The sequence below is a fragment of the Pseudocitrobacter vendiensis genome (genome assembly GCF_943590815.1).
GTDB classification, from domain to species: Bacteria; Pseudomonadota; Gammaproteobacteria; order Enterobacterales; family Enterobacteriaceae; genus Pseudocitrobacter; species Pseudocitrobacter vendiensis.
The window spans coordinates 1-57671 of the sequence record NZ_CALSBS010000016.1; the positions used below are offsets into that span (position 1 = coordinate 1).

The window sequence follows — 57671 nt, forward strand, 5'->3', positions numbered from 1 at the left end:
CAAAACCGGCTCGGTCGGTCCCCTCACCCTAAGAGAGAGGGAGAAAACCAGCGCAGATCTGCAAAATCGGTTCGGTTGGTCCCCTCATCCTAAGAGAGAGGGAGAAAACCAGCGCAGATCTGCAAAACCGGCTAGGTCGGTCCCCTCTCCCTGAGGGAGAGGGTTAGGGTGAGGGGGAAAAACCCCACCATCAAAACGTATAACTCGCCCCCACCTGCACCGTGCGGTCGCGGCCAATCCAGCAGTTGGTGCTGTCGTAGCAACTGAAGGTTTCTTTGTTGGTCAGGTTTTGTGCGCTGGCTTTCAGCATCAGCCCGTTCAGGCTGCTGTCGATAGCCGACATATCGTACGATACCGCCATATCATACTGCGTCGTACCGCCCAGCTTACCTTCGTTATTAGCCGGAGAGATCTCCATCGGCCCGGTGTAGCGTACCCCCGCGCCCACGGTTAATCCGCTGAATAGGCTGCTGTCAAAGGTGTAATCCCCCCACAGATTAAACGCGTTTTCCGGCACCTGTGTCGGGCGCTTACCTTCGTAAGTTTCATCCTCGGTATTGATAGCGTGCGTATAGGCGTAGTTGGCAATCAGATTGATATTGTCCGTCGGGCGGCTAACGACGGAAAGCTCCGCGCCTTTCGATTCAATCTCCCCCGTCTGGCGGTAGTTCCAGCTTGGGTCCGCGCTCACCACGTTTTTCTGGCGAATATTAAACACCGATGCGGTAAAGGTCGTCGCGTAATCAGCCAGCAGGTATTTCACGCCGCCTTCCACCTGTTTGCTGGTGGTCGGTTTCACGTCCTGCGCCGTCAGGTTACCGCGCGGCGATACCGGCAGGAAGCCTTCTGAGTAGCTGATAAACGGTGACAGACCATTTTCAAAGGCATACAGCGCGCCCAGACGTTTAGTCACGCGATCCTGCGAGATCCACGCTTTTTGCTGGTCATTGAGATAATCCGTGGTAGCGGACTGGTACTCATCATAGCGAATGCTACCAAGAATATTCAGGCCGCCGAACTCCACCTGATCCTGGAAGTAATAGCCCTTCTGGTTGTAAGAAAGACGATTTTTCTGCGCGGTGTAGAGCCCTAAATTATCACTGGTGATCTGCGAGTAATCCGGATGCAGCATATCGATGCCCGGCGTGGTCGAGGCATAGCGGTAGTTATAGTGCGAATTCAGTTTCTGGTAATCGAACCCCGCCAGCAGGTGATGCTGCCAGTCGCCAAACGCGAAGGTTTTGGTGACCTGGTTATCGATATTAACGCTGTGCAGGTCTTCATCGGTGGTATAGGCAAAGCGGTTAAGTTCATACACGTTTGCGCTGCCCGCATTCCCGGTGGAATAAGCGCTGCGCTGATGGGTATCGATATCAAAGTAACGCGCTTTCTGGACGATGCCCCAACCGCTGTCGAACTCATGCTCGAAGCTATAACCCACCATCCACTGACGCTGTTCGAAACCACTCCACTTATCACCCGCAAAGTCGCGACGCCCGGCGTAGCTGGAACGCAGATAAGAAAGCGGTAATGGATTGGACGGCGTCAGGCTCGGCGTATTTTGCGCCAGCGCGTCAAACGTGAGACGTGTTTTGTTATCAGGCTGCCAGGTAACGCTCGGCGCAACCAGGTAATCTTCGTAACGCGTAGTATGCGGCTGGTCGTCGCCTTCACGCGCTTTGCCCAGCAGGCGATAGCTCCAGTCGCTGTCGAGGATACGTCCCGTGGAATCCAGATATCCCTCTTTCAGGTTGCGCGTGCCCGTGTTAAACCCCACTTCCGTGCGCGGCTCAGTTTGCGGCTTTTTCCCCTGAATATTCACCAAACCGCCCGGCGAACCGTTGCCATAAAGCACCGATGAGGGCCCCTTCAGAATATCCACGTTTTCAATCAGCAGCGGGTCAATACGCGCTTTGGTGTTGCCATTGACGTTATAGGGCAATTGCAGGCCGTTATAAAATTCATTGTCGACGGTAAAGCCACGAATTTTATATTCGCTCATGTAGCTGGTGCTGCCGCGCACTTCCGTCGAAACGCCCGGCGCATAGCGCAGAATTTCATTGACCGAGTTGGCATGACGTTGGGCGATTTCTTTCTCGCTGATGGTATTGATGACCTGCGGCGTTTTACTCTCCGCGACAGCGGATTTGGTGGCGCTGTTGGTCCAGACGGGCAGTTCACTGCTCCCCTGTGAACCGGTGACGACCATAGTCGTTTCAGCGTTGTCGGCCAGGGCCGGAGTGGCGAGAGCAAGTGCAATCATTCCCGAGAGCGTACGATAGGCGAAGCGCATAATGTTTGTCTGACCAATAATTAGAATAAAGAATGCTAATTATTCTCATTTTTATTTGATGCGCAATAGCCAGATGCACCGCGACTCAAAAATTTGTGGGGAATCAACAGAAAGGAAGAAAAACGGCCCCGAATGGGGCCGTTGAAGCATGATGCTTAGTTGTTGCGGCGCAGGAAGCGGAAGATACCCAGCACCACAATGGCGCCCACAACGGCGACCATGAAGCTGTGCATATCAAAGCCCATCGCGCGATCGCCAAAGCCCAGCGTGGTGGCAATCCAGCCGCCCACGACCGCACCGACGATCCCCAGCAGGCAGGTCAGAATAAAGCCGCCGCCGTCTTTCCCCGGCATAATCAGTTTGGCAATAACACCCGCAATAAGACCAAAAATAATCCAGGCAATAACACCCATTTTTACCATCCTCCAATTAAAAAAACCTCAAAAAAAGCGCCGACATTCTGCGCCGCTAATGTTTCAAGTATAGGTAATTACTCTTAAAAATCTCGCCGTCGCGCTTAAATTTTATTCACACACTGAATATGTTTGACCTGAACAGGCCCTTCTCGCCCGCACGCCGCGCAGAAAGCGAACGTAAAAATTTTTTTACCGAGGCTGAAGTTTCCTGAACGTAAACCGATAACAACCAGACGGTTTATCCTCCAGAAGAGATAGCAGATGAATCAATACCCTTCGCAATTCCTGAAACAAAACCCGCTGGCCGTTTTGAATATTCTGCGCGATCTTCATCGCGATGACGTTCCGCTACGCGTCTCGTGGGGAAGCGGGCAATTTATCAGTCGCCTTCTGGAAGTGAGCAAAACCGAACTGGTACTCGATTTTGGCAGTCAGGAGTACGAGAACCGCGCAGTTCAGCGAGTGGAAAACGTCACTCTCACCGCCGAAACCGCCGGCGCAAAAATGGAATTCACGGTGACACAGTTGCAGGTGGGAGAATATCAGGGGCTTCCTGCATTCATCATTCCCGTTCCGCCAACACTCTGGTTTATTCAGCGTCGTGAATATTTTCGCATCACCGCCCCGTTGCATCCGCCCTACTTTGGTAAAGCCCAACTCCCCGGTAATCAGCCGATGTATTTTCGGCTTTTTGATCTGTCGCTGGGAGGAATGGGAGCACTGCTGGATAGTCAGCCGGAAGCCGATTTACAGCCGGGAATGCGTTTTTCCCAACTGGAGCTGGATATGGGGCCATGGGGAAAATTTCATTTTGATGCGCAGTTGATTGCAGTCAGTGAGCGAAGAGTGGTCGATCATAAAAACGAAACGGTGAGTACGCCACGGTTGAGTTTGCGTTTTCTGAACGTTAACCCGGCGGCAGAACGCTCGCTCCAGCGCATCATTTTTTCGCTGGAGCGAGAAGCGCGTGAGCGCGCCAATAAGGTTCGCGTTTAGTTACATCGCATCCATGGCTTTCTGCATTTTCCAGATATAGCGCGGCGCCTGCGGAGCCGGATGGTTTTCGACAACGTGTTCGAAGAACTCATCTTTATCCAGATCGTTGATTTTGCTGATCGCTTTTTTGCGATCGGAGGAGAACGTGCGCAATAGCGCGCCCGCGCCGTTGGCATAAGAGACCATCAGCGCGTACTGCATCACTTCCGGGTCCTTAATGCCTGCCAGCGAGCCATGTTCCAGAATGCTCAGATAAGCCGCCCCCATGGAGATATTACGCTCCGGGTTTTTCAGCTCGCTGGTTGACGGTTGACCGCTCCAGCCCATATGGCGATAGACATCTTTTCCGGAGGTGGACGCTTTGAGTTGCATCAAGCCCACCGCGTTAGATTTGCTGACGGCATTCGGGTTACCGCCAGACTCAATGGCAATAATGGCGGTGATCAAACGCGGGCTTACGCCCCACGCCGCACCGGCTTTTTCGCTAATCGGCATCCATTGCATTGCGCGTTTTACCGGCACCTGTGGGTCCCAGGGCGGGTTTTTGTAATCCTGTTTTGAACTGCATCCGGCAAGTAACACAATTAAAAAAGCAAACCATCTCAATTTCACGCAACTATCCTTTTTAGCTCAAGTATGCCGCCAGTAATGACAATAACGGGTTCAGGCGGCATGATACTCGTTTCGTTCTCTGCAAGGAATTGCCATGTCACAGTTTCATCTGATCGCCCCGTCGGGCTACTGCATCAATCAATCCGCCGCCGAAATGGGCGTTGACCGACTGATAAGCGCAGGGCATCAGGTCAACCACCAGCAGGTCATTCCCCGTCGTAGCCAGCGCTTTGCGGGCGTCGAGAGCGAGCGTCTGGCCGATATCAATCAACTCGCCGAACTGAAAGGTAAAAATCAGATTGTCCTTGCGGTGCGCGGCGGCTATGGCGCAAGCCGTCTGCTGGATGCCATCGAGTGGCCGTCGCTCGTCGCGCGCCAGCAGCAGGATCCGCTACTTATCTGCGGCCACAGCGATTTCACTGTCATTCAGATGGGGCTGCTGGCAAAAGGTGACGTCATCACCTTCAGCGGGCCGATGCTGGCGGGGAATTTTGGCGCGGAAACCCTGAACGACTTTACCGTGCATCACTTCTGGCAGGCGCTGCGCAATGAAAGCTTCACGCTTGAATGGGCGGGCGACGGGCCGCAGTGTCGCGAAGAAGGCACTCTGTGGGGCGGGAATCTGGCGATGCTGACGTCGCTGGTGGGCACGCCGTGGATGCCGCAAATCCGCGACGGTATTCTGGTGCTGGAAGATATCAACGAACATCCCTTCCGCGTGGAACGCATGCTGCTGCAACTATTGTACGCGGGTATTCTGCCGCGTCAAAAGGCCATCGTGCTCGGTAGCTTTACCGGGGCCACGCCCAATGATTACGATGCGGGTTATGATTTGCAGACCATGTACGACTATTTACGCTCGCGGCTGGCGATTCCGGTCATCAGCGGGCTCGATTTCGGCCACGAGCAGCGCACCGTCACGCTGCCGCTAGGGGCGCAGGCGAAACTGGTACACTCGGCAGACGCAACCACACTGACCATCAGCGGGCATCCGGTCCTTCGTTAAGGCTTATTGGTGGGATGTTGCAACATATATAGCATCCCACAAACCCACACATTCCCTTTCTGAATATAATTAAAATATCTTAAAGCCTTCGTAAGAAATAATAACAAAAGCTCCCTTAAGGCCAATTTAAAATGAACCGCCATTTTAAATCTATCACTTAATGCGAGTCTTTTTATATGGAAATAAAAGCTTTCAGACGAATATTTTTAATCCCAATATTAATTCTGATTTATGGTTTTTGGCAGTTCTGGCGTCTCGGCGGCACGCCTTCGGGGCACAATTCCTCTGCTGCACTCCGCGCAGGTCTCTCCGTCTTTGCGGGGCTTTGTAGCGTCGGCTCCATTCTCATCTGCCTTTTGGCAATGGTGATTTGCTATTTGAGCGTAGTCGCGTCGCGTACCTCGCAAAATAAATTGATTGCCACATTTACCCTGTGCCGGGGCATTATCCCCATCTTTATGCTGCTGATTATGATCTTCAACGGGCTGGGGATTGTCTCGTTAGTGGGCGGTGAGCTGGCCTGGTTGGTTTCGCTGACGCATTCCGGTCACGGGTCAGGAAAAGTATTTGTGATGGCTCTTTGTGCTATCGGCGCCATATTGTGGATGCTGCTGAAAAGCATGTTTTCCATCCGTCGCTGCTTTGCTTTCTTTAAGCGCGAAGAAAGCCATATTCACGGCCACTCGGTCTCAGAGGAACAATCTCCGCAGCTGTGGGGCTGGGTGCGCGATCTGGCACAGAAGAGCCAGGTGGTGATGCCGGATAACATCGTGGTCGGCTTCTTTGACTGTTTTTATGTCACCGCCAATAACGTTCGCCTGAACAGCGGCGATCTGCTGACCGGCAATACCCTTTATTTACCTCTCACCTACTCATCGTTGATGAATAAAGACGAGGTGGCGGCGGTCATTGGTCACGAACTGGGCCATTTTACCGGGAAGGATACGCAGTACAGTTTACGCTTCGCCCCGGTTTATGCGGGCCTTGAAAATACGCTACAACAGATGGCAAATAACTCAAACGGTGTGGCGTGGATTGACCGCATCGTGTTGCATCCTGCGTTGGATATGGGCCTGTGGTTCCTGATCAAGTTCCACGAAACGGTCAGCTACTGGAGCCGTATTCGTGAGTTCGCCGCTGACCAAACCGGAGCGCGAGCCAGCTCGCCGCAGGCACTTTCCAGTGCGCTGCTGCGTATTTCCGCACTATCAGAAATGGTCGGCAACTATCTCAACACGGTGATGTCAGGTAAACAACAGGCACCGCAGGAGTGGATAAGCGGCCTGCTCGACGAAGCGCGCAAAACAAATACCTTCGATGTGCAGGCGTGTCTGGAAGATGAGATTCAGCACCCGACAGACAGCCACCCGGTCACGCGCGCGCGTATTGAGGCGCTGGATGTTAAAATTGACGACAGCCTGATTGCACACGCGACTCGCCAGGTGTCCGAGGGCGATTTCGCCTCTCTGGGTGCGTTATTCGGCGGGCTGGAAGAGGTGCGCGCGTCGATGTCGCAGTCGCTGACGGAAGAAGCCGTCCAGTATAATGCAGAGCACCAGCAGATGCTGGAATCGCACGCGGTACTGGCAACGGAAAGCTGTGAAATCTGGCGCGATAACAAGAAAAAAGTGTTGCTGCAAAGCGCGGGTGCTGCGTTCCTCATGGTGATGGGTTTCCTGTCTCTTTTCGCGCCAAACAGCTCCGGTTTTTCCCTATTTCTCATTACCCTGGCCTGGTTTGTAGCGATGATGACTTTCATGTTGTATCGCTCCGGCAAGACACCACTCTATACTTTCACGCCAACGCACATTGAGTGTAGCGATCTGGATAAACCTATTGAGTGGACCGCCATTACTGGCTTTGACGTTGAGGAACGTCATGAAGCGTTGTGCATCGTGTTGAGCTGGCGGGAAGGCTATCAGCCGCCGAAGAAACTCAAGCGTATGGTGCGCGGCGTGGAAAACCGGGGTGTGGGCAAACTCTTTGCGCTGATAGTCTATGCGGATATGCGTAAAGCACAGGATGGAACGAAAACAGAAATCTCTGCGGTCAGCGTGATTGAAGAGTTTCAGCAGTATCTGCGTTCGGCCCATGCGCGACAGGAACTTAAAGAGAACCGCTAACGCCATAACCTACAGCGTCGCCCGGTCGAGTTATCGGGCGACGCTGTAAAATAAAAAAACATTCAATCCTCTTATTGTTCCCCTGTTCACGCGCTAATTATGATAACTTTTTGTAACTAGCTTGTTCGTTATCGGGGAGTACGTGAACATTGGACGCCGCGGCAGTCATTAGTCTCTTTATTTTGGGTTCAGTCTTAGTAACCTGTAGCATTCTTTTAAGTTCATTCTCTTCCCGCCTCGGTATCCCGATTCTGGTTATCTTCCTCGCCATTGGCATGCTCGCAGGCGTAGATGGCATCGGCGGCATTCCTTTCGATAATTATCCGTTCGCTTATATGGTGAGTAACCTCGCGCTGGCGGTGATCCTGCTGGATGGCGGGATGCGCACCCAGGCGAGCTCATTTCGCGTCGCCCTTGGCCCGGCATTATCACTGGCAACGGTAGGCGTGTTAATCACCTCCGGGCTGACCGGTGTCGCGGCGGCGTGGCTGTTTAACCTTAACTGGATTGAAGGCCTGCTGATTGGCGCGATTGTCGGTTCCACGGATGCGGCGGCAGTGTTCTCTCTGCTGGGGGGCAAAGGGCTGAACGAGCGTGTCGGCTCGACGCTTGAAATTGAGTCCGGCAGTAATGATCCGATGGCGGTCTTTCTGACCATCACCCTGATCGAGATGATTCAGCAACACGAAACGGGTTTAAGCTGGATGTTTGCCGTGCATATCATTCAGCAGTTTGGTCTGGGCATTCTGATTGGCCTCGCGGGCGGTTATCTGCTGTTGCAGATGATTAACCGCATCACCCTGCCAACCGGGCTGTATCCGCTGCTGGCCCTCAGCGGCGGGATCATGATTTTTGCCATTACTACCTCGCTGGACGGCAGCGGTATCCTCGCCGTGTACCTGTGCGGTTTCCTGCTGGGTAATCGTCCCATCCGTAACCGCTTCGGTATTCTGCAAAATTTCGACGGGCTGGCGTGGCTGGCGCAAATCGGCATGTTCCTGGTGCTTGGCCTGCTGGTCACGCCGTCTGACCTTCTGCCAATTGCCGCTTCCGCCCTGCTGCTGTCGCTGTGGATGATTTTCTTCGCCCGCCCATTATCGGTGTTTATCGGTCTGCTGCCGTTTCGCGGGTTTAACCTGCGCGAGCGCATCTTCATCAGTTGGGTGGGTCTGCGCGGCGCGGTGCCGATTATCCTCGCCGTCTTCCCGATGATGGCCGGGTTGGATAACGCGCGTCTGTTCTTTAACGTCGCCTTCTTCGTGGTGCTGGTATCGCTGCTGCTTCAGGGGACCTCACTCTCCTGGGCGGCAAAACGCGCCAAAGTGGTGGTGCCGCCCGTTGGCTGGCCGGTGTCGCGCGTCGGGCTGGACATTCACCCGGAAAACCCGTGGGAACAGCTTATTTATCAGTTGAGCGCCGACAAATGGTGCGTGGGCGCCGCGCTGCGTGACCTGCATATGCCGAAAGATACGCGCATCGCCGCACTGTTCCGCGATAACGTTCTGCTGCACCCAAACGGCAGTACCCGGTTACGCGAAGGCGATATTCTTTGTGTGATTGCCCGCGAGCGCGATATTCCGGCACTCGGCAAACTGTTCAGCCAGTCACCACCGGTAGCACTGGATCAACGTTTCTTTGGTGACTTTATTCTCGAAGCCAGCGCCAAATTCGCCGATGTGGCGATGATTTACGGCCTTGATGGCGTCGAGGAGTTTCGCGATAAACAGCAGTCGCTGGGCGAGATCGTGCAACAGTTGTTAGGCGCCACGCCGGTGGTCGGTGATCAGGTAGAGTTTGCCGGAATGGTGTGGACGGTCGCCGAGAAAGCCGATAATGAAGTGGTCAAAGTCGGGGTTAAAGTCGCCGAGGAAGAGGCGGAATAACCGCCTCACCCATTAAGTTACACTGTCACAACAGGGACGCGCGGGGCCAGCGCGCACATTAACTCATAACCCACCGTTCCTGCACAGGCGGCAACGTCATCGATTTTGATGCCGTTGCCCCACAGCTCTACTGGCGCGCCAATTCCCGCATTGGGGCACGGAGTTAAGTCCACCGCCAGCATATCCATCGACACCGTTCCCACCGTGGTGGTACGCACGCTGTCTACCATCACTGGCGTACCCGACGGTGCAATACGCGGGTAACCATCCGCGTATCCACAGGCAACAATACCAATTCGCTGCTCCTGCGTGGCGGTGTAGCGGCTACCGTAGCCCACCGTGTCGCCCGCTTTCAGGTTTTGCACGGCGATAATCTGGCTGCTCAGGGTCATTACAGGTTTAATACCGCTATTGGCCACGTCCTGCCACTGGCCAGAAGGCGAAGCACCATAGAGAATAATGCCCGGCCGTACCCAGTCATAATGCGTTTCTGGATGCCAGAGCGTTGCCGCCGAATTGGCAAGCGAGCGCGGGCATTCCAGCCCCTCCGCCGCCTGTTCGATTCGCAGCATAGGCCGTTCGATACCCTCGCTTTTTTCTGCTTCCGCGAAGTGCGACATCAACGTCATCGCGCCGACGTTCGGCACTTTACGCAGGATCTGCCACACGGTACTGACACGATCCGGCGTAAACCCAAGCCGGTTCATGCCACTGTTCACTTTTAGATAGATATCCAGTGGCGCGTTTAACCGCGCGTCCTGAAGCGCTTTGATCTGCCAGTTGCTGTGAACACTGGTCGTTAACCTATATTTATCAAACAATTCCAGCTCATCGGCATGGAAAAACCCCTCCAGCAGCAGAATGGGCCCTTTCCATCCCCACTCACGTAGCTGGATGGCATCTTCCAGATTGAGCATCGCGAAACCGTCTGTTTCGCGTAATGCGCTCCAGACACGTTTCAAACCGTGCCCGTAAGCATCAGCTTTCACCACCGACCAGACGCGTGATCCCGGGGCCGCCCGGCGTACAACGTTCAGGTTCTGCCGCAGCGCCGAAAGATCGATGCTGGCTTCTACAGGACGAGACATGCGTTCTCCTTAATGATGAGCGCCGTGTAAATGCTGAGGACGTGACGGCGTAAAGCCCGGCGAATAGCGCGCCACGCTTAAATCATCATAAGGAATGGCAGGCGTACGTCCGGATATTAAATCGCTTATTAACTGCCCGGAACCGCAGGACATGGTCCAGCCCAGCGTACCGTGGCCTGTGTTCAGCCACAGATTTTTGAATGCGGTTTTGCCAATGATTGGCGTACCGTCGGGCGTCATCGGTCGCAGGCCGGTCCAGAACGTGGCTTGTTCAATATAGCCGCCGCGCGGGAACAAATCGCCCACCACCATTTCCAGCGTTTCACGGCGCGGTTGCAGCAGTTCGGTATTGAAGCCGACAATTTCCGCCATCCCGCCAACGCGAATACGATTATCAAAACGAGTTATGGCAATTTTGTAGGTTTCATCAAGGATAGTCGAAACCGGTGCGCCCGCCTCTTCCTTCACCGGAATGGTGAGGGAATACCCTTTCAGCGGATATACCGGAATATCCACCAGCCCTTTGAGCATCGCGGTGGAATAGGAACCAAATGCCATCACATAGGCATCGGCTTTAATCAGTTCATCGCCGCACTTCACGCCATAGATGCGCTCACCTTCCCGCAGCAGCGCATCGACCGGTGTGTTATAGCGGAAAGTAACGCCCGCGTTTTCAGCCATCTGTGCCAGACGCTGGGTGAAGAGCTGACAGTCGCCGGTTTCATCATTCGGTAAACGCAGGCCGCCCGTCAGTTTGTGCGCCACGCTTGCCAGAGCAGGCTCAACCTCGGCAAGTCGGGCTGACTCCAGCAGTTGATACGGAACCCCCGCATCTTCCAGCACGGCAATGTCGCGCATCGCGTTTTCATACTGCTGTGCGGTGCGGAAAAGCTGCAACGTGCCGCCCTGCCGCCCTTCGTAGGCGATCCCGGTGGATTCACGTAGCGCTTTCAGGCAATCGCGGCTGTACTCCGCCAGACGTACCATGCGCCCTTTGTTCTCCATGTAGTGCCGCGTGTCGCAGTTGCGCAGCATTTGCCACATCCATTTCAACTGGAACTGTGTGCCATCGAGGCTAATCGCCAGCGGCGCGTGGCGCTGGAACATCCATTTAATCGCCTTCAGCGGCACGCCGGGTGCCGCCCAGGGCGCAGCGTAACCGGGGGAGATCTGCCCGGCATTGCCGGCGCTGGTCTCCATCGCCGGGCCCACTTCACGATCGATAACCGTAACCTGGTGTCCTGCCTGACTTAAATACCAGGCGCTGGTCACGCCGACTACGCCACTTCCCAGTATGACAACGTGCATAGCTACTCCAGAATCGAATTGAGTAAAAGAACAATCTTCTGATTACAAATTGATAACCCAGATGAAAATATTATTCAACATAGGCTTTTTTTATGGTGACGTAGTTCACATACACCCCCGCCAGCGCTGGCATGCGAGAATCGACATCTCCTGCTAAGCAATAATTTTACCCAGCATAAAATGCTGCATAATTGTAAAAATATCGTCATCAAAATGAAGAAATCGCGAAGAAAAAAATTGGCGCTTGTTACAGTTTTTTCCAGGTGTTCTATTCTTTTACAGAGGCTCTCCAGACAGAGAGAGTCGCCAACAATGAGGGCGCGCTAATGGCAACGATTGATTCGATGAATAAGGACAGCACGCGTTTAAGCGACGGACCCGACTGGACATTTCCCCTGCTGGAAACCTATCTGGTTGAGATAGACCGGGTAGCCAAACTCTACCGGCTGGACACCTATCCCCATCAAATCGAAGTCATTACCTCTGAGCAGATGATGGATGCTTACTCCAGCATCGGGATGCCGATAAACTACACCCACTGGTCGTTCGGCAAGAAGTTTATAGAGACCGAGCGGGCCTATAAGCACGGCCAGCAGGGGCTGGCCTATGAAATTGTGATTAACTCCAATCCCTGTATCGCGTATCTGATGGAGGAGAACACCATTACCATGCAGGCGCTGGTGATGGCACACGCCTGTTATGGGCATAACTCCTTCTTTAAAAACAACTATCTGTTCCGCAGTTGGACAGACGCCAGCTCCATCGTCGATTACCTGCTTTTCGCCCGTAAATACATTAGCGAGTGTGAAGAGCGCTACGGCGTAGATGAAGTGGAAAAGCTGCTCGACTCCTGCCACGCGTTGATGAACTACGGCGTGGACCGCTATAAACGTCCGCAAAAAATCTCGTTGCAGGAGGAGAAAGCCCGGCAGAAAAGTCGCGAAGAGTATCTGCAAAGCCAGGTGAATATGCTGTGGCGCACTCTGCCGAAGCGCGAAGAGGAGAAAACGGTGGAATCTGCGCGCCGCTATCCTTCTGAACCGCAGGAGAACTTGCTGTACTTTATGGAGAAAAACGCCCCATTGCTGGAGCCGTGGCAGCGCGAAATCATGCGCATTGTGCGTAAGGTGAGCCAGTATTTTTATCCGCAAAAACAGACGCAGGTAATGAACGAAGGCTGGGCCACGTTCTGGCACTACACCATTCTCAACCATCTGTACGATGAAGGGAAAGTGACCGAGCGCTTTATGCTGGAATTTCTGCACAGCCACACCAACGTGGTGTTCCAGCCTGCCTATAACAGCCCGTGGTACAGCGGGATTAACCCGTATGCACTGGGCTTTGCCATGTTTCAGGACATCAAACGTATCTGCCAGACGCCGACGGAAGAAGACCGCTACTGGTTCCCGGATATGGCGGGTTCCGACTGGCTGGAAACGCTGCATTTTGCGATGCGCGATTTTAAAGACGAGAGTTTTATCAGCCAGTTCCTGTCACCGAAAGTGATGCGTGATTTCCGCTTGTTTACAGTGCTGGATGACGATCGCAATAACTATCTGGAGATCTCGGCGATCCACAATGAAAGCGGCTATCGGGAAATTCGGGCGCAGCTTTCTTCACAATATAATCTCAGTAACCTGGAGCCGAATATTCAGGTGTGGAATGTGGATCTGCGCGGCGACCGTTCGCTGACGTTACGCTATGTGCCGCACAACCGCGCGCCGTTGGATAAAGGCCGCCGGGAAGTGCTCAAGCACGTGCATCGTCTGTGGGGCTTTGACGTGCATCTTGAGCAGCAAAATGCGGACGGCAGCGTCGAGTTACTTGAACGTTGCCCACCGAGACCGAGCGCGTTGTGATACAAAAAAGCCTCTCAATTGAGAGGCTTTTTCTATGGATGCTTATACACCGCCCGGCATACTTTTCTGCATCCGGTGCCAAATCTCGCCGCTATCGTGGCCGTAACGACGCACGGTTTCATACACCTGGTCATGCAGGCCCTGCTCGCACACTTCCGTTAAGCGATGATAGAAGCCCAACGCACAACTACGCGCTTCCGGATTGGCGAAATAGTGACGGCCGATACGGGTATAGAGCCCTTTCATACCGTTCAGAATCAGGCCATAAATCGGGTTGCCGGAGGCAAACGCCAGCCCGCGGAAAATATTGTAATCGAGTTCGGCAAACGCATCAGCATAGTCTTCGACTTCGCGCGCGGTAGCCAGTACTTCCAGCGCTTTATCAGGATGCTGGCGGAACGCCGTACGGATAAAAATGGTGGCGATGTTAGTACGTACAGAAAGCAGATTATCCAGCAGTTGCGGTACGCTTTCGTGATCGAGGCGCGCCAGCGTTTCCAGAATGTTAAGACCGGACGTCTCCCAGAAGTTGTTAACTTTCGTCGGCTTACCGTGCTGGATAGTCAACCAGCCATCACGAGCCAGACGTTGCAACACTTCACGTAGGGTTGTACGGGTCACACCAATCAGTTCAGAAAGTTCGCGCTCGGCAGGCAGAATAGACCCCGGTGGAAAACGGTTATTCCAGATGCTTTCAACAATATACTCTTCCGCGAAACCCGCCGGGCTTTGCGCCTTAATGACCATAGTTAGAATTTCCATTACACAGCGTTGCAATCCACTCATCATACCAGACCGCATCAACAGCAGATAGCACACGAAGCGAATTAAAAAGGGATCGCCGTTTCATTTTTTGATTTTCCTTTTCCGCACTTGAGGACGTTTTTTGTCGCAATCTCTGCTAAAGTTTCCGCCCTGGTTGTAATAAAAGATGACTTCTACGAGGCAGACAATTCGTCATGGAAATCTCATACTCGCGCGCGTTATGGCGCAACTTTCTCGGACAATCCCCGGACTGGTATAAACTTTTACTTCTGATATTCCTGGTCATTAATCCGATTATCTTTCTCGTTAACCCCTTTATCGCAGGATGGCTGCTGGTTATCGAGTTTATCTTCACGCTGGCAATGGCGCTCAAGTGCTATCCGTTGATCCCCGGCGGGCTACTGGCGATTGAAGCAGTGATTGTCGGCATGACCTCAGCCGAACACGTGCGTGAAGAAATTGCGGCAAATCTTGAAGTGCTGCTGTTGCTGATCTTCATGGTCGCCGGCATCTACTTTATGAAGCAGTTGCTGCTATTTATTTTCACCCGCTTGTTGCTGAGCATCCACAGCAAAATGCTGCTCTCACTGGCGTTTTGCCTGGCGGCAGCGTTCTTGTCAGCCTTCCTGGATGCGCTGACGGTGGTGGCGGTGATTATCAGCGTCGCAGTGGGTTTTTATGGTATTTACCACCGTGCGGCGTCAAGCCGTACTGACGATGACGATCTGCTTGATGATAGTCACATCGATAAACACTATCGCGACGTACTGGAACAATTCCGCGCATTTCTGCGCAGCCTGATGATGCACGCGGGCGTCGGCACTGCGCTTGGCGGCGTAATGACGATGGTGGGCGAACCGCAGAACCTGATTATTGCCAAAACATCCGGCTGGCACTTTGGCGAGTTCTTTATACGCATGGCGCCAGTCACACTACCGGTCTTTGTTTTCGGCATCATCACGTGTCTTCTGCTGGAGAAATTCAAACTCTTCGGCTACGGTGCTACCCTTCCGGAAACCGTGCGCAAGACGTTACACGATTTTGATGCGCGTAGCCGTCAGCAACGCACACGTCAGGACACCATGCGTCTGTGCGTCCAGGCGGTGATTGGCGTCTGGCTGGTGCTGGCGCTGGCTTTCCACCTGGCTGAAGTTGGGTTAATTGGCTTATCGGTTATCATCTTGGCCACCTCGTTCACCGGCATTACTGATGAACATGCCATCGGCAAAGCATTTACCGAAGCGCTGCCCTTCACCGCACTGTTGACTGTCTTCTTTGCGGTGGTCGCAGTTATTATCGACCAGCATCTGTTCGCGCCGATCATCGACTTTGTGCTGCAAGCCTCACCGCACGCGCAACGCTCGTTGTTCTATATCTTCAATGGTTTACTGTCGTCGATTTCCGATAACGTGTTTGTTGGAACCGTTTATATCAACGAAGTGAAGTCCGCACTGGAGTCTGGCGCTATCGACCTCAAACAATATGAGATGCTGGCGGTCGCGATTAACACCGGCACTAATCTGCCGTCTGTCGCCACGCCAAACGGCCAGGCGGCGTTTCTGTTCCTGCTTACTTCTGCGCTGGCACCACTCATACGACTTTCTTATGGTCGCATGGTTTGGATGGCGCTGCCGTATACCATCGTGCTGACGCTGGTTGGGCTGCTGTGCGTTGAGTTTGCTCTGCAACCCATCAGCGACTGGCTTCTGGCGATCGGTTGGCTCCCTTCCCCACATCTTCCTTAACATTAGTTGCCCGGCAGTAGTGCCGGGCATTTAATGTTCATTTACGTAAGAATTGCTAAACGTCAGTGGCGGCAGGCTTTTTTTGGTTTAAACTGCTGCTCTTAAACATGTTCCAGGGAAATGATTATGTTGCGATATTTGAACCAGTGCTCACGAGGCCGTGGCGCGTGGTTGTTGATGGCGCTTACTGCCTTTGCACTTGAACTCGTTGCGCTGTATTTCCAGCATATTATGCTGCTTCAGCCATGCGTCATGTGTATCTATGAACGTTGCGCCCTGTTCGGCATCATGGGTGCAGGTATTGTGGGTGCCATCGCCCCAAAAACGCCGCTGCGTTACGTCGCTATGGTAATTTGGATATACAGCGCGATCCGTGGTTTACAGCTTGCCTGGGAGCACACGATGATTCAGCTACATCCATCCCCCTTTATGACCTGCGACTTTGCCGCACGCTTCCCGACCTGGCTGCCGCTCGATAAATGGCTGCCGCAGGTATTTGTCGCTTCCGGCGACTGCGCGGTGCGTCAGTGGTCGTTCCTGTCACTGGAAATGCCACAGTGGCTGGTCGGTATTTTCGCGGCCTATCTGGTGGTCGCAGTGCTGGTGATTATTGCTCAGCCGTTTAAGCCGAAAAAACGCGACCTGTTTGGTCGATAATGACGTCTAAAAAACGCGCCCAAAGGCGCGTTTTTTACTTAAGCAGACAGACCTGTTACTGAGCCCACTCAGGCTTATTCATAATATGATCCTGCCAGTCGCGCACTTCCGACTCTTTCACTGCAATATGACGCACAGAAATACGCTCGCCATGCATCGCGGCTTTTGAGCCCGTCAGCAACGGGTGCCACTCCGGAAGACCTTTCCCTTCCGCCAGCAGACGATAGGCGCAGGTGTGGGGTAACCATTCGAAGGTGGGTAAATTCTCGCGGGTGAGTTTGATGCAGTCCGGCTCATAGTCGAAGCGGCGTTCATAGTTACGGCATTGACAGGTTTTGATGTTCAGCTGACGGCAGGCAACGTTGGTGAAATAGATTTCATCCGTGTCTTCATCCATCAGTTTATGCAGGCAGCATTGCCCGCAACCATCGCACAGCGATTCCCACTCGGCGTCTGTCATTTCGTCGAGAGTTTTGCTTTGCCAGAAAGGTAATTCGCTCATAAGGATGTCCACATCAAAAACCAGGGTGCACCTTATAACCAGTCTGGCACAGGGATGCAAGTTTTGCCGCCCAATGAGGGCGGCAAGAAGGGATTACAGTACGCGCGTAGAAAGGGAAAGGCCATTGAACTGTACGGTCAGCTCATCGCCACTCAACAGAGGTCCCACGCCTTCCGGCGTGCCGGTCAACACCACATCGCCTGGCTTAAGGGTGAAGAAGCGGCTCATGTAGGCAATCAGCGGGATGATTTTATGGATCATGTCTGCCGTCGTTCCCTGCTGGCGCACCTCGCCGTTAACCGTTAACGCCAGCGGCGTATTCTGCGGATCGCTTTCGAATTCGGCAGCCGGAATAAATCCAGAAATCGGGCAGGAATTATCAAAGCCTTTGGCCTTTTCCCACGGTTGCCCCGCTTCCTTCATTTTACCCTGCACATCGCGCAGCGTGAGATCCAGCGCCACGCCATAGCCCGCAATCGCTTTCTGAACGTGTTCTTCGGTTGCCTGGCGCAATGTTGCGCCAATCAGCACCGCCAGTTCGACTTCATGATGCACAGAGCCCAGCCCTTGCGGCAACACCAGCGGTTGACGAATATCGCAAAGCGCCGTTTCTGGTTTGATAAACAACACCGGTTCATCCGGAATCGCGCTGCCCATTTCCTGAATGTGCTTTGCGTAATTACTGCCGACACAAACAACTTTGCTGACCGGATAATCCAGCAACGCACCTTGCCAGTTATGATGCTGATACATTTGTTTCCCCTATTCGTTTTTCAAACATAATTGTTATAACTAATAGACTCATTTATCGACCAACATCAATAACTGCCCAGGATTAATCTTGTGGCTTTCCTGATTCGGCAAGATGCTGTTTCAGTAAATTCTCAGGCGGTGGTGGGATCTGTAAATAATATCCATGATCTTTGAGGGCCTGTTTTACCTTCTCAAGATCCGCATTCACCAACTGTTTACGCCCGTCCAGCGGCAGCATCATCGCCAACTGCGGTTGGCCGAAGCCTTTCATCAGTTCCTCAGGTACGCGGGAAAAATCGTCTCTTTTTTCGACATAAAGATAGGTTTGGTCGCGTTTAGCGCTCCGGTAGATCACACAAAACATACTTTTACTCTTAATTAAGCCCGTGGTGACTTGCCTCTATATATCAGTGACTATAACATGCCTGATAGTCTTCGGAATATCACCGCATTGTGCTGGATGATAAATAGCAAATTGAGTAAGGCCAGGATGTCAAACACGCCAATCGAACTTAAAGGCAGTAGTTTCACTTTATCAGTGGTGCATTTGCATGAGGCAAATCCCGAGATTATTCGTCAGGCGTTAGAGGACAAGGTGGCTCAGGCTCCGGCTTTTTTTCGTCACGCGCCGGTGGTGGTAAACGTCAGTAGTCTGGAAGAGACGACCCAATGGCAGCCGTTGCAGCAGGCGATTAACGCTGCGGGCTTGCGTATTGTGGGCGTGAGCGGCGCAAAGAACCCGCGCATGAAAGCGGAAATCGACAAAGCGGGTCTGCCTTTACTCACTGAGGGTAAAGAAAAAATCGCCCGCCCTGCTCCCGTCGAGCCTCAACCCCAGCCTGAACCAGCCCCAACTGTTAGCACGATCACAAAAACGCGATTGATTGATATGCCGGTTCGTTCCGGTCAGCGCATTTATGCGCCAAACTGTGATCTGATTGTTACAAATCACGTGAGCGCAGGCGCTGAGCTTATCGCCGATGGTAACATTCATGTGTATGGCATGATGCGGGGACGGGTGCTGGCTGGCGCTGCTGGCGATCGAGAGGCACAGATTTTTTGTACACATCTGGCAGCGGAATTAATGTCCATTGCCGGGGAATATTGGCTGAGCGATCAAATCCCAGCCGAGTTTTATGGCAAAGCGGCACGTCTGCGTTTAGACGATAGCGCTTTGACAATTCAACCGTTTAATTAATCCCTTTTAACAAGGAATTTCTATGGCACGCATTATTGTTGTGACTTCGGGTAAAGGGGGCGTGGGCAAAACCACCTCCAGCGCGGCCATCGCGACTGGTTTGGCGCAGAAGGGAAAGAAAACTGTCGTTATCGACTTCGATATCGGCCTGCGAAACCTCGACCTGATTATGGGCTGTGAACGCCGCGTTGTGTATGATTTCGTTAACGTTATTCAGGGCGATGCTACACTGAACCAGGCGCTGATCAAAGATAAGCGCACGGAAAACCTGTTTATTCTCCCGGCGTCCCAGACGCGTGATAAAGACGCATTGACCCGCGAAGGCGTCGAGAAAGTGCTCGACGAACTGAAGAAGATGGAGTTCGACTTTGTTGTCTGCGACTCCCCGGCGGGTATCGAAACCGGCGCATTGATGGCGCTCTATTTCGCGGATGAAGCGATTATCACCACCAACCCGGAAGTCTCTTCCGTGCGCGACTCCGACCGCATTCTGGGCATTCTGGCCTCGAAATCGCGTCGTGCGGAAAACGGTGAAGACCCAATCAAAGAACACCTTCTGCTGACCCGCTACAATCCGGGTCGCGTAAACAAAGGCGATATGCTGAGCATGGAAGATGTGCTTGAAATTCTGCGCATCAAACTGGTCGGCGTTATCCCGGAAGATCAGTCTGTACTGCGTGCATCCAACCAGGGTGAACCGGTTATTCTGGATGCGGTGTCCGATGCAGGTAAAGCCTACGCCGACACCGTGGATCGTCTGTTGGGAGAAGAACGTCCTTTCCGCTTCATTGAAGAAGAGAAGAAAGGTTTCCTCAAACGCCTGTTCGGAGGATAAATTATGGCATTACTCGACTTTTTTCTCTCACGAAAAAAGAGCACCGCGAATATCGCGAAAGAACGTTTACAAATTATTGTGGCAGAACGTCGCCGCAGCGATGCTGAACCGCATTACCTGCCGCAGCTGCGAAAGGACATCCTGGAAGTCATCTGCAAATACATTCAGATTGACCCGGAAATGGTGACCGTACAGCTGGAGCAGAAAGACGGGGATATCTCGATACTGGAACTTAACGTGACCCTGCCAGAAGCGGAAGAATCTAAGTCCTGATATTACTGGTCGATGTGAGAAAAAACCCCGGAAGGCGCAGGCCACCGGGGTTTCTTTTCTAGCGTGGATACTCAGCGAGCAACGCGTCAAGACGGCCACTCAGCAGCTCTCCGCGCCAGCCGGAGATCATTTCCGGTGCGCTGGCGAAAGTTTTCAACTGCCAGTGCCAGTTCAGCAACTGGTTAATCTGGCGACGCGACGCCAGCAGTTCGGCACTGACCCCAGATTCCTGCCCTACTTCCTGCACCAGCGCTTTAATTTCCTTGAACGCTTTGCGATAGCCGGACATGTCCATCAGATTCAGCAACGGCTCCGGCAATGCGTCATCTGGCAGTGCCTGTGCTTTTGCCACCAGGCTCAGCAGCGTTTTACCATGGAAGCGGATTTCGCTACCGGAAAGGCCCAGACTGTCCAGTTCGCCCATGCTGCCTGGCATATAGCGCGCCACGCTCCACAGATGTTCTTCACGCACCACAAAATTCACCGCCAGATCGCGCTCACGGGCTTTGCGCAGACGCCAGTCGGCCAGCAATTGCAGACACGCCAGCTGACGCGTACGCAGCTGCCAGGCGTTGGTGATGTCGCGCCAGGCTTCCGCCGGGTCAACCACTTCCTGACGACGCTGCTGCATGAGAAGGCACTCATCCAGTGCGGCGTCTAAGCGCCCTGCCTGCTCAGTTTCCGCCATCAGCTTGTGCGCGATAGGCAGCAGATACCAGACGTCTGAGGCCGCATAGATGCATTGACGCTCGGTCAGCGGGCGCGCCAGCCAGTCAGTACGCGATTCACTTTTGTCCAGTTTGATGCCGGTATACTCTTCCACCATTGCCGCAAAGCCCCAGGACATCGGGCGGCCGCAAAACGCCGCCAGAATTTGGGTATCAATCAGCGGTTTTGGCATTGAACCGAAAACATTCAGAAACACTTCCAGATCTTCACTGCCCGCGTGCAGGAACTTCGTGATGCGGGTGTCCTGCAAAATTGCCTGTAACGGAGACCAGTCGGTAATGCCGAGTGGATCGATAAGCGACGTTTGCTGACCATCAAACAACTGAATGAGCCCCAGTTGCGGATAATAGGTACGGGTACGGACAAACTCGGTGTCCAGCGCGATGGAAGTGACCTGCGAAACGGCTTCGCACAAGGTGCTCAGCGCTTCGTTGGTGGTGATCATCTGATAGTTCAAATCATACTCTCTTAGATTGCGCCCAATAAAAACGCCGGCATAGCCGGCGTCTGGCGACTTAGAAATGTCTCAGCCTTTATTCTCTACTTTAGCACGAGCTTCGTCACGTAATTCTCGTCTCAAAATCTTACCAACGTTAGACTTCGGTAATTCATCACGGAATTCGACAAGTTTCGGCACTTTATAGCCCGTTAACTGGCGACGGCAGAAGGTGATGAGCGCGTCATCGGTTAACGAGGCGTCCTTTTTGACAACAAAAATCTTGACGGTTTCACCACTGCTACCCGCCGGTACGCCGACTGCCGCCACTTCCTGAACGCCGGGATGCTTCATCACGACATCTTCAATTTCATTCGGATACACATTGAAGCCAGAGACCAGAATCATATCCTTTTTACGATCGACAATGCGCAGGAAGCCCTCGTCATCCATCACCGCAATATCGCCGGTATGCAGCCAGCCGTCTTTGATGATTTCATCCGTCGCGTCCGGGCGCTGCCAGTAGCCGAGCATCACCTGCGGCCCTTTCACGCACAGTTCACCCGGCTCGCCGTGCGCCACTTCGTTATCGTCGTCATCCACCAGCTTGACGTCGGTGGACGGCACCGGCAGACCAATACTGCCGCTGTGATAATCGATATCGTGTGGGTTGACGCTCACCAGCGGTGAGCACTCCGTCAGGCCGTAGCCTTCCAGCAGGTACTGCCCGGTCAGTTTTACCCAGCGTTCGGCAACCCCATTTTGTACCGGCATGCCGCCGCCCGCCGAAAGATGGAGCGTCGAAAAATCGAGTTGCTGGAACTCTTTGTTGTTCAGCAGCGCGTTGAACAACGTATTCACCCCAGTCATCGCTGTAAACGGATATTTTGCCAGCTCTTTCACCAGCCCCGGAATATCACGCGGGTTGGTGATTAAGACGTTCTTACCGCCCAGCTCAATAAACAGCAGGCAGTTCATGGTAAGCGCAAAGATGTGATAGAGCGGCAGAGCGGTGATTACCAGCTCCGTACCGCGATGCAACAACGGCCCGTAGGTAGCGTTAACCTGTTCGAGGTTGGCCAGCATATTGCGGTGCGTGAGCATTGCGCCTTTCGCCACACCAGTGGTGCCGCCAGTGTATTGCAGAAAAGCGAGATCGTCGGTGGTAATGTCGGGTTTAACGTACTGGAGGCGATAGCCGTTATGCAGCGCGCGACGGAAAGAGATAGCATCCGGCAGATGGTATTTCGGCACCAGGCGCTTGATATACTTCACCACAAAGTTAACCAGCGTACCTTTCGCGGTGGAAAGCTGATCGCCCATACGCGTGAGAATAACGTGCTTCACCTGGGTTTTATCGACAACCTTTTCCAGGGTATGGGCAAAGTTGGAGACAATGACAATCGCTGCCGCCCCGCTATCGTTGAGCTGATGTTCCAGTTCACGTGGGGTATAGAGTGGGTTGACGTTCACCGCAATCATCCCCGCACGCAGAATACCAAACAGTGCAACCGGATACTGCAGCAAGTTGGGCATCATCAGCGCAACGCGATCGCCTTTCTGCAACCCCAGCCCTTGCTGAAGATAGGCGGCGAACGCACGACTGCGCTCTTCAAGTTTACGAAACGTCATCACTTCGCCCATGTTGACGAACGCGGGCTGGTCAGCATAGCGCGTCGTGGCATGTTCGAAGAGTTCAACCAGGGATTGATAACGGTCAGGATTGATATCCGCCGGAACATCGGACGGATAACGGTTGAGCCAAACCTTCTTCAAAGTATCACCTCTAAAATGCGTATTCGTCGTCATCACAACCCCAATTAATAAACCATCCGTTAACATAATATTAACTCAGCGTACCAGTTTATTAATTACACAAATTGCAGGTTGCGAAGCGCGTCACTTTTTATTTTTTTATGTCCGTGTGAATAAAGAAACAGCGGGCTAGCCGCTGTTTCTTTCCTTTTACAAATCAATTCATTATTCAGTAACGATAGTTTGTACCTGAGCGGGGCCGGGGTTATACCATCCCCAGCCACCATAACCGTAACCCCCACGCCACGGATGTGGGCCGTAGAACCAGGGATCAATCGGCTGCGGCGGCATCACCACCTGCTGGGTCACGCGCCAGCGTTTATAGCCGGTGACCTGAACGCGAAGATAGTTGTAGGCGGTATTGCCAATCTTGCCTTCCACCGTCCCCGCTATAGGGCCAACGACCGTCACCAGTTGCCCACGGAAATCGACGGGGTCGAGGAAGCCGTTAACATCAGCATAAATTCGCCCGCGAGAAGGTTCGCCAAGGATGGGACGCGCGCCGCTGTCGAGCGGCACGGTAGCAATTTCCAGACGCGTATTGCCGTTGGTGTTCTGTACATTAACCACTTTCCCACCGAAACGGGATTCCTGGCCGACATACAGCTGCGGCGATGCCATTACGCGCACCAGATCCTGCTGCGGCGTTGGGCTGCTGCCCTTAATAGCATCCGGCACGCTGACGCAGCCACTCAGTGCGACGGCAATAAGCCCCGCAAGAGCAATGCGAACGACCGCTTTTTGACCCGCCATGATGCAACTCCTTTTTCTCAGTATTTACTTACTAAGATTCATTCACGGCCCGGAAGTTTCTTCCATGCCACTTCGTTGCGTAAATATTTAGGTTCGGCTTTCTCAACGGCGACGGTTTTACCCTGCTCCAGCAGATAAACCGCGATGGGCAACATGTCTTCGGCTGCGGGCAGTAACACCTCGCCATCGGTTATCGTGAGGTGCGTGGCGTCGGCGGCCAGTTCAGGCCATGCCGGCCAACCGGTTCCCACGGTTACCCATTCACCAGATAACTGCATGAGACGTTCTTTAACCGCTTCAGGTTTTAGCACCGCTTCACTCTCTTCGCCGTGCCAGACACCCTGCTCGTCGCGCACGTACTCCGCCCAATAGACTTCGCCCATCCGTGCATCAATGGCAGCAAGAACGCGCGTCGCCCCGCGTTTACGGAACGCGCCCTGCGCCATTGTCGCAAGTGTCGAGACGCCAATCATCGGCAGTTCAGCGCCCAGTGCCAGGCCTTGCGCGATACCAATACCGATACGCACGCCGGTAAAACTGCCCGGCCCACGGCCAAACGCCAGCGCGTCCAGCTCTGCTAAGGTGACGCCGCTTTGGCCAAGAATATCCTGCACCACAGGCAGAATGCGTTGGGTGTGTTCACGAGGACAGAGTTCAAAATGAGCACAGATTTCACCGGTGTTCCACAGGGCAGCCGAGCAGGCTTCTGTGGCGGTGTCGATAGCCAGAATTCGCATGATTCGTCGCGCTCTCGCAATTGCAGATCAATAAAATGGCGCGCATCTTAGCACACTTTGTACCAGGCTGCGCCCTTGTTAACGAATGGATGACATCGCCAGGAAACGAACGGCGCGCCCGATATCTCGCGTGCGCGGCGCTGGCGGCAGGCTGGCAAGGAAGGTTGCGCCATAGGGGCGCATCACCAGACGGTTGTCGCAAATAACCAGCACGCCGCGATCGTCGGTGTCGCGAATCAAACGTCCAACCCCCTGCTTGAGAGTAATGACTGCATCCGGAAGCTGAACGTCTTCAAACGGATCGCCGCCACGCAGCCGACAATCTTCCATTCGCGCCTTCAACAATGGGTCATCGGGTGAGGTAAACGGCAGTTTGTCGATGATCACCAACGAGAGTGCATCACCACGCACGTCCACACCTTCCCAGAAACTGCTGGTCGCCACCAGTAGCGCATTACCCGCGCTGACGAACTGCTGTAAGAGCTGCCCTTTGCTGGTTTCGCCCTGTAACAACACCGGTAGCGTCATGGTGGCGCGGAACTGCTCCGCCAGGTCACGTATCATGGCGTGTGAGGTGCAAAGCATAAAACAGCGCCCATCGTTGGCTTCGATGATCGGTTTTAACATGGCCGCCAGATGACGCGCCGCGCCTGGCTGATTAGGTAACGGCAGGTTGCGTGGTACGCACAGCAGCGCCTGATGCGCATAGTCGAACGGGCTCGGCAACAGCAACGAATGGGCTTCACCGATACCCAGGCGATCGGTGAAATGATGCAGATCGTCGTTCACCGATAAGGTGGCCGAGGTAAAAATCCAGCTGCCCGGCTTTTGCGCCATCACTTCTTTGAATTTATCGGCTACCGTGAGCGGCGTCAGCGCCATGGTAAAGTGGCGCGAGTTGCACTCATACCAGTAGCTGTAGCCCGGCTGGTTGACGTCTTTCAGCCGCTTGAGTCGCGCGCGATACAGCGTCGCACGTTCAAAAGCTGCGTCCAGCAAGGCGGAACGCCCCAGCGACAGTTTGGCGACGTCATAGCAGAGCTCGAGTGCATCATCTAACAACAGAAGCGCGCGCTGAATGGTGTTATCCGCCAGCAGTTCGCGCAGATTCCCGCGATAGCCAGGGTCGCCCAACTGCAGGCGGAAATCCTGGGTGGCCTGCGCCAGGCGATCGGCACATTTTTGCAATTGCTGGGTATCTTTCAGTTCTGTTCGGTACGCGATAGTGATGTCTTTGGCGAGGTCTAACAACTGTCGGCTGGAGAGCGACTGGCCAAAATACTGGCTGGCGATATCCGGAAGCTGATGCGCTTCATCGAAAATCATCACTTCGGCTTCAGGAATGAGTTCGCCGAAACCGCTCTCTTTGACCACCATATCGGCCAGAAACAGGTGATGGTTGACGACCACCACATCGGCGTCCATCGCTTTTTTACGCGCCTTTACCACAAAACAGTCAGCGTACTGGGGGCAGTCGCTACCGAGGCAGTTGTCATTGGTGCTGGTCACCAACGGCCAGGCTTGTGAGTCTTCCGCGACGCTAACACAGGTGCTGATGTCGCCATCAGTCGTTTGATTCGCCCACGATCGCAGCAGAATAACGTCGCTTAAGGTGTTGACGGGCAGATCGCCGCCCGCCAGCGCCTGCTGTTCAAGACGTTCAATACACAAGTAGTTCGAACGCCCTTTCAGCAATGCCAGTTTGCCTTTGAACTCCAGGGCTTTCGCCACCGTTGGTAAATCACGGCTGTAGAGTTGATCCTGCAACGCTTTTGAGCCGGTAGAGATAATCACCTTTTTATCGGCGCGCAGCGCGGGCGCAAGGTAGGCGTAAGTTTTCCCGGTGCCGGTTCCCGCTTCCACCACTAACGGCTCGCCGTCGCAGATAGCCTGCGCCACGGCATGCGCCATCTGGCGCTGCGGTTCACGTGGTTTAAAACCGGTAATCGCTTTCGCTAACTGACCGTCTGCTGCAAAATCGTCCGTCACACTGCCCCCTGTTTATTTGGACAGTGATTATGTCAGGCTGACCGTCCTTTCGCCAGTCGAACGGATGACGACCGGGCCACAATGTGGCACTCTTGCGCACGTAAAGGAATTTCAACAGAGGAAACTGCAATGACGATTACGCGTATTGATGCCGAAGCCCGCTGGTCTGATGTCGTGATTCACAACCAGACGCTGTACTACACCGGGGTTCCGGAAAATCTGCAAGCAGATGCTTACGAGCAAACGGCGAACACCCTGGCGCAGATTGACGCGATTTTGCAAAAACAGGGCAGCGATAAAACCAAAATTCTCGATGCGACGATTTTTCTCGCCAACGGAGATGATTTCGCCGCAATGAACAAAGCGTGGGATGAATGGGTTGTTGCGGGCCATGCGCCGGTGCGTTGCACCGTGCAGGCCAGACTGATGAAAGCGGAGTATAAGGTCGAAATTAAAATTATCGCCGCGGTGTAACGTCTTACTCTTCTTCATCCTCATCTTCAAAACGCGCCACAATCTGCTCGCCCGTGTGGGTGGCGCGAATTTCTGCGGCGACCTGCGCAATCGCTTCGCCGCTACTCATACCCTGAGAAATGAGGTCATGAATACGTTCTACCGCTTGTTGTTGCTGCTCGTGGGTCAGCGAAGGTAATCCTGCAAACATGTTTGACTCCTGCTACATTGTTGGCGCTTATTATTTCACGCTGCTTGGGTTTGAGGAAGATGTTACTCCCGTCAATGATTACGTTACCGTGGCGACAGGATGCCGCTGAGCACTATTTCGCGCCGTTAAGCCACCAGCCATGGGCGATGCTTCTGCATTCGGGTCATGCGGACCATCCACACAGTCGTTACGACATTCTGGTTGCGCAACCTCTCACTATCCTGGTGACGCAGGGCGAAACAACCACGATTACGCGCGGCAGTGAGCATACCGAATCCACACAGGATCCGCTCTCGCTTTTACAGGCAGAGCTCGATGCCCAGGCATTCAATACCGATTCGCTTCCTGATATGCCGTTTATCGGCGGTGCGCTGGGGCTTTTCGGCTATGATTTAGGTCGCCGCTTTGAACGTCTTCCATGCCATGCACACTCAGACATCGACCTGCCGGATATGGCGGTGGGTATTTATGACTGGGCGATGCTTGTCGATCATCATCGCCAAACGGTAACGCTGGTAAGCCAGAATAATGCGCAGGAGCGCCTGGAGTGGTTGCTAAGCCAGCAGAGGCAATCGACTACGCCCTTTGCCCTGACCTCCAAATGGCAGGCAAACATGAGCCGCGAGACGTATGGCGAGAAATTCCGCCAGGTGCAGGCGTATCTGCACAGCGGCGATTGCTATCAGGTCAACCTCGCTCAGCGTTTTCAGGCGAATTATACCGGCGATGAATGGCAGGCTTTCGTTCAGCTTAACCGCACTAACCGCGCACCGTTCAGCGCCTTTATCCGGCTTGATGAAGGGGCGATTTTAAGCCTGTCGCCGGAGCGGTTTATTCTGCTGGAACACGGCGAGATTCAGACGCGCCCGATTAAAGGCACCCTTCCCCGCCTGGCCGACGCCACTGAAGATGCAGCACAGGGCGAACGCCTGGCGAACTCGCCGAAAGATCGCGCCGAAAATCTGATGATTGTCGATTTGATGCGCAACGATATTGGCCGCGTCGCGGTACCGGGCAGTGTTCGTGTGCCTGAACTGTTTGTGGTCGAGCCCTTCCCGGCGGTGCACCATTTGGTGAGTACCATCACCGCGACCTTACCGGATATGCTCCACGCCAGCGACCTGTTGCGCGCCGCATTCCCCGGCGGTTCGATTACCGGTGCGCCGAAAGTGCGGGCCATGCAGATTATCGACGAACTCGAACCGCATCGCCGTAACGCCTGGTGCGGCAGCATCGGGTATATCAGCGCCTGCGGCAACATGGATACCAGCATCACCATTCGCACCGTCACCGCCTGGCGCGGGCAGGTTTACTGTTCTGCCGGGGGTGGTATCGTAGCAGACAGCAACGAAGCCGCGGAATATCAGGAAACGTTTGATAAAGTTAACCGTATTCTGCAACAACTGGAGTCGTAACCATGGCATCCCCTGCTCTGAACCTGGATGATTTTCTCTCGCGCTTTCAACTGCTGCGCCCACAGGCGAACCGCCTGGCGGTTAACCAGCGGCAGGCGGCAGTGCTGGTGCCCATCGTTCGGCGGCCAGAACCGGGTTTGCTGTTAACCCAGCGTTCAGCGAAGTTGCGCAAACATCCCGGCCAGGTGGCCTTCCCCGGCGGCGCGGTCGATAGCACCGATGCATCGCTGATTGCCGCCGCGTTGCGTGAAGCGCAGGAAAAGGTTGCTATTCCGCCAGAGAGCGTTGAGATAATCGGCATGCTACCGCCGGTCGATAGCGTTACCGGTTTTCAGGTCACGCCCGTCGTCGGCGTGATTCCGCCAAATCTGCACTATCACGCCAGCGTCGATGAAGTGTCATCGGTATTTGAAATGCCGTTGGCGGAGGCGCTGCGGCTCGGGCGCTACCATCCACTCGATATTCATCGCCGCGGTGATTCACACCGTGTATGGCTTTCGTGGTACCAGCACTATTTTGTCTGGGGAATGACCGCCGGCATTATTCGTGAACTGGCACTACAGGTAGGCCTGAAACCCTGACTATACTTAGCGCAACAGCAAGATGTTCGGCATTAGTAAAACAGGATCGATTCATTAGTTTAATTCATGTGAATAGTTCAGCCGAATATCCGGTTCCCTCATACACTATGCGCAATTATAACATCGTTGCCGCAACACGCTGGTAACCCTGTCAGGAGTAAGAAAGTGATTAGTATATTCGACATGTTCAAGGTGGGGATTGGCCCCTCATCTTCCCATACTGTAGGGCCGATGAAAGCGGGCAAGCAGTTCGTCGATGACCTGGTCGAAAAAGGTTTGATTGATGATGTTACCCGCGTCGCGGTTGACGTCTACGGTTCGCTCTCGTTAACCGGTAAAGGTCACCATACTGATATCGCCATTATTATGGGCCTTGCGGGCAATCAGCCTGCGACGGTCGATATTGATGCTATTCCCGCGTTTATTCGCGACGTCGAAACCCGTGGTCGTCTGCTGCTGGCTCAGGGTCGCAAAGAAGTCGACTTCCCGAAAGATAACGGCATGCGCTTCCACAACGGCAACCTGCCTCTGCATGAAAACGGTATGCAGATCCACGCCTGGGCGGGTGAAACGGAAGTCTACAGCAAAACCTATTATTCCATCGGCGGCGGTTTTATCGTTGATGAGGAGCATTTTGGTAAGGAGGCGGTCGATGAGGTGAAAGTGCCTTACCCGTTCGCGTCCGCGACCGAAATGCTGAACTACTGCAAAGAGACCGGTCTGTCACTTTCTGGCATGGTAATGCAGAACGAACTGGCGCTGCATAGCAAGAAAGAGATTGAAGAGTACTTTGCTAATGTCTGGCAAACGATGCAGGCCTGTATCGACCGTGGTATGAACACCGAAGGTGTCTTGCCAGGCCCGCTGCGTGTTCCGCGTCGCGCCTCCGCGCTGCGCCGTCTGCTGGTCGCCAGTGATAAGCTCTCGAACGACCCGATGAACGTGGTCGATTGGGTGAATATGTTTGCGCTGGCGGTGAACGAAGAAAACGCCGCCGGGGGCCGCGTGGTTACTGCGCCTACCAACGGTGCCTGCGGAATTGTGCCAGCAGTACTCGCCTATTACGATCACTTTATCGAATCCGTCAGCCCGGATATCTACATTCGCTACTTCCTCGCCGCCGGGGCGATTGGCGCGCTCTATAAAATGAACGCCTCTATTTCCGGTGCGGAAGTGGGTTGTCAGGGCGAAGTGGGCGTGGCCTGCTCCATGGCGGCTGCGGGCCTCGCAGAACTGCTGGGCGCCAGCCCGGAACAGGTTTGCGTGGCGGCTGAAATTGGCATGGAACACAACCTGGGGCTCACCTGTGACCCGGTAGCGGGTCAGGTTCAGGTACCGTGCATTGAACGTAACGCTATCGCTTCTGTGAAAGCGATTAACGCCTCGCGCATGGCAATGCGCCGTACCAGCGAGCCGCGCGTCTCCCTCGATAAAGTCATCGAAACGATGTATGAAACCGGGAAAGATATGAACGCCAAATACCGCGAAACCTCCCGCGGCGGACTGGCGATCAAAGTACAATGTGACTAACCCTCCTCGCCCATCTTCGGATGGGCGATTTATTTCTCTCTTTTATCTCACTTTTTTCTTCCCGCACCGCTAAACTTGCTTGTGTTGCCGTAAAAGGCTCTGGCCGGGTATTGAGCATCGGATATGCAATCTGCGCACTGGATAGTAAAACAATATCTCCATAAGCGTATTCTTCTCTGTGCCCTGGTGGCGCTGGGCGTCTTTGCGCTTACGCTGAGTATTGGATTTATTTTACAGCGTAGCGAAAATAAACAGCAGATCGAAAGCTACACCCTGCGCGCAGTGAACACGATGGATAAGATCCTGCAGAATCTGGAAAAAGAGCATGTTCGCCTGCAACCGCTTATCGGAAAACCGTGTAATGACAGCCTGTTACAGCTTCGTCAACAAGTTGCCAACTTAAAAACCGCCCGATCTATTTTTCTCGTCAAGGACGGTATTCTCTACTGCTCCAGCGCCTTCGGCGAACGCGATATTCCGTTGCGCAAATTGCAGCCAAGGTTGGCGGACAGCAAGCCAAAAATGATCCTGACCATAGATCGTTCGCTGGTCAAAGGAAGTCCCGTGTTGATGCAGTGGTTTCCGGCGGCGCAGGACGACCAAAATGGCGTGGTTATCGGCATTAACATTGATTTAGTCAGCGAGATGATTCTCGACCCTTTCCCGCCGCTCATTACCCGTACCAGTCTGGGCATCGATAACGCCTATTACATGGATGGCGTCGGCATTACCGAACAGCGATTACAGCGTAAGGGCGAGATGTTCTATTCACAGGCATCCCGGGCATACCCTTTCAGCATTGCTGTTAGCGGCCCCTCATTCTGGACGCTGGCGCTGCATGAGTTACCCGGCAGGTTACCGTTGGCGCTGATCTTCAGCTTGCTTTTTGCCTGGATAACCTGGATTGCCACCGCCAGACGCATGAGTTTCTCCTGGGAAATCAACATGGGCATTGCCCAGCGCGAGTTCACGCTTTTCTGCCAGCCGCTGCTGAACACCCGCGCCCAGCGTTGTGACGGCGTGGAGATCCTGCTGCGCTGGAATAATCCACGGCTGGGGCCCATCGCCCCAGATGTGTTTATCCCTATTGCCGAAGCCAAAAACCTTATCCTGCCGCTTACCCGTTATGTGCTGAATGAAACGGCACAACAGCTGCACTACTTTCCCGCAGACCCTAAGTTCCATATTGGCATCAACGCGGCTGCAGCGCATTTCCGTAACGACAAACTGCTGCTTGCAGACCTTAATAACCTGTGGTTTAGCGTAAATCCTGCCGTTCAGTTAACCATCGAACTCACCGAGCGCGATGCGCTGCACGACGTGAACAGTGAACTTTTACGCGAACTGCACAGCAGGAAAGTCCAACTGGCGATTGATGATTTCGGTACCGGCAACAGTTCGCTCTCATGGCTTGAGAAACTGCATCCCGATGTGCTGAAAATTGATAAGTCGTTTACCCATGCGATTGGTACCGATGCGGTCAATTCGACGGTGACGGACATTATTATTGCGCTGGGGCAACGTTTGAATATTGAACTGGTTGCGGAAGGGGTGGAAACGCCGGAGCAGGCAAACTATTTGCAGCGCCACGGCGTCCATTTACTGCAAGGTTATCTCTACGCGGCGCCAATGCCACTGGCGGAATTCCCCCAGTGGCTGGCGAAGCATAACGGGCTACCTGCACCCGTTACGCCTTAAAGGCCCATATTATTCTTCTTCGTCATGTTCTGACGGTTGCTTCACCACGCGAACTTGATCGATGCGGTAGTTATTGGCTTCAGTGATGGTTATTTGTAACGGCGCGAGCTCAATCACATCGCCCACTTTCGGGATATGGCCGTTAACGGCAATGACCAGGCCCGCGACAGTAGCGATATCTTCTTCCTCATTCACCAGGTTATCTATTCCCAACGCCTGTTGCAGCGCGTGCAGATCCGTACCGCCCTTCACCACCCATCCTTCGTCATCGGCGACGATTTCGGGAGTTTCATCGGCATCAGGGAATTCACCGGCGATAGCTTCCAGCACGTCCAGAGGTGTCACCAGCCCCTGCACCACACCAAACTCGTTGGTGACGATAACAAAGCTGCCTTTTGCCCGACGCAGCACACCCAACAGGTTAATCGGGTCAAGCGTATCCGGCACCACAATGGCCGGGTGGGCTGAGGCAATTGCCGCCACGTCATCACCCGCTTCCAGCGCTACCAGCATCTCTTTGGCACGCACGATACCAATCACTTCATCCAGCTCGCCACGACACACCGGGAACAGGCTGTGCGGCGACGAAAGCAGCTGTTCGCGGATTTCATCTTTGCTGAGGTCGGCATCGACCCAACTGATTTCACCGCGCGGCGTCATGATGCTACGCAGGGAACGCGAAGCCAGCGTCAGCACGCCGTTAATCATATAGCGTTCTTCTTCCGCAAACGCCCCTTCCGGCACTGATATAGGCGTTGGGTTATCACCTTCCTGTTGCGGGCTGGCCTGCTTACGGCTGCCCATCAGGCGCAGAATGGCATCCGCAGTACGCGCGCGCAGCGGCAGCGTGGACTGGTGACGAATGAAGTTACGACGCGCAATCTGGTTAAACAGTTCGATAATGATAGAGAAACCAATCGCCGCGTACAGGTAGCCTTTCGGAATATGGAAACCGAAACCTTCTGCCACGAGGCTCAAACCGATCATCAGCAGGAAGCTCAGACAGAGCACCACGACCGTCGGATGCTGGTTGACAAAATTCGTCAGCGGTTTGGAAGCCAGCAGCATCACACCCATCGCAATCACCACGGCCGCCATCATGACAGGCAGATCGTTCACCATCCCCACGGCGGTAATGACCGCATCCAGAGAGAAGACGGCATCCAGCACCACAATTTGCAGTACTACGACCCAGAAGCTGGCATAGCCTTTACCGTGACCGGCATCGTGCTGACGGTTTTCCAGCCGCTCATGAAGCTCGGTTGTCGCCTTGAACAACAGGAACAGACCACCCAGCAGCATGATCAAATCTCGCCCGGAAAACGAGTAATCCCATACGCTAAACAGCGGCGCGGTGAGCGTGACCATCCACGAGATCACCGAAAGCAGGCCCAGACGCATAATCAGCGCCAACGACAGACCAATCAGGCGCGCTTTATCACGCTGTTTTGGCGGCAGTTTATCCGCAAGGATCGCGATAAAGACCAGGTTATCAATACCCAGTACGATCTCCAGGACGACTAGCGTCAACAAACCGGCCCAGATTGACGGGTCCATTAACAATTCCATGAGCGACTCCAGCTAACAAGATGACGCGTCATCGCGCTGTCAGATACAGGCGTGACAATTTCAGACAAAAGTGAACGGTGGCGCGGCTGGCCGGGATGTACTGCACAAATGTGCGATGTGAATATGAAAAGGCGTCGGTGACGGTCCATACTTTGGGCTACAGCCCTATACTCCTGCAAAATTAAACGGAAGCTAAACATAGCAAAATCTGATCACAATTTGGCAAAGATTTACCTGTCTTTGCAATAAGTAGGGTTATTTTTTGCGCTGCAAAATAATCGCTTACCTTTGACTAAATTACGGATCTTCATCACATTAATTATTTTTTCACTATCTAAAATAATTCTCGGTAGTTATTAATTTTTTCTCTCAAACCCTTATCTGAATCGATTCGGTCACGACATCGCTTCAACAGGCATCAGCCCGCCTGATGCGACGATAATAAAAGGAGGTAGCAAGTGACGATTGCTATTGTAATAGGCACACATGGTTGGGCAGCAGAACAACTGCTGAAGACGGCAGAGATGCTGTTGGGCGAGCAGGAAAATGTGGGTTGGATCGATTTCGTACCTGGCGAAAACGCCGAGACGCTGATCGAAAAATACAACGCACAACTGGCAAAGCTTGATACCAGCAAAGGCGTGTTGTTCCTCGTTGATACCTGGGGCGGAAGCCCGTTCAACGCGGCCAGCCGCATTGTCGTTGATAAAGAACAGTATGAAGTCATTGCGGGCGTCAACATCCCGATGTTAGTGGAAACGCTGATGGCGCGTGATGATAACCCATCGTTTGATGAGCTGGTGGCGATCGCCGTTGAAACCGGGCGTGAAGGCGTGAAAGCGCTGAAAGCGAAGCCGGTTGAAAAAGCGGCACCAGCCCCGGTCGCAGCGAAACCTGCGGCACCGGTTAAACCAATGGGTGAAAATGACTACATGGTCATTGGCCTGGCGCGTATCGATGACCGTTTAATCCACGGCCAGGTAGCCACCCGCTGGACTAAAGAAACCAACGTCCGCCGCATCATCGTTGTCAGCGATGAAGTTGCCGCAGATACCGTACGTAAAACCCTGCTGACACAGGTTGCTCCTCCGGGCGTAACCGCGCATGTGGTTGATATTGCCAAGATGCTTCGCGTCTACAACAACCCGAAATACGCGGGTGAACGAGTGATGCTGCTGTTCACGAACCCGACGGATGTCGAACGCCTTGCTGAAGGTGGTGTGAAATTCACCTCTATCAACATCGGTGGTATGGCTTTCCGCCAGGGTAAAACTCAGGTGAATAACGCCGTTTCGGTCGATGAAAAAGATATCGAAGCGTTCAGAAAACTGAACGACCGTGGTATCGAACTGGAAGTCCGTAAGGTCTCCAACGATCCGAAACTGAAAATGATGGATCTGATCAACAAGATTGGCAAATAAGCTATCTCGTTGATTGTCACTCCGTTTTCACACTTTAGTCTTACGTTTATAGGAGAAGTACAATGGAGATTACCACTCTTCAAATTGTGCTGATATTCATCGTCGCCTGTATCGCAGGTATGGAGTCGATCCTTGATGAGTTTCAGTGCCACCGACCGCTCGTTGCTTGTACCCTGGTCGGTATCGTTCTCGGCGATATGAAAACCGGTATCATCATCGGTGGTACGCTGGAAATGATCGCCCTGGGCTGGATGAACATCGGTGCGGCGGTTGCGCCTGATGCCGCGCTGGCTTCCATCATCTCAACCATTCTGGTTATTGCAGGTCATCAGAGTATCGGCGCCGGTATCGCGCTGGCGATTCCTCTGGCAGCCGCAGGCCAGGTTCTGACCATCATCGTACGTACCATTACCGTGGCATTCCAGCACGCGGCGGATAAGGCGGCCGAAAATGGCAACCTGACGGCGCTGTCCTGGATCCACGTCTCCTCACTGTTCCTGCAGGCGATGCGTATCGCTATCCCGGCAGTGATCGTGGCGGTGTCTGTGGGTACCAGCGAAGTGCAGAACATGCTGAACGCGATTCCGGAAGTGGTCACCAGCGGCCTGAACATCGCTGGTGGTATGATCGTTGTCGTCGGTTACGCCATGGTTATTAACATGATGCGTGCGGGCTACCTGATGCCGTTCTTCTACCTGGGCTTCGTCACCGCTGCCTTCACCAACTTCAACCTGGTTGCGCTGGGTGTGATTGGTGCGGTAATGGCGATTCTGTACATTCAGTTGAGCCCGAAATATAACCGCGTTGCGGGTGCTGCGGCTCCGGCTGCTGGCGCAAATGATCTTGATAACGAACTGGACTAACAGGTGAGCGACATGGTTGATACAACTCAAACTACCACCGAGAAAAAACTCACTCCGAGCGATATCCGTGGCGTGTTCCTGCGTTCAAACCTGTTCCAGGGTTCTTGGAACTTCGAACGTATGCAGGCGCTGGGCTTCTGCTTCTCCATGGTACCGGCGATCCGTCGTCTGTATCCTGAGAACAACGATGCGCGTAAACAGGCTATCAAGCGTCACCTGGAGTTCTTTAACACCCATCCCTACGTTGCAGCGCCGGTTCTGGGCGTAACGCTTGCGATGGAAGAACAGCGTGCTAACGGCGCTGAAATTGACGATGCAGCAATCAACGGTATCAAAGTCGGTCTGATGGGCCCGCTGGCAGGCGTCGGCGACCCGATCTTCTGGGGTACTGTACGTCCGGTCTTCGCGGCATTGGGTGCGGGTATTGCGATGAGCGGCAGCCTGCTTGGGCCTCTGCTGTTCTTCATCCTGTTTAACGTGGTGCGTCTGGCTACCCGTTACTACGGTGTGGCGTACGGCTACCGTAAAGGTGTCGATATCGTTAAAGATATGGGCGGCGGCTTCCTGCAGAAACTGACTGAGGGGGCGTCAATCCTCGGCCTGTTTGTCATGGGGGCATTGGTTAACAAGTGGACGCACGTCAACATCCCGTTGGTGGTTTCGACCATTACCGGTCAGGATGGACAGACGCGCGTCACCACTGTGCAGACCATCCTGGACCAGCTGATGCCGGGTCTGGTACCGCTGCTGCTGACCTTCGCCTGTATGTGGCTGCTGCGTAAGAAAGTTAACCCGCTGTGGATCATCGTTGGCTTCTTCGTCATCGGTATCGTGGGCTACGCAATCGGCCTGCTGGGTCTGTAATATCTGTTGTACGCCGGGGGCTCAGGCCCCCGGTTTTTTATTCGGAGGCTTAATGACAATAACGGATTGGGTACTGGTTTTCTTTATCATCGCACTGCTGGCTTTCGCTCTATACGACCAGTTCATCATGCCCCGCCGTCATGGCGCCACGCTGCTTTCTATCCCCCTTCTGCGTCGTAACCGTATTGATGGCGCAATTTTCGTCGGCCTTATTGCAATTCTCATCTATAACAACATCAACAATAATGGTGCACAAATCACCACCTGGCTGTTATCGTCGCTGGCACTGATGGGCCTTTATCTGTTCTGGATCCGCAGCCCAAAAATCATTTTCAAATCGATGGGCTTTTTCTTCGCCAATATCTGGATTGAATATCCACGGGTGAAACAGATGAATTTATCCGAGGATGGCGTGCTGGTGATGCAATTAGAACAACGGCGTCTGCTGGTTCGTGTGAAGAATATTGATGACCTCGAAAAGATATCTAAACTTCTTCTTTCATCTCAATAGGTTATAAATATAGCCAGTGCTATAGTTGTGCTATTTTAAGGCACTTTTAATATAGCGTTGGCTATATTCCTTCAAAAAATACACGATAATGATTAACGTTTTTCTCACCTTATTTCGCAAATGAAAATCGTTATCATTTAATTAAAAAGAATAACACTTTCTGTTCTTGGTTTATATTCTAAAAATATGTTAATGTTGCGTCCGTCGTTGGGGAGTAGCCGATTTTCAGTCATCTGAAAATGTGCGTGTCAACATACTCGTTGCAAAACGTGGCACGTACGAACCATTCATTCCACCCAGAATGGTTAGGCGAGACCATAGATGCGCTTACTGCTGTTTACTGGGGGCAGGAGTGTGTCATATGGATATTCCCGGTCTGGACGCTCTGATGAACGCATACGCAATTATTCTCCTCGCCCTTGGCATGTCGATGGATGCTTTCGCTGCATCGATGGGTAAAGGCGCCACGCTACACAAACCAAAATTCTCTGAAGCCATTCGCACTGGTCTTATCTTTGGCGTTATTGAAACCCTTACCCCGCTGATTGGCTGGGGGCTGGGTATGCTCGCCAGCCGCTTTGTGCTGGAGTGGAGCCATTGGGTGGCGTTCGTGCTGCTGGTCTTTTTAGGCGGACGTATGATTGTCGAAGGGTTCCGGGGCGATGATAGCGATGAAGATTGTGAACCGCCCCGCCGTCACGGTTTCTGGTTATTAGTCACCACCGCGATTGCCACCAGCCTTGATGCGATGGCGGTCGGTGTCGGTCTGGCGTTTTTACAGGTCAATATTCTGGTAATGGCGCTGGCCATTGGCTGCGCAACCTTCACCATGTCCACGCTGGGCATGATGATTGGTCGCTTTATCGGCCCGCTGCTCGGCAAACGGGCTGAAATTCTGGGCGGTATTGTGCTTATCGGCATTGGCGCAGAAATTCTCTACAGCCATTTCGCCGGTTAATCGTCCAAACGCTGCCAGACATGAATTGCAAAATCGGTCTGGCAGTCAAAGCATTTCTGCCCTTTCAACGTCTCCCACACCTCCGGTTTCGCGCGCCAGGCAAACGGCGTCATCTGCAATAACGTCACCGCTTCCGCCCCGCTCAACTGCATCGGATACGCTAGCGCATCGTGCGTTTGCAGCGCAAAGCCCGGCAACGTTTCCGAATGTGGCGCATGCAACTGGACTTCGTCATAAATTAGCCCTTTTAGCTCAACTAAATGTCGCGGCCCCGGCGTAACCGTTATTACCCATCCGCCCGGTTTAACGACTCTTGCCAGCTCTTCAGGATTGCAGGGTGCGTAAATACGAACCACCACGTCCATGCAGTTATCTTCAAACGGCAGGCGCTGGCTGGAAGCGACGCAAAAATCGACATTCGTATAACGCTTTGCCCCGGCGCGAATGGCGTTCTTCGCCACATCCAGGCCCCACGTATGCCCGGCAATTTCGGCAAAAGCATGAGTGTAATACCCTTCCCCGCAGCCGATATCCAGTAATTGCACTGGCTTTATTTCGTCAAGCTTCGCACAAATGGCATCACGTAAGGGTTGATAGTGCCCGGCATCCAGGAAGGCGCGCCGCGCCTGCATCATCTCTGTACTGTCGCCCGGATCGCGGGAACGCTTGTGCTGCACGGGCAGTAAATTGACATAACCTTCTTTCGCCATATCAAACTGATGGCGTTGAGGACAGCAATAGCTGTTTCCGCTACGGGTGAGCGGCGCGTGGCAGAGTGGGCAACTCCAGGACATAACAACTCCGGGGAACATTCAAAGGGCGAAAGTGTAACGCTTTTCGCCCCTGAGTGGGAGGATTTAGAGCGCAGGCGCCCCCGCAGGCGCGTGCATCACAATCAAATTATCTGAGCCCTGTGGTAAACCATCCGGCATGACGTTCTCCAGACGTAACACGTCGCCCATAATCTGACTGAATACTGGCGCGGAAACCGCGCCGCCGTAATACTGCCCGTTTTGCGGTTCGTTGATCACCACAACCAGCGCAAACTGGGGATTGCTGGCAGGGGCCACACCTGCGGTATACGCGACATATTTATCGACATATTTCCCGTCGTCGCCAATTTTCTTGGCGGTCCCGGTTTTTACCGCTACACGATAATCACGAACGGCGGCTTTAGTCCCGCCACCGCCTGGCAGCGCGACGCTTTCCATCATATGTTCAACCTGATGTACTAATGGTTCGGGCATCACCCGATGACCAATGACCGGCGGATCAATACGGGTAATCGATAGCGGACGCGAAACGCCAAAGCCGCCAATGGTCGCGTAGACATGCGCCAGCTGCAGCGGCGTGACCATTAAACCGTAGCCAAAGGCAAACGTCGCGCGATCCAGCTCGCCCCAGTAACGACGATGCGGTAACAAACCCTGGCTTTCGCCGGTCAAACCCAATCCGGTCGGCTCACCAAAACCAAATGCGGTGTAGGTGTCCAGCAGCTTTTGTACCGGCATCGCCAGCGACAGTCGCGAGACGCCCGTGTCGCTCGATTTCTGTAAAATCCCGGTGAGCGTGAGCTCCGGATAATAGCCCACGTCGCGAATGCGATGACCATCCAGCGTGTAAGGGTGGGTATCGACGACACTATCCGGGCGAACAATGCCCTGCTGAAGCGCGGTCATGATCACCAGCGGTTTAACAGTGGAACCGGGTTCAAAGGTGTCGCTGATGGCACGGTTACGGAAATCATCCAGCGTTGCAGCTTCGCGGTTGTTCGGGTTGTAGTCCGGGTAGCTTGCCATAGACAAAATTTCACCGGTATCGATTTTCACGAGTACGGCAGCGCCAGAGGCAGCTTTATTCCAGCGCACAGCGTTATCCAGCGCGTCTTCCGTTACCGTTTGCAGACGCTCATCAATACTGAGCTGAATATTATGCGCGGGTATGGGAGCCATTTCGGTAATGTTTTCAATAACCCGGCCAAATTTGTCTTTACGCACCTGACGCAAACCCGGTTTGCCAATGAGCTGGCTGTTAAAGCTTTTTTCAATACCCTCAATGCCCTGATCGTCGACATTGGTAAAACCAATCAGGTTTGCCGCCACGTGGCCTGCGGGATAAAAGCGGCGCGACTCTTCACGCAGGTTAATGCCCGGCAGATGCAATTTATCAATCCATTGCGCCTGAAGCGGGTCCACCTGACGGGCAAGATAGAGAAATCGGCTGTGCGGGTGCGCGTTTACGCGGGCCTGTAATGCGCTTAAGGAGAGGTTTAACGCTTTCGCCAGTGCCTGCCAGCGGTTATCGAAACCTACGCCGCCCTTCTCAATCAGGGTTTTCGGATCAACCCATATCGCGCTGACCGGCACGCTCACGGCCAGTGGCCGATTTTCGCGATCGACAATCATCCCGCGTGGCACATCAATCGGTTCTTCGCGCACCGAGCGCATATCTTCCTGCTTAACCAGGTTATCGGGAGAGACAATTTGCAACCAGCCAACTCGCGCGAGGAGGAAGCCCAGACAGCTTAAAATACCGGCGCACACCAGGCCAAACCGGACGGGGGTAAATTGAGGGGGCTTCCCTCGGGATTTATCTTGCACTCTGACTCCAGCGTTAAAAAGCAACGGACTGATTTAACAGGAATAGTTCAGAGATTTATCGTGCAACAATGCTAATAAGATTGCGGATTTGCAACAAAGGACGACCAGAGGGGAAAACAGAAACACTTTGCAAAGATTGTAAAAAGCCCCGCAGTTGCGAGGCTTTAAGGCTGATTATGATGCGCGCACGCATCAAAGCATCAGTGGCAGTCGAATCAGATTGCAGTTACGTTAACTGCAGCTGGGCCTTTCTGGCCGTCCTGAATTTCGAACTCAACGTTCTGGCCTTCAGCCAGAGTTTTGAAGCCGTTACCCTGGATTGCAGAGAAGTGTACGAATACATCTTTGCTGCCGTCAGCCGGAGTAATGAAGCCAAAACCTTTAGACTCGTTGAACCACTTAACTTGACCTTTAATCTTTGCCATTTGCAAAATTCCTTAGAGTGTTTTCTTCGCCCGTGGGCGCATTCATAGATAAAACTGAGACATGACTGCATGAGGCACTAATATAAGGTTCGGCAGAGAAGCGGTATTCAACGTCAACGTGTTTACTCAGGACTTCTTTACTGATAATGCCATACATAGACAGAACTGTACCTCGTTTAACCCAAAACGTGTTATCACATACAACGTTAATAATGGCAAGCCATTTTTAAACGTGTCTCGATCAGCCGCACAAATCATACAACAATCATTTGATCGACTACGCATTTATGCGGCAAACAGTCGTCTGACGCGCCCCGGCACGTCTCTTATATCTCACCTACCTTACGGTAACGTAAGACTTTTTTACCATAGACCAACATTTTCAATGCGTCCAGAAAAGCGAAGCGGCATCAAAAATTTTTTATATCGTTAGACTATTTACGCACTAATTTTTGAAAGGTGCATTTTGATAACCGGTTATAAGTTAGTAACGTTTCGTTATACTGCCGTGGTGACTCACATGTGCCAAATAATGCACTTAGGTTGCACCAAAATAATGACCGTTTAATGACACAAGGTTATCACCACACAATAAAAACGTTTCGCTCATTCTTTATGAAAAATCAATAAGTGGGTTGCGCAATTAAAGTTGATATCCGTTACTCATACATTTGGGTGATGGATAATTGAACAGATGGTTGGTCTGGTAAAAAATTAAGCATAAATACAAACAGATACAAGCTCGCAGTTGAGAAACTCCACTGAACCAGGTCTGAGACGCATCAGGAAATTGGATGATAGGGAGAGGTTACACTCTTGTAGACACGGCATGCACCATGGCGGTGCAACCTTCCGACTCCGGCGGCCTGCTTAGACAGCCGGAGTGAAGAGGAGATAAGATTATCGTTCCGCCACCAGGCGAATGAAATCATCTTCTTCTTCGTTTTTTGCTGCAACGGCTTTCTCTTCGACTGCCGATTTTTCAGGTTCATTTGCTTCACAGAGTCGACGCAGCAGCGCATTCTGACGCTTTTGCTGATCCAACAATGCTTCAAGCAGTTCAATTTGCTCACTGGTGCGCGAACTTGCACGGTTAACAAAGAACCAAAGTACCAGCCCCACGACCAACAGCAGAACAGATACCACGACAGACGCCAGATTTAATGCCCCAGAACTTACTAGATCACTCATTTCACCACCTCAAAAGGAACGGGCTATTCTACCACTCGCATTAAGGAAGGAAATCGTTGATGAAAAAAATGTTTTACCAGGGAATGAATTTGTTGATGCTGCAGATCCCGTTAAAGAACTGAACATCCTGGTCGCACAACACGTTGAGCGTCTGAGTCCAGAGCAGCAAACAGGCCGCCAGTACGACAATCAGTAACACCCACCGAAATTTTTTCACTCCACACTCCACGACATATAGCATTAACAGATGATCAAATTAACACGGACATCTTAAACCGCGGCTAACTGTACAGATAAATTCTGCTTTTAGGAATCATGGAGTTGTCTCGCAATATTGAAAAGCTACTCTATTAACAAGGATAGAAAAGACGCGAGGATGTCATGAGATTTGCGATCAGAACAATTATTATACTGGCCATTGTCTGGATTGGCATATTGCTGAGCGGTTATGGTGTTTTAATCGGCAGCACTGAGAATGCCGGCGGTTTGGGGCTGCAATGTAAATATCTGACCGCACGAGGCACCAGCACAGCACAATACGTTCACTCCAGCAGCGGGATTATTGGCCTGGCCGATTACCCGGTCCTGCGAAAAAGTGAAACTGTCGTCGATAATGGATAAAAAAACGCCGCGATGTCGCGGCGTTTTTTTGATTAAGCGTCTAATCAAAAGGGATAATCGTTATAGCCTAACTGCTCTGAAATCTTACGCGCCGCCGTATGCAGCATCGCAACATACTCGTGCAGGCGTTCTTCAGAGAAACGCAGCGTCGGGAATGAAATACTTAAACCCGCGATGACCACGCCAAATCGGTCAAAGACAGGTACGCCAATACAACGCAGACCTTCTTCCTGCTCTTCGTTATCTTCACCATAACCCTGCTGACGAACCAGATCCAGTACCGGCATCAGTTCATCAGTGCTGGTGATTGTGCGATCGGTGCTGTGCTTATATTCCACATCCTGCAGAATTTCACGCACTTCATCGCGATCACGCCAGGCCAGCAGTACTTTACCAATCGCAGTACTGTAAAGTGGGTTACGACGACCGACGCGAGAGTACATACGCAGGTTGTACATCGAGTCAATTTTATGAATATAAACAATGCTGTCTTCATCCAGCGCGCCAAGGTGAATCGTCTCTTTCGTCAGACGTGAGAGTTCACGCATCTGAATGTCTGCACTACGAATTAAATCAACGTTCTGTAATGCACGCGCGCCCAGCTCAAACAGCTTAAGCGTTAACGAATACTTTTCAGATTCCCCTTCCTGGGCAACGTATCCCAATGATTTCATGGTTTGCAAAAAGCGATAAACAGTGCTTTTCGACATCATGACACGCTGCGACAGTTCGGTAATTCCGATTTCGCGCTCTTCACCAAGCGCCTGCAGGATGCCAAAAACCTTCAATACTGAAGAGACAGAATCTGGCTGTTTATCCAAATCTGCAACTGCCATTAATCACCTCATCGCATCTGTTTTATAAAAATTAGAACCGGTTTTTATTATAATTTCGCAACGCCTTCGTCGCAATGAATCTTCTGCAACCTGGTTACAAATCTGCGACATACAGCCGGATAATCAATGCTAAAATAGTTTTCTGACAAATAATTTCTTAAAAACCGCATTTTTCCCATGGATAAAACACTCTCGGATGGCGTGCCTGTCCCTCAACGGTATGGTGCTATCTTAACCATTGTGCTCGGTATTACGATGGCGGTGCTCGATGGGGCTATCGCCAACGTTGCCTTACCGACAATCGCCAGCGATCTGCATGCCTCACCGGCAGCGTCTATCTGGATAGTCAACGCCTATCAAATTGCTATTGTCATCTCGCTGCTGTCGTTGGCTTTTCTGGGGGACATGATTGGCTATCACCGAATCTACAAAATTGGGCTCATTGTCTTTACCCTCGCTTCCGGGCTGTGTGCAATGTCGAACTCGCTGGAGATGCTAACGCTTGCACGCGTGGCGCAGGGCCTTGGCGGCGCGGCGCTGATGAGCGTGAACACGGCGCTCATCCGGCTTATCTACCCGCAGCGCCAGTTGGGACGCGGCATGGGTATTAACTCCTTTGTGGTTGCCGTCTCCTCCGCAGCCGGGCCCACCATCGCGGCGGCGATTCTGTCCGTCGCGTCATGGCAATGGCTATTCCTTGTGAACGTGCCGCTGGGCATTATCTCGTGGGTGCTGGCGGTGCGTTATCTGCCCGCAAACGGCTCACGCAGCCAGGCCACGCGCTTTGATCTGCCAAGCGCAATCATGAATGCCCTGACATTTGGTCTGCTGATCACCGCGCTGGGTGGTTTCGCGCAGGGCCAATCGACCACACAGGTGGTGGCAGAAGTGGTGCTGTTACTGATTGTCGGTTTCTTTTTCATCCGTCGTCAGTTGCGTTTACCCGTACCGCTATTACCGGTCGATTTACTACGCATCCCGTTGTTCTCACTCTCTATTTGCACGTCTATCTGTTCTTTCTGCGCACAGATGCTGGCACTGGTATCGCTTCCCTTCTTCCTGCAAACCATGATGGGACGCAGCGAAGTGGAAACGGGCTTGCTGCTGACGCCCTGGCCATTAGCCACCATGGTAATGGCGCCGCTGGCCGGGTCTTTAATTGAGCGAGTCCACGCCGGATTCCTTGGCGCGCTGGGTATGGCGGTAATGGCCTGCGGATTATTTGCGCTTGCTCTGCTGCCCTCATCGCCTTCCGATCTGGATATCATCTGGCGCATGATCCTGTGCGGCGCAGGGTTTGGTCTGTTTCAGTCCCCCAACAACCACACCATTATTTCTGCCGCACCTCGGCAGAGAAGCGGTGGTGCCAGCGGGATGCTGGGGACAGCTCGCCTGCTGGGGCAGAGCACCGGTGCGGCGCTGGTGGCGTTGATGTTCAATGCCTTTGGCGATAGCGGGACACATGTGTCATTGCTGCTGGCGGGAAGTCTGGCGGTGGTCGCGGCGCTGTTTAGCGGCTTGAGGGTGACGCAGCCGCGCGTGCAGCGCTAAAAAAAGCGCCTCGATTGAGGCGCTTCTTCATTATTTCAGGTATTCACCGGTACGCAGCGCTTCGATACGCTTATCCAGCGGCGGGTGAGTCATAAACAGCTCACTCAGCGTTTTAGACTTACCGTTGATGCAGAAGGCCATCATGCTGCTGGCTTCCTGCGGTTCGTAGCTGGTTTTCAGACGTTGCAGAGCAGCGATCATTTTTTCGCGCCCTACCAGTCGCGCTGAACCCGCATCCGCGTGGAATTCACGGTGACGCGAGAACCACATGGTGATGATGCTGGCCAGAATACCGAACACCAGTTCAAGGACCATTGAAACCGCAAAATAGATAAGCGGGTTACCGTTACCGCCCTCTTCACCTTCATCACGGTTACCGCTCAGGAAACCGGCGGCAATCTGCGCAATAACGCGCGAGATGAAGATAACAAAGGTGTTCACCACGCCCTGAATCAGCGTCATGGTCACCATATCACCGTTAGCCACGTGGCTAATCTCGTGCGCGATGACCGCTTCCGCTTCGTCACGGCTCATGTTCTGCAACAGACCGGTACTGACCGCCACCAAAGACGCATCACGGCGCGCGCCGGTGGCAAAGGCGTTGATATCCGGCGCATGATAGATAGCGACCTGCGGCATACCAATGCCAGCCTGACGCGATTGCTGTGCCACAGTGTCCATCAGCCAGCGCTCCGTTTCGTTGCGCGGCTGTTCAATCACTTCCCCACCTACCGATTTCAGTGCCATCCATTTCGACATCATCAGCGAAACGATAGAACCCCCAAAACCAAATAGCAGAGCCATAATCAGCAGGCCCGTCATGCTGCTCGACTGAATTCCTGTCAGGCTTAGCACCAGCCCAAACACAACCATCACAGCAAGGTTGGTCAACAGGAAGAGCGCGATTCGCATCATAATTTACTTTTAACCTCGTTTTAACAAAACGCACTATGCGATTACCCACATCGTATGGGTATTAATACAATTTTCAACTATCCACGGCGGGTAAGTCACGATAAAGACACAACTTTACATTTTTTCGCACACTTGCTTACGCGCGGTTTAGAGATGTAAAAAAACAGGCACAATCACTTGTGCCTGTTTAATTTAGAGAGAATTACTTGCTGGTCGCAGGGGTTGCGGCAGGCCTGTCTTTTTCAAGATGGGCCAGGTCGACCGCAATATTCACGGTCTCATCCAGATACGGATCCGGCTCCTGATAATCCTTCGGCAAATCGTCAATGTTCTTCAGCAACGGTTTGCCATCGCGTTTGTAGCGATCGTTAACGCGAGCCAGACGAGTTGCGTCATCTTCCTGGTTCTCTTTTTCGCGCTGTGCGTAGTTTAGAGAAACGATGTTGCGCTTGTCTTTCATCGCATTAAAGCGCGCGATATCCTTCATGATGTACTGGAATTCAGGATCTTTCGCGATGCGCGCATTGTGCAGTTTCAGCAGTTCCGGGCCAAAGGGCGTTAAATCATCAGATTTCACATAGGTCGCGGCGTCGATGCTGTCCCACGGCAGTGCGTTATCTTCAAATTTCTCACCCGTCTCCGTCTCTTCCGAACCGGTCGGCATCAGAATATCCGGTGTTACACCCTTACGTTGCGTACTGCCGCCGTTAATGCGGTAGAACTTCTGGATGGTGTACTGCACGGAACCCAGCGCTGGCCATTCCGGGCGCAGCATTTGATCGTAAATGCGATTCAGAGAACGGTACTGCTGGACGGTGCCTTTCCCGAAGGTCGGTTCACCGACGATCAACGCGCGTCCGTAGTCCTGCATGGCGGCAGCAAAGATTTCAGATGCCGAGGCACTGAAGCGGTCTACCAGCACCACCAGTGGGCCTTTGTAGTACACCACGCCGTCGTTATCGCTGTCTTCACGCACTTTACCGTTGTTGTCACGCACCTGCACAACCGGGCCGGACGGAATGAACAAGCCAGAGAGCGATACCGCTTCGGTCAATGCCCCGCCGCCGTTGGTACGTAGATCGATGATCACGCTGCTGACATTCTGTTTTTCCAGTTTCTGCAGCTGCACCTTAACGTCTTCCGTCAGGCCAACATAGAACCCCGGAATATCGAGCACGCCCACTTTCTCTTTGCCGACGGTTTTCACCGACATTTTCACAGCGCGGTCTTCGAGTCGAATGCGTTCACGGGTCAGGGTGACGATTTTAGTTTTCGCACCTTTACCCGCTGGCAGGATTTCCAGGCGAACTTTACTGCCCTTCGGCCCTTTAATCAGCGCCACGACATCATCCAGACGCCAGCCGATCACATCGACCATGCCTTTCCCTGCCTGACCCACGCCGACAATTTTATCGCCGACCGTAATCGCTTTACTTTTCGCCGCCGGCCCACCAGCCACCATGGAATTGATAACCGTGTAGTCATCATCCATTTGCAGGACTGCGCCAATACCTTCCAGAGACAGGCTCATTTCAGTGTTGAACTGCTCGGTGTTGCGCGGAGAGAGATAGTTGGTATGCGGGTCGATTTCGCGCGCGAATGAGGTCATCGCCAGCGAGAAAACGTCTTCGCTGTTTGTTTGCGCCAGACGACGAATCGCGAACTTATAGCGACGCGTCAGGGTTTCGCGGATCTCTTTTTCGTCTTTCCCGGTCAGCTTCAGGCTCAGTTCATCGAACTTGACTTTGCCATCCCACAGGGCGTTCAGCTCGGCTTCATCTTTTGGCCATGGCGCTTTTGCCCGGTCAAGATTGAAGGTGTCGTTGCCGGTGAAATCCATCGGGCGTTCGAGCACTTTCAGCGCGTACTGATAACGTTCAAAACGTCGCTTTTGCGCCAGATTGTAGAGATCGTAAAACACGTCGAGCTTGCCCGAGCGCAGTTCATCGCCAATCTGTCCCTTCTTCGAAGCAAACTGCGCAACGTCGCTGGCCAGCAGGACGTTATGGCTGTAATCGAGCAGGTTCAGATAGCGGTCAAAAATCTTGGCGGAAAAAGACTGGTCGAGATCGAACTGACGATAATGAGAACGGGTAAAGCGCGATGTCACGCGCTCGCTCACCGTTGCGTGCTGCGTTTCTTCCTTAAGAATCGGAATTTGATCAACACGGGTAATATCTTCCACCGCTAAGGCGTGGCCTGTTATTAAAAACAGGCCAGCGAGGGCGGAGAGCCTAAAAAGTTTGTTCATGCCTGGCCCGGCCTCCGTTTCAGAACACCAGGTGTTCTGCGCGTACTATCATTGACATACCAGAAGTAAGCTGCACGCGGACACCATCTTTGGTGATTTCCAGAATCGTAGCGTCCATTGCGTTATTGCCCGCTTTGACTTTCAGGGATTGACCAACGGTCAGCGCAGAAATGTCGGAAACAGGAGTAAGCTTTTCTTCGCGTACGGCTTTCGCAGCAGGTTTAGCATCACGTGGTTTACGCTCAGCATTTTCTTTGCGGCGAACCGGAGGACGCGGCTTACGCTCGCGACGCGGTGCATCACCTTCACCCGCAGCAGCGGCAGCTTCGCGTTTTTTCGCCTGCTGTTCAGCACGCTGAGCCTGAACACGCGCTTTGGCTTCTTCAAGCTGCTGACGAGCATGGGCAACGTGCTGCTCATCGAGTTCGCCGCAAGGGTTACCGTCGAGATCGACACGTACTGCGCCAGCTTTAATACCGTAAAGGTAGCGCCAGCTTGAAGTATAAAGACGTAATGCGGAACGTAATTGGGTTTTGCTGAGGTTCATCTCACCATCAACACGCTCGACAAGATCCTGAAAAATACCGACTTTCAGAGGGCGAGCTTCACCTTCGGCACTGAAGCAGTGCGGAAAACGTTCGGCCAGAAATGCGATAACTTCTTTACTGCTATTCAACTTAGGTTGATTTTCCATGAAATTTCCTGATTACAACGGACGTAGCCAACAAGCCGCAGGCATGAACAGGCGACATTATAATGACGCCATCGCTAAATGCTACGTTATCCGTTGATTATCCTTCGACGCGGGCAAAGAATTTTTGATAATCGGTGCCAGCAAGCACATTTTCGAGATGACCGACCAGTTCACGCAGGCCCTGTTCGTCCTCTTCGCTGAAGCGTGAAAAGAGCGGGCTATCGATATCCAGCACGCCAATCACCTCTCCGTTAACCACCAGCGGCAGTACGATTTCAGCGTTACTGGCGCTATCACAGGCGATATGACCGTCGAACGCGTGAACATCTTCCACGCGCTGTACTTCATTCTTCGCCACCGCCGTGCCGCATACCCCTCGGCCAACAGGAATGCGCACGCATGCAAGTTTGCCCTGGAATGGCCCCAAAACCAGCGTATCGCCTTCCAGTAAATAAAAACCAGCCCAGTTCACATCTGCCAGACGTTCAAAAAGCAACGCGCTGGTGTTAGAGATTACAGCTAGAAAACTGTTCTCACCTGCCATCAATGCCTGAAAATCACGGTTGAGATCCGCGTAAAGTTCTGTTTTGTTCATTATTAAACCACTATTGTCTACTTCAATTACTGATACTATCGACGACGCATACTCCTATAAAATAAGCATTAAATGCGTCAGGGCTCAAGTTCAATCCATTCATGAGTTAAGATAGAGTTATACATTCATTCTACGATGTAATAAATGCCACTAAAAACATCACGCATTACACCGACGCAGAAAATTCGTATTCACTCAATGGGTGATCCTATCCCGCAGGCACAATACCAACGTTGCCCGCAGTGCGACACGCTTTTTCAGTTACCGTTGGTTAAATCGCACCAATGTGCCTATTGCCCGCGCTGCAATGCCAAAGTTCGCGACGGTCGGGACTGGTCGTTAACACGTCTTGGCGCCATGGCGATTGCCATGATGCTGCTGATGCCGTTCGCCTGGAGCGAGCCCCTGCTTCGCCTGCATCTGCTTGGCGTACGTATCGACGCAAACGTGCTACACGGGATTCAGCAAATGACTGCCCAGGGCGATCCCATTACCGCCGCGATGGTGCTGTTCTGTAGCATCGCCGCGCCAGCAGTGCTGGTTATCGCCATCGCCTATCTCTGGCTTGGCAACATTCTGGGCATGAACCTGCGCCCGGTGCTGTTGATGCTGGAGAAGCTCAAAGAGTGGGTGATGCTGGACATTTATCTGGTCGGGGTCGCCGTTGCGTCAATCAAGGTACAGGATTACGCATTCCTGCAACCGGGGCTCGGCCTGTTGGCGTTTATTTCGCTGGTCATCCTTAGCATTCTGACGCTTATCCATCTGAATATAGAGGAACTCTGGGAGCGCTTCTATCCGCAACGGCCGGTCACCCGACCCCATGAAGGGCTGATGGTGTGTCTGGAATGCCATCACACAGGCTTCCCGGATTCACGCGGGCGCTGCCATCGTTGCCACGTTCCGCTCACCAGGCGGCGGCGTCAGAGCCTGCAAAAATGCTGGGCGGCGCTGATTGCCTCTATCATTTTTCTGCTGCCGGCAAACTTTTTGCCGATATCGATTATTTACGTTAATGGCGGGCGACAGGAAGATACCATTATGTCGGGGATTCTTTCTCTGGCGGACAGTAACGTCGCCGTTGCCGCCGTGGTATTCTTCGCCAGTATTCTGGTGCCGTTTACCAAGGTCATCGTGCTGTTTACGCTGCTGGTTAGCATTCATTCCAAATGTGAACAGGGCCTGCGCACACGCATTCTGTTGCTGCGATTTGTAACATGGATTGGTCGCTGGTCGATGCTGGATCTGTTTGTTATCTCGTTGACTATGTCGCTGATTAATCGCGATCAGCTTCTCGCCTTTACGATGGGCCCCGCTGCATTTTATTTCGGTGCCGCGGTTATTTTGACTATTCTTGCTGTTAATTGGCTGGACAGCCGCTTACTTTGGGACGCTCATGAGTCAGGAAACGCCCGCTTCACCGACTGAAGCGAAAATTAAAATTAAACGTCGCATTTCACCTTTCTGGTTGCTGCCTATCATCGCGCTGATGATTGCAGGCTGGCTTATCTGGAACAGTTATGAAGATCGCGGCACCACCATTACCATCGACTTCATGTCGGCGGACGGTATCGTACCTGGCCGTACGCCCGTGCGCTATCAGGGTGTGGAAGTCGGTACGGTGCAGGAAATTCGCCTGACGGAAGATCTGAACCGTATCGAAGTGAAAGCCAGTATTAAAAGCGATATGGAAGACGCGCTGCGTGATGAGACACAATTCTGGTTGGTGACGCCTAAAGCCTCGCTGGCTGGTGTTTCCGGGCTGGATGCGCTGGTTGGCGGTAACTATATCGGTATGATGCCGGGTAAAGGTAAAGCGCGCGATCACTTTACCGCGCTGGACACGCAACCCAAATATCGCCTGAATAACGGTGAGTTGATGATTCACCTGCACGCGCCGGATCTCGGCTCGCTCAGCAGCGGCTCGCTGGTCTATTACCGTAAAATTCCCGTTGGACGCGTTTACGATTACGCCATTAACGCCAACAAGCGCGGTGTGACGATTGATGTGTTGATTGAGCGCCGGTTCACGAATCTGGTGAAAAAAGGCAGCCGGTTCTGGAACGTGTCGGGCATTAAAGCAGATGTAGACTTGAGCGGCGCGAAGGTTCAGCTCGAAAGCTTAGCGGCGTTGGTTAACGGGGCGATTGCCTTCGACTCACCGGAAAACTCGGAAGTTGCGGTGCAAAATGACGAGTACGGCTTGTATGAAGATCTGGCCCACAGCCAGCGCGGCGTTATCGTTAAACTGCAGCTTCCCAGCGGTCAGGGGCTGAAAGCGGGTTCTACTCCCCTGCTCTATCAGGGCCTGGAAGTGGGGCAACTGACCAAACTGAATCTTAACGACGACAGTTCTGTTACAGGCGAAATGACCGTTGATCCCAGCGTAGTCAGCCTGCTGCGTGAAAAAACACGTATTGAGCTCCATGAACCAAAACTCTCGCTGGAGAACGCCAATCTCAGCATGCTCCTTACGGGTAGCACTTTTGAGCTGGTACCCGGCGATGGCGAGGCAAAAGATACCTTTGCGGTGCTTCCGTCCAGTAAAACGCTGTTACAACAGCCAGATGTCATGACGCTTTCTCTGAGCGCGCCGGAAAGCTACGGCATTGATGCCGGGCAACCATTGATATTGCACGGGGTGAAGGTCGGGCAGGTGATGGAGCGTAAGCTGACCAATAAAGGCGTAACGTTCACTATCGCTATCGAACCGCAATATCGCGAGCTCATTCATGGCGACAGCAAGTTTGTTGTTAATAGCCGCGTTGATGTCAAAGTCGGCCTTGATGGTGTTGAATTCCTCGGCGCGAGCGCTAATGAATGGCTGAGTGGTGGGATCCGTATTCTGCCGGGTGAAAAAGGCGAGATGAAAGAAGATTATCCGCTGTACGCCAACCTGGAGAAAGCGCAGGAAAATAGCCTGAGCGAGCTGCCTACATCTACCCTCACCCTGACGGCTGAAACCTTGCCGGATATTCAGGCGGGTTCCGTGGTGCTGTATCGCAAGTTTGAAGTGGGTGAAGTGATTACCGTTAGCCCTCGCGCTAACGCGTTTGATATCTCGCTGCACATCAAACCGGAATACCGTTCCCTGTTGACGCCGGACAGCGTGTTCTGGGCCGAAGGCGGTGCCAAAGTCCAGTTGAACGGGAGCGGTTTAACCGTACAGGCCTCGCCACTGTCTCGCGCGCTGAAGGGCGCGATCAGCTTCGATAACCTGAGCGGCGCGGGCGGAAATACCCGTAAAGGCGACAAACGTATCCTGTTCGCCTCTGAAACAGCGGCGCGCGCGGTAGGCGGGCAAATTACGTTACACGCCTTTGATGCCGGGAAGCTGGCGGCAGGTATGCCAATTCGTTATCTGGGCATTGATATTGGACAGGTACAAACGCTGGAACTGAACGCCGGACGCAATGAAGTTCAGGCGCGCGCGGTGCTTTACCCGGAGTATGTGAATACCTTCGCGCGTCGCGGCAGTCGCTTCTCGGTTGTGACGCCGCAGATTTCCGCTGCCGGTGTAGAGCACCTTGATACCATCCTGCAACCTTACATCAACGTTGAGATGGGTCAGGGCTCGCCACGTCGCGAATTCGAGCTTCAGGAAGCCACCATCGCCGATTCCCGCTATCTCGACGGGCTGAGTCTGGTGGTGGAAGCGCCGGAAGCTGGTTCGCTGGGCATTGGCACGCCAGTGCTGTTCCGTGGTATCGACGTGGGCACAGTAACGGGGCTGACGCTGGGCTCACTTTCCGATCGCGTGATGGTTGAGCTGCGCATCAGCAAACGTTATCAGCACCTTGTACGCAACAATTCAGTCTTCTGGCTGGCATCCGGTTACAGCCTCGACTTTGGTCTGACGGGGGGCGTGGTGAAAACCGGCACCTTCAATCAGTTCATTCGTGGCGGTATTGCCTTTGCCACACCGCCAGGCACCCCGCTCGCGCCGAAAGCCCAGGCAGGCAAACACTTCCTGTTGCAGGAAGAGGAGCCGAAAGAGTGGCGTCAGTGGGGCACCGCCCTGCCGCGTTAACGTTCAACGCCCCGGTGTCACTGCGCCGGGGCGTTTATGCTAAACTGCACGCTCTCTGATTACGTGTGGTACTCCCCAGTGGCTCAAAACTCTGTCTTTCTTCCCGATGAATTCCTCGCGCAGATGCGTGAGGCCATGCCCGCTCACCTCGCCTTTGACGATTTTATTGCTGCCTGCCAGCGTCCGCTGCGCCGCAGCATTCGTGTCAATACATTGAAAATCAGCGTTGCCGATTTCCTGGCACTGGTCGCCCCATATGGCTGGCAACTGATACCAGTGCCGTGGTGTGCGGAAGGTTTCTGGATTGAACGCGAAGATGAAGAGTCACTGCCTTTAGGCAGTACCGCCGAACACCTGAGCGGCCTGTTTTACATTCAGGAAGCCAGCTCGATGCTGCCGGTCGCCGCGCTGTTTGCCGGGGACGAGATGCCGAAACGGGTGATGGACGTCGCCGCCGCGCCGGGTTCGAAAACCACCCAGATTGCCGCGCGCATGGGCAACCAGGGCGCCATTCTCGCCAATGAGTTTTCCGCCAGTCGGGTAAAAGTTCTCCACGCTAATATCAGCCGCTGCGGTATCGCCAATGTGGCGCTGACCCATTTTGATGGTCGTGTCTTCGGCGCGGCAGTACCGGAAAGTTTTGACGCCATTCTGCTCGATGCACCGTGTTCCGGCGAAGGTGTTGTACGTAAAGATCCCGATGCACTGAAAAACTGGTCGATTGAAAGCAATCTTGTGATTGCCGCCACGCAGCGTGAGCTTATTGATAGCGCATTTCACGCACTGAAACCCGGCGGTACGCTGGTTTATTCAACCTGTACGCTCAATCGTGACGAAAACGAATCAGTACTGGCCTGGCTGCTGGAACAATATCCGCAGGCGGTTGAAATCCAATCGCTGGCAACCCTGTTCCCGTCAGCCAAAGAGGCGCTCACGCCTGAAGGATTCCTCCATGTCTTCCCGCAAATTTATGATTGCGAAGGCTTCTTTGTCGCGCGTTTGCGTAAAATCGCCTCGGTTGAGCCTCTGCCCATCCCAGGCTACAAAGTGGGTAAATTCCCGTTCACGCCGATGAAAACCCGGGAATCCGCCGCCGTCACTGAGGCAGCCGGTCAGGTCGGACTGTTCTGGAATGACGCGTTTTCCCTCTGGCAGCGCGATAAAGAGATATGGCTCTTCCCGGCAGAGATAGAACCCCTGCTCGGAAAAGTCCGTTTCTCGCGTATTGGCCTCAAACTTGCCGAAACGCATAACAAAGGTTATCGCTGGCAGCACGAAGCAGTCATTGCGCTGGCCCAAACCGACAAGCTGGGGCATGAACTGACGCAGACTGAGGCTCAGGAGTGGTATCGCGGCCGCGATATCTACCCGGAAAATGTGCCAAATCACGACGATGTGGTGGTAACGTATCAGGGCTTTCCGCTTGGACTGGCGAAACGAATCAGCTCACGGTTGAAAAACAGTTATCCCCGCGAACTGGTGCGCGATGGTAAACTTTTTGCCGAAAAATCCTGACTGGCGCGCAAAAATAGCGCACTTTTTGACTGGCGATATTCTCTTCGTTGGCTACGCTAAAAAATGGGCGACCTGAACTGGTCGTACCACAACATCAGCGACCAACGGAGAGTATCATGAGTAAAACCAACGTACGCATCGGCGCATTCGAGATAGATGATGCCGAGCTGCACGGCGAGCAGCACGGTGAACGAACGTTAAGCATCCCCTGTAAATCCGACCCTGACTTATGCATGCAGCTAGACGCCTGGGATGCTGACACCAGCGTCCCTGCCGTACTCAACGGCGAACACTCTGTCCTTTACCGTAAACATTACGATCAACGTTCTGATGCCTGGGTGCTGCGCTTCGCATAACCCAAATGGAACCCGCCCACAGGCGGGTTATTTATTTGCATAACCTTTCCCGCCGTTGCCCTTCATCCCCTACACTTAATCATTAACGGATCCGTTGTGTCATAACCTTTTATCAGACTGAGGATGGGATGTTCGCACTGGTTTTATTCATCTGCTACCTCGACGGTGGCTGTGATGATATCGTCGTGGACGTGTATAATTCGGAAAAACAGTGTGTTGCCGCGATGGACGATCAGCGGTTGCGTCGTGGAGGGTGTTTTCCGATAGAGGATTTTGTGGACGGGTTCTGGTACCCCGCCCACGAATACAGCGATTTTTGAGGGTAACGATCAGTGCGGGGAAGCCGCATGATAAAGCGACGCTTCTCCGCGCGGACGCGTTTTAAAGCGACGGTGAACCCACAGATACTGTTCTGGTGCGCGTAAAATCTCTTTCTCGATGATTTTGTTCATATAGCTGGCCGCATCGATTTCGTCATCTACCGGGTAATCTGACATCACGTCGCTGATGTGCAGCACATAACCTTTCTTATCCGCCTTACGTACCATAGTGATGCTGAGCATTGCCGCGCCTGACAAACGTGAAAGCACCCAGGTCCCGTTGGTCGTTGCCGCTTCGTTCACTGAAAAGAACGGTGCGAAAACGCTGCCTTTCGGACCGTAGTCCTGGTCTGGCGCAAACCACACGGCTTCACCTGATTTAAGCGCCTGCACAAGACCTCGCAAATTGCGGCGGTCGATCATCGCTTTATTGGAACGCAGGCGACCTTTGGTCTGAACCCACTCCATCAACGGATCATTATGACGACGATAGGTTGCCATCATCGGGCGACATAAGCCCATGACCCTGCCACCCAGTTCCAAAGACATAAAATGTACGCCGACAACCATAACGCCGCGACGTTCCTGCAATGCTTTGGTCAGGTTTTCATACCCCTCCACGTCAAACCATTTCTTGACGCGCGCATCGCTCCAGAACCAGGCCATGCCGGTTTCGATAAGCCCCATGCCCAATGACATGAAATTTTGCTGTATCAGTGCTTCACGCGAGTCGGCATCCATCTGTGGGAAGCAGAGTTCAATATTGCGTGCAGCAATGCGTTCGCGCCGTTTGAGAAAACGGCGAGACATTTTACCTACCGTCGAACCGAGGGTATGCAGAACAGGATAAGGAAGCTGTACGATAAGCCAAAGCACACCTAAGCCGAACCACGTGAGCCAGTTGCGCGGATGCAATAACTGGGTAT

The 57671-nt window shown here is 53.2% G+C and carries 54 protein-coding genes, 1 pseudogene and 1 riboswitch (1 of these 56 running past the window's edge); of the genes and pseudogenes, 27 read left to right on the forward strand and 28 right to left on the reverse strand.

From position 1 onward, the window contains the following. Positions 1-190: 190 nt before the first annotated feature. Positions 191-2293 (reverse strand): TonB-dependent siderophore receptor, encoded by a 2103-nt coding sequence (locus NMC31_RS16270; RefSeq protein WP_253898493.1) that lies wholly within the window; start codon positions 2291-2293, stop codon positions 191-193. Positions 2294-2448: 155 nt separating this feature from the next. Beyond that, a complete protein-coding gene (locus NMC31_RS16275; protein ID WP_253898494.1) occupies positions 2449-2706 on the reverse strand; it encodes a GlsB/YeaQ/YmgE family stress response membrane protein in 258 nt (85 codons plus the stop codon). A gap of 264 nt (positions 2707-2970) precedes the next feature. On the opposite strand from NMC31_RS16275, the gene ycgR reads away from it, so the two are divergent. Continuing rightward, the gene (gene ycgR, locus NMC31_RS16280) at positions 2971-3705 is read left to right on the forward strand and encodes a flagellar brake protein YcgR (protein ID WP_253898495.1); all 735 of its coding nucleotides are present in this window, start codon (positions 2971-2973) and stop codon (positions 3703-3705) included. On the opposite strand, the gene emtA is transcribed toward ycgR, so the two are convergent. Then, on the reverse strand, positions 3706-4317 hold the full coding sequence (gene emtA / locus NMC31_RS16285) for a membrane-bound lytic murein transglycosylase EmtA (RefSeq protein ID WP_149462758.1): 612 nt from the start codon (positions 4315-4317) through the stop codon (positions 3706-3708). Positions 4318-4411: 94 nt separating this feature from the next. On the opposite strand from emtA, the gene ldcA reads away from it, so the two are divergent. The 3 genes from ldcA (at position 4412) to NMC31_RS16300 (ending at position 9329) form a co-directional block, all read left to right on the forward strand. Further along, a complete protein-coding gene (gene ldcA, locus NMC31_RS16290; RefSeq protein ID WP_253898496.1) occupies positions 4412-5323 on the forward strand; it encodes a muramoyltetrapeptide carboxypeptidase in 912 nt (303 codons plus the stop codon). A 377-nt stretch (positions 5324-5700) separates the two neighbouring features. Next, positions 5701-7446 (forward strand): M48 family metallopeptidase, encoded by a 1746-nt coding sequence (locus NMC31_RS16295; protein WP_253898497.1) that lies wholly within the window; start codon positions 5701-5703, stop codon positions 7444-7446. A gap of 149 nt (positions 7447-7595) precedes the next feature. Continuing rightward, positions 7596-9329 carry a potassium/proton antiporter gene (locus NMC31_RS16300; RefSeq protein WP_253898498.1) on the forward strand — a complete coding sequence of 578 codons (1734 nt, stop codon included), beginning with the start codon at positions 7596-7598 and terminating at the stop codon, positions 9327-9329. 17 nt (positions 9330-9346) lie between these two features. Here NMC31_RS16300 and dadX read toward each other — a convergent pair whose 3' ends face one another. Both dadX and NMC31_RS16310 read right to left on the reverse strand, forming a co-directional pair. After that, positions 9347-10417 carry a catabolic alanine racemase DadX gene (dadX, locus tag NMC31_RS16305; protein WP_149462761.1) on the reverse strand — a complete coding sequence of 357 codons (1071 nt, stop codon included), beginning with the start codon at positions 10415-10417 and terminating at the stop codon, positions 9347-9349. 9 nt (positions 10418-10426) lie between these two features. Next, positions 10427-11725 carry a D-amino acid dehydrogenase gene (locus NMC31_RS16310; RefSeq protein ID WP_253898499.1) on the reverse strand — a complete coding sequence of 433 codons (1299 nt, stop codon included), beginning with the start codon at positions 11723-11725 and terminating at the stop codon, positions 10427-10429. Between the two features lie 326 nt (positions 11726-12051). Here NMC31_RS16310 and NMC31_RS16315 point away from each other — a divergent pair, with 326 nt between their 5' ends. Continuing rightward, positions 12052-13584, forward strand: a complete 1533-nt coding sequence (locus tag NMC31_RS16315) for a SpoVR family protein (RefSeq protein ID WP_149462763.1) — start codon at positions 12052-12054, stop codon at positions 13582-13584. A gap of 42 nt (positions 13585-13626) precedes the next feature. Here NMC31_RS16315 and fadR read toward each other — a convergent pair whose 3' ends face one another. Then, positions 13627-14331 carry a fatty acid metabolism transcriptional regulator FadR gene (fadR, locus tag NMC31_RS16320; RefSeq protein WP_253898558.1) on the reverse strand — a complete coding sequence of 235 codons (705 nt, stop codon included), beginning with the start codon at positions 14329-14331 and terminating at the stop codon, positions 13627-13629. Between the two features lie 212 nt (positions 14332-14543). Here fadR and nhaB point away from each other — a divergent pair, with 212 nt between their 5' ends. Continuing rightward, positions 14544-16094 carry a sodium/proton antiporter NhaB gene (gene nhaB / locus NMC31_RS16325; protein ID WP_253898500.1) on the forward strand — a complete coding sequence of 517 codons (1551 nt, stop codon included), beginning with the start codon at positions 14544-14546 and terminating at the stop codon, positions 16092-16094. 126 nt (positions 16095-16220) lie between these two features. Further along, positions 16221-16751, forward strand: a complete 531-nt coding sequence (gene dsbB, locus NMC31_RS16330; protein ID WP_231827043.1) for a disulfide bond formation protein DsbB — start codon at positions 16221-16223, stop codon at positions 16749-16751. Positions 16752-16806: 55 nt separating this feature from the next. Here dsbB and ycgN read toward each other — a convergent pair whose 3' ends face one another. The 3 genes from ycgN to NMC31_RS16345 all read right to left on the reverse strand — a co-directional run bounded on the left by ycgN (position 16807) and on the right by NMC31_RS16345 (position 18370). Beyond that, positions 16807-17253: a cysteine cluster protein YcgN gene (gene ycgN / locus NMC31_RS16335; protein ID WP_253898501.1), complete on the reverse strand. Its 447-nt coding sequence runs from the start codon at positions 17251-17253 to the stop codon at positions 16807-16809. Between the two features lie 93 nt (positions 17254-17346). Continuing rightward, positions 17347-18006, reverse strand: coding sequence for a fumarylacetoacetate hydrolase family protein (locus tag NMC31_RS16340; protein WP_253898502.1), 660 nt, complete (start codon positions 18004-18006; stop codon positions 17347-17349). Between the two features lie 82 nt (positions 18007-18088). Beyond that, positions 18089-18370 carry a YcgL domain-containing protein gene (locus NMC31_RS16345; RefSeq protein ID WP_253898503.1) on the reverse strand — a complete coding sequence of 94 codons (282 nt, stop codon included), beginning with the start codon at positions 18368-18370 and terminating at the stop codon, positions 18089-18091. A gap of 126 nt (positions 18371-18496) precedes the next feature. Between NMC31_RS16345 and minC the strand changes: the two genes are divergently transcribed. From minC to minE, 3 genes are read left to right on the forward strand one after another with little or no spacing between them, the layout of a single operon-like run. Further along, positions 18497-19204 (forward strand): septum site-determining protein MinC, encoded by a 708-nt coding sequence (minC, locus tag NMC31_RS16350; protein WP_253898504.1) that lies wholly within the window; start codon positions 18497-18499, stop codon positions 19202-19204. Between the two features lie 22 nt (positions 19205-19226). Next, positions 19227-20039, forward strand: a complete 813-nt coding sequence (gene minD / locus NMC31_RS16355; RefSeq protein ID WP_149462772.1) for a septum site-determining protein MinD — start codon at positions 19227-19229, stop codon at positions 20037-20039. A 3-nt stretch (positions 20040-20042) separates the two neighbouring features. Next, the gene (gene minE / locus NMC31_RS16360) at positions 20043-20312 is read left to right on the forward strand and encodes a cell division topological specificity factor MinE (protein WP_015964086.1); all 270 of its coding nucleotides are present in this window, start codon (positions 20043-20045) and stop codon (positions 20310-20312) included. A gap of 58 nt (positions 20313-20370) precedes the next feature. On the opposite strand, the gene rnd is transcribed toward minE, so the two are convergent. The 5 genes from rnd to yoaA form a co-directional block, all read right to left on the reverse strand. After that, entirely contained in the window at positions 20371-21498 is a 1128-nt protein-coding gene (gene rnd, locus NMC31_RS16365) for a ribonuclease D (RefSeq protein ID WP_253898505.1), read from the reverse strand. A 69-nt stretch (positions 21499-21567) separates the two neighbouring features. Continuing rightward, positions 21568-23253, reverse strand: a complete 1686-nt coding sequence (gene fadD, locus NMC31_RS16370; RefSeq protein WP_253898506.1) for a long-chain-fatty-acid--CoA ligase FadD — start codon at positions 23251-23253, stop codon at positions 21568-21570. A 204-nt stretch (positions 23254-23457) separates the two neighbouring features. Continuing rightward, the gene (locus NMC31_RS16375) at positions 23458-24045 is read right to left on the reverse strand and encodes a Slp/YeaY family lipoprotein (protein ID WP_149462775.1); all 588 of its coding nucleotides are present in this window, start codon (positions 24043-24045) and stop codon (positions 23458-23460) included. A gap of 38 nt (positions 24046-24083) precedes the next feature. After that, a complete protein-coding gene (tsaB, locus tag NMC31_RS16380; RefSeq protein WP_253898507.1) occupies positions 24084-24782 on the reverse strand; it encodes a tRNA (adenosine(37)-N6)-threonylcarbamoyltransferase complex dimerization subunit type 1 TsaB in 699 nt (232 codons plus the stop codon). Positions 24783-24860: 78 nt separating this feature from the next. Next, on the reverse strand, positions 24861-26771 hold the full coding sequence (gene yoaA, locus NMC31_RS16385; protein WP_253898508.1) for a DNA repair helicase YoaA: 1911 nt from the start codon (positions 26769-26771) through the stop codon (positions 24861-24863). Positions 26772-26900: 129 nt separating this feature from the next. On the opposite strand from yoaA, the gene NMC31_RS16390 reads away from it, so the two are divergent. After that, positions 26901-27245: a RidA family protein gene (locus tag NMC31_RS16390; RefSeq protein ID WP_015964080.1), complete on the forward strand. Its 345-nt coding sequence runs from the start codon at positions 26901-26903 to the stop codon at positions 27243-27245. A gap of 4 nt (positions 27246-27249) precedes the next feature. Here the strand turns inward: NMC31_RS16390 and NMC31_RS16395 are convergent, their stop codons facing one another. Next, a complete protein-coding gene (locus tag NMC31_RS16395; RefSeq protein ID WP_149462778.1) occupies positions 27250-27435 on the reverse strand; it encodes a YoaH family protein in 186 nt (61 codons plus the stop codon). Between the two features lie 59 nt (positions 27436-27494). On the opposite strand from NMC31_RS16395, the gene pabB reads away from it, so the two are divergent. The 4 genes from pabB (at position 27495) to NMC31_RS16415 (ending at position 32659) form a co-directional block, all read left to right on the forward strand. Further along, positions 27495-28850 (forward strand): aminodeoxychorismate synthase component 1, encoded by a 1356-nt coding sequence (gene pabB, locus NMC31_RS16400; RefSeq protein ID WP_253898509.1) that lies wholly within the window; start codon positions 27495-27497, stop codon positions 28848-28850. A 2-nt stretch (positions 28851-28852) separates the two neighbouring features. Further along, a complete protein-coding gene (locus tag NMC31_RS16405; RefSeq protein WP_253898510.1) occupies positions 28853-29431 on the forward strand; it encodes a CoA pyrophosphatase in 579 nt (192 codons plus the stop codon). Positions 29432-29596: 165 nt separating this feature from the next. After that, complete coding sequence (gene sdaA / locus NMC31_RS16410) at positions 29597-30961, forward strand: L-serine ammonia-lyase (protein WP_149462781.1); 1365 nt, start codon at positions 29597-29599, stop codon at positions 30959-30961. Positions 30962-31084: 123 nt separating this feature from the next. Next, positions 31085-32659, forward strand: coding sequence for an EAL domain-containing protein (locus NMC31_RS16415; RefSeq protein WP_253898511.1), 1575 nt, complete (start codon positions 31085-31087; stop codon positions 32657-32659). Positions 32660-32668: 9 nt separating this feature from the next. Here the strand turns inward: NMC31_RS16415 and yoaE are convergent, their stop codons facing one another. Further along, on the reverse strand, positions 32669-34228 hold the full coding sequence (gene yoaE, locus NMC31_RS16420) for a CNNM family cation transport protein YoaE (RefSeq protein WP_253898512.1): 1560 nt from the start codon (positions 34226-34228) through the stop codon (positions 32669-32671). A gap of 458 nt (positions 34229-34686) precedes the next feature. On the opposite strand from yoaE, the gene manX reads away from it, so the two are divergent. The 5 genes from manX (at position 34687) to mntP (ending at position 38845) form a co-directional block, all read left to right on the forward strand. Beyond that, the gene (gene manX, locus NMC31_RS16425; RefSeq protein ID WP_253898513.1) at positions 34687-35649 is read left to right on the forward strand and encodes a PTS mannose transporter subunit IIAB; all 963 of its coding nucleotides are present in this window, start codon (positions 34687-34689) and stop codon (positions 35647-35649) included. A gap of 62 nt (positions 35650-35711) precedes the next feature. Further along, positions 35712-36512 (forward strand): PTS mannose transporter subunit IIC, encoded by an 801-nt coding sequence (gene manY / locus NMC31_RS16430; RefSeq protein ID WP_149462785.1) that lies wholly within the window; start codon positions 35712-35714, stop codon positions 36510-36512. Between the two features lie 12 nt (positions 36513-36524). Beyond that, complete coding sequence (locus NMC31_RS16435) at positions 36525-37376, forward strand: PTS mannose transporter subunit IID (RefSeq protein ID WP_149462786.1); 852 nt, start codon at positions 36525-36527, stop codon at positions 37374-37376. 52 nt (positions 37377-37428) lie between these two features. Further along, positions 37429-37887: a DUF986 family protein gene (locus NMC31_RS16440; protein WP_149462787.1), complete on the forward strand. Its 459-nt coding sequence runs from the start codon at positions 37429-37431 to the stop codon at positions 37885-37887. A 197-nt stretch (positions 37888-38084) separates the two neighbouring features. Next, positions 38085-38194, forward strand: a riboswitch (yybP-ykoY riboswitch). Between the two features lie 81 nt (positions 38195-38275). Continuing rightward, positions 38276-38845, forward strand: coding sequence for a manganese efflux pump MntP (mntP, locus tag NMC31_RS16445; protein WP_149462872.1), 570 nt, complete (start codon positions 38276-38278; stop codon positions 38843-38845). Here the strand turns inward: mntP and rlmA are convergent. The 6 genes and pseudogenes from rlmA to mgrB all read right to left on the reverse strand — a co-directional run bounded on the left by rlmA (position 38842) and on the right by mgrB (position 43278). Next, positions 38842-39639 carry a 23S rRNA (guanine(745)-N(1))-methyltransferase gene (gene rlmA / locus NMC31_RS16450; RefSeq protein ID WP_253898514.1) on the reverse strand — a complete coding sequence of 266 codons (798 nt, stop codon included), beginning with the start codon at positions 39637-39639 and terminating at the stop codon, positions 38842-38844. The genes mntP and rlmA overlap by 4 nt on opposite strands. Positions 39640-39702: 63 nt before the next feature. After that, a complete protein-coding gene (gene ftsI, locus NMC31_RS16455; protein WP_149462789.1) occupies positions 39703-41445 on the reverse strand; it encodes a peptidoglycan glycosyltransferase FtsI in 1743 nt (580 codons plus the stop codon). 215 nt (positions 41446-41660) lie between these two features. Further along, entirely contained in the window at positions 41661-41870 is a 210-nt protein-coding gene (gene cspE, locus NMC31_RS16460; protein ID WP_001062678.1) for a transcription antiterminator/RNA stability regulator CspE, read from the reverse strand. A 12-nt stretch (positions 41871-41882) separates the two neighbouring features. Beyond that, positions 41883-42027: pseudogene (locus tag NMC31_RS16465) on the reverse strand (DUF2627 domain-containing protein). Positions 42028-42770: 743 nt separating this feature from the next. Further along, positions 42771-43061, reverse strand: a complete 291-nt coding sequence (locus tag NMC31_RS16470; RefSeq protein WP_149462790.1) for a YebO family protein — start codon at positions 43059-43061, stop codon at positions 42771-42773. Positions 43062-43134: 73 nt separating this feature from the next. Further along, positions 43135-43278, reverse strand: a complete 144-nt coding sequence (mgrB, locus tag NMC31_RS16475) for a PhoP/PhoQ regulatory lipoprotein MgrB (protein ID WP_015964064.1) — start codon at positions 43276-43278, stop codon at positions 43135-43137. Positions 43279-43442: 164 nt separating this feature from the next. On the opposite strand from mgrB, the gene NMC31_RS16480 reads away from it, so the two are divergent. Continuing rightward, entirely contained in the window at positions 43443-43682 is a 240-nt protein-coding gene (locus tag NMC31_RS16480; RefSeq protein ID WP_253898515.1) for a YobH family protein, read from the forward strand. A 44-nt stretch (positions 43683-43726) separates the two neighbouring features. Here the strand turns inward: NMC31_RS16480 and kdgR are convergent, their stop codons facing one another. After that, the gene (gene kdgR / locus NMC31_RS16485) at positions 43727-44518 is read right to left on the reverse strand and encodes a DNA-binding transcriptional regulator KdgR (protein WP_149462792.1); all 792 of its coding nucleotides are present in this window, start codon (positions 44516-44518) and stop codon (positions 43727-43729) included. A gap of 177 nt (positions 44519-44695) precedes the next feature. Here kdgR and NMC31_RS16490 point away from each other — a divergent pair, with 177 nt between their 5' ends. After that, the gene (locus NMC31_RS16490; RefSeq protein WP_253898516.1) at positions 44696-46069 is read left to right on the forward strand and encodes an MFS transporter; all 1374 of its coding nucleotides are present in this window, start codon (positions 44696-44698) and stop codon (positions 46067-46069) included. Positions 46070-46099: 30 nt separating this feature from the next. On the opposite strand, the gene htpX is transcribed toward NMC31_RS16490, so the two are convergent. The 4 genes from htpX to NMC31_RS16510 all read right to left on the reverse strand — a co-directional run bounded on the left by htpX (position 46100) and on the right by NMC31_RS16510 (position 50524). Further along, positions 46100-46984 carry a protease HtpX gene (gene htpX, locus NMC31_RS16495; RefSeq protein ID WP_015964060.1) on the reverse strand — a complete coding sequence of 295 codons (885 nt, stop codon included), beginning with the start codon at positions 46982-46984 and terminating at the stop codon, positions 46100-46102. A gap of 202 nt (positions 46985-47186) precedes the next feature. Continuing rightward, complete coding sequence (gene prc / locus NMC31_RS16500) at positions 47187-49235, reverse strand: carboxy terminal-processing peptidase (protein WP_149462794.1); 2049 nt, start codon at positions 49233-49235, stop codon at positions 47187-47189. 19 nt (positions 49236-49254) lie between these two features. Beyond that, positions 49255-49929 (reverse strand): RNA chaperone ProQ, encoded by a 675-nt coding sequence (gene proQ, locus NMC31_RS16505; RefSeq protein ID WP_253898517.1) that lies wholly within the window; start codon positions 49927-49929, stop codon positions 49255-49257. 97 nt (positions 49930-50026) lie between these two features. Then, complete coding sequence (locus tag NMC31_RS16510) at positions 50027-50524, reverse strand: GAF domain-containing protein (RefSeq protein WP_149462795.1); 498 nt, start codon at positions 50522-50524, stop codon at positions 50027-50029. Positions 50525-50668: 144 nt separating this feature from the next. On the opposite strand from NMC31_RS16510, the gene yebS reads away from it, so the two are divergent. The 5 genes from yebS to NMC31_RS16535 all read left to right on the forward strand — a co-directional run bounded on the left by yebS (position 50669) and on the right by NMC31_RS16535 (position 56745). Continuing rightward, a complete protein-coding gene (yebS, locus tag NMC31_RS16515) occupies positions 50669-51952 on the forward strand; it encodes a membrane integrity lipid transport subunit YebS (RefSeq protein WP_253898518.1) in 1284 nt (427 codons plus the stop codon). Beyond that, complete coding sequence (locus tag NMC31_RS16520; RefSeq protein ID WP_149462797.1) at positions 51921-54554, forward strand: PqiB family protein; 2634 nt, start codon at positions 51921-51923, stop codon at positions 54552-54554. The genes yebS and NMC31_RS16520 overlap by 32 nt, the downstream gene beginning before the upstream one ends. A gap of 78 nt (positions 54555-54632) precedes the next feature. Beyond that, a complete protein-coding gene (rsmF, locus tag NMC31_RS16525; RefSeq protein ID WP_253898519.1) occupies positions 54633-56069 on the forward strand; it encodes a 16S rRNA (cytosine(1407)-C(5))-methyltransferase RsmF in 1437 nt (478 codons plus the stop codon). Between the two features lie 116 nt (positions 56070-56185). Beyond that, positions 56186-56425 (forward strand): YebV family protein, encoded by a 240-nt coding sequence (locus NMC31_RS16530; protein WP_015964053.1) that lies wholly within the window; start codon positions 56186-56188, stop codon positions 56423-56425. 128 nt (positions 56426-56553) lie between these two features. Next, complete coding sequence (locus NMC31_RS16535) at positions 56554-56745, forward strand: YdfD/YebW family protein (protein ID WP_253898520.1); 192 nt, start codon at positions 56554-56556, stop codon at positions 56743-56745. A 9-nt stretch (positions 56746-56754) separates the two neighbouring features. Here NMC31_RS16535 and lpxP read toward each other — a convergent pair whose 3' ends face one another. Then, on the reverse strand, positions 56755-57671 hold the 3' portion of the coding sequence (gene lpxP, locus NMC31_RS16540) for a kdo(2)-lipid IV(A) palmitoleoyltransferase (protein ID WP_253898559.1). It continues 16 nt past the right edge of the window; only the last 917 of its 933 coding nucleotides appear in the window; its start codon lies off the right edge, out of view — the gene reads right to left on this strand; it ends in the stop codon at positions 56755-56757.

Bases quoted from the DNA above. Each gene is read 5' to 3' on its own strand.
- NMC31_RS16315 (WP_149462763.1), top strand. From the start codon at position 12,052: ATGGCAACGATTGATTCGATGAATAAGGACAGCACGCGTTTAAGCGAC.
- yebS (WP_253898518.1), top strand. From the start codon at position 50,669: ATGCCACTAAAAACATCACGCATTACACCGACGCAGAAAATTCGTATT.
- NMC31_RS16415 (WP_253898511.1), top strand. From the start codon at position 31,085: ATGCAATCTGCGCACTGGATAGTAAAACAATATCTCCATAAGCGTATT.
- NMC31_RS16395 (WP_149462778.1), bottom strand. From the start codon at position 27,435: ATGTTTGCAGGATTACCTTCGCTGACCCACGAGCAGCAACAACAAGCG.
- NMC31_RS16275 (WP_253898494.1), bottom strand. From the start codon at position 2,706: ATGGGTGTTATTGCCTGGATTATTTTTGGTCTTATTGCGGGTGTTATT.
- minC (WP_253898504.1), top strand. From the start codon at position 18,497: ATGTCAAACACGCCAATCGAACTTAAAGGCAGTAGTTTCACTTTATCA.
- fadR (WP_253898558.1), bottom strand. From the start codon at position 14,331: ATGGTCATTAAGGCGCAAAGCCCGGCGGGTTTCGCGGAAGAGTATATT.
- nhaB (WP_253898500.1), top strand. From the start codon at position 14,544: ATGGAAATCTCATACTCGCGCGCGTTATGGCGCAACTTTCTCGGACAA.
- ycgN (WP_253898501.1), bottom strand. From the start codon at position 17,253: ATGAGCGAATTACCTTTCTGGCAAAGCAAAACTCTCGACGAAATGACA.
- NMC31_RS16490 (WP_253898516.1), top strand. From the start codon at position 44,696: ATGGATAAAACACTCTCGGATGGCGTGCCTGTCCCTCAACGGTATGGT.
- ycgR (WP_253898495.1), top strand. From the start codon at position 2,971: ATGAATCAATACCCTTCGCAATTCCTGAAACAAAACCCGCTGGCCGTT.
- NMC31_RS16470 (WP_149462790.1), bottom strand. From the start codon at position 43,061: ATGAGTGATCTAGTAAGTTCTGGGGCATTAAATCTGGCGTCTGTCGTG.
- NMC31_RS16340 (WP_253898502.1), bottom strand. From the start codon at position 18,006: ATGTATCAGCATCATAACTGGCAAGGTGCGTTGCTGGATTATCCGGTC.
- minE (WP_015964086.1), top strand. From the start codon at position 20,043: ATGGCATTACTCGACTTTTTTCTCTCACGAAAAAAGAGCACCGCGAAT.
- pabB (WP_253898509.1), top strand. From the start codon at position 27,495: ATGTTACTCCCGTCAATGATTACGTTACCGTGGCGACAGGATGCCGCT.
- NMC31_RS16480 (WP_253898515.1), top strand. From the start codon at position 43,443: ATGAGATTTGCGATCAGAACAATTATTATACTGGCCATTGTCTGGATT.
- NMC31_RS16270 (WP_253898493.1), bottom strand. From the start codon at position 2,293: ATGCGCTTCGCCTATCGTACGCTCTCGGGAATGATTGCACTTGCTCTC.
- rlmA (WP_253898514.1), bottom strand. From the start codon at position 39,639: ATGTCCTGGAGTTGCCCACTCTGCCACGCGCCGCTCACCCGTAGCGGA.
- NMC31_RS16440 (WP_149462787.1), top strand. From the start codon at position 37,429: ATGACAATAACGGATTGGGTACTGGTTTTCTTTATCATCGCACTGCTG.
- mntP (WP_149462872.1), top strand. From the start codon at position 38,276: ATGAACGCATACGCAATTATTCTCCTCGCCCTTGGCATGTCGATGGAT.
- kdgR (WP_149462792.1), bottom strand. From the start codon at position 44,518: ATGGCAGTTGCAGATTTGGATAAACAGCCAGATTCTGTCTCTTCAGTA.
- NMC31_RS16345 (WP_253898503.1), bottom strand. From the start codon at position 18,370: ATGTTTTGTGTGATCTACCGGAGCGCTAAACGCGACCAAACCTATCTT.
- NMC31_RS16530 (WP_015964053.1), top strand. From the start codon at position 56,186: ATGAGTAAAACCAACGTACGCATCGGCGCATTCGAGATAGATGATGCC.
- ldcA (WP_253898496.1), top strand. From the start codon at position 4,412: ATGTCACAGTTTCATCTGATCGCCCCGTCGGGCTACTGCATCAATCAA.
- dsbB (WP_231827043.1), top strand. From the start codon at position 16,221: ATGTTGCGATATTTGAACCAGTGCTCACGAGGCCGTGGCGCGTGGTTG.
- NMC31_RS16405 (WP_253898510.1), top strand. From the start codon at position 28,853: ATGGCATCCCCTGCTCTGAACCTGGATGATTTTCTCTCGCGCTTTCAA.
- NMC31_RS16435 (WP_149462786.1), top strand. From the start codon at position 36,525: ATGGTTGATACAACTCAAACTACCACCGAGAAAAAACTCACTCCGAGC.
- yoaE (WP_253898512.1), bottom strand. From the start codon at position 34,228: ATGGAATTGTTAATGGACCCGTCAATCTGGGCCGGTTTGTTGACGCTA.
- cspE (WP_001062678.1), bottom strand. From the start codon at position 41,870: ATGGCAAAGATTAAAGGTCAAGTTAAGTGGTTCAACGAGTCTAAAGGT.
- proQ (WP_253898517.1), bottom strand. From the start codon at position 49,929: ATGGAAAATCAACCTAAGTTGAATAGCAGTAAAGAAGTTATCGCATTT.
- prc (WP_149462794.1), bottom strand. From the start codon at position 49,235: ATGAACAAACTTTTTAGGCTCTCCGCCCTCGCTGGCCTGTTTTTAATA.
- dadX (WP_149462761.1), bottom strand. From the start codon at position 10,417: ATGTCTCGTCCTGTAGAAGCCAGCATCGATCTTTCGGCGCTGCGGCAG.
- NMC31_RS16510 (WP_149462795.1), bottom strand. From the start codon at position 50,524: ATGAACAAAACAGAACTTTACGCGGATCTCAACCGTGATTTTCAGGCA.
- NMC31_RS16375 (WP_149462775.1), bottom strand. From the start codon at position 24,045: ATGGCGGGTCAAAAAGCGGTCGTTCGCATTGCTCTTGCGGGGCTTATT.
- NMC31_RS16535 (WP_253898520.1), top strand. From the start codon at position 56,554: ATGTTCGCACTGGTTTTATTCATCTGCTACCTCGACGGTGGCTGTGAT.
- NMC31_RS16310 (WP_253898499.1), bottom strand. From the start codon at position 11,725: ATGCACGTTGTCATACTGGGAAGTGGCGTAGTCGGCGTGACCAGCGCC.
- tsaB (WP_253898507.1), bottom strand. From the start codon at position 24,782: ATGCGAATTCTGGCTATCGACACCGCCACAGAAGCCTGCTCGGCTGCC.
- minD (WP_149462772.1), top strand. From the start codon at position 19,227: ATGGCACGCATTATTGTTGTGACTTCGGGTAAAGGGGGCGTGGGCAAA.
- NMC31_RS16520 (WP_149462797.1), top strand. From the start codon at position 51,921: ATGAGTCAGGAAACGCCCGCTTCACCGACTGAAGCGAAAATTAAAATT.
- NMC31_RS16390 (WP_015964080.1), top strand. From the start codon at position 26,901: ATGACGATTACGCGTATTGATGCCGAAGCCCGCTGGTCTGATGTCGTG.
- htpX (WP_015964060.1), bottom strand. From the start codon at position 46,984: ATGATGCGAATCGCGCTCTTCCTGTTGACCAACCTTGCTGTGATGGTT.
- manY (WP_149462785.1), top strand. From the start codon at position 35,712: ATGGAGATTACCACTCTTCAAATTGTGCTGATATTCATCGTCGCCTGT.